Origin of the sequence: Paenibacillus senegalimassiliensis (genome assembly GCF_001486585.1) — a bacterium.
GTDB classification, from domain to species: domain Bacteria; phylum Bacillota; class Bacilli; order Paenibacillales; family Paenibacillaceae; genus Fontibacillus; species Fontibacillus senegalimassiliensis.
In genome coordinates, this window is sequence record NZ_LN909045.1 from 57,672 (window position 1) to 115,342 (window position 57,671).

Below are 57,671 nucleotides of genomic sequence, written 5' to 3' on the forward strand. Positions count from 1 at the left end.
TTTGATTCGTCCGCCGCATGGTGATGCCTTTGCGCTGCGCAGCTCCTATGCGATGGAGATCGACTTTAAGCAGGAGCCGCCATTGTACCAGGTATCCGATACCCATGCCGTGAAGTCGTGGTTATTGCATCCCTATGCCCCGCCTGTAACGCCACCCGAAGCGGTGTTGCGTAAGCGCCGCAAGCTTGCGGGCGTGTATGAGCAGCCTGTTCTAGCACAACAAGGGTAAGGGTACGCCATTATTTTGCATAGGGAGGGACTTGAATGTTCGTCATGACAAGAACGATGGAGGTTGAGAAGGGCAGCAGTGAGAAGGTGCTGGAGCGCTTCCACGCCGAGAGCCCCATCGATCAAATGGAAGGCCTGGTCGATATCAGTGTGCTGGTCAACCGGAAAAGCACCGAACACGAAGAAGTGGTTGTCATCATTCGCTGGGAGTCGCAGGAGGCCTGGAAGAACTGGGAGAAGAGCGATGCGCATATTCAGGGACATAAGAATAGTCGGGGACAACAGCCGCCCTCACATATTTTGAGTACGACCGTTCAACTGTACGACGCTGAGGTGGTCAAGAAGGGACAAGCCTACCCTAATGTCTAAGCCTGCCGATGAACACGATGCACTACCGTCCTGTGATATACTTGTAGCAGGATGATAGAGTTTGAGAGTCCAACTACAACAGGCATTTAGGGGAGAGCGGTATGAAGCTGGTTTCATGGAATGTGAATGGCTTGCGCGCTTGCGTGGGCAAGGGGTTTATGGACTATTTTCGCGAAGTGGATGCAGACGTATTCTGTCTTCAGGAGACGAAGCTGCAGGAGGGCCAGATCGAGCTCGACTTGGGCGATGAATATAAGCAATACTGGAACTATGCGGAGAAAAAAGGGTACTCAGGCACCGCCGTTTTCACGCGGGTTGAGCCACTATCTGTGCGTTACGGCATGGAGGAGGATTTCGAGCCGGAGGGAAGAATTATTACGCTTGAGTTCGAGAGCTTTTATCTCGTTACGGTCTATACGCCCAACGCCAAGAGGGACTTGTCCCGTCTTGACTACCGGATGGAATGGGAGGATCGGTTCCGGGCCTACCTCTTATCCCTGGATGCAGTGAAGCCCGTTATTGTCTGCGGGGATATGAACGTAGCGCATCAGGAGATAGATATCAAGAATGCTAAGTCTAATCTTGGCAATTCCGGCTTTACCACCGAAGAACGCGGGAAGATGACGGACTTGCTGGCTGCGGGCTTTATCGATACGTTCCGTTATATCTATCCTGACCGCGAAGACGTATATAGCTGGTGGTCCTATATGCCGAAGGTGCGTGAGCGCAATGTTGGTTGGCGAATTGACTATTTCCTGGTGTCTTCCAGTCTAGAGCCCAAGCTGAGCGAAGCCGACATCCATTGCAGTGTGATGGGTAGTGACCATTGTCCGGTGGTATTATCGGTGGAAGAATAGAATAACTTCAGTATGGCTGCCAACCCGGCAGCTTTTTCTCTTATTGACAATGAGAATCATTATCAAATATACTTCGATATAAGATGTATTTTTGATGGGAGGATGGAGCCGTTGAGTAAAGTAGTAATCGTATATGCCAGCTTGACCGGCAATACGGAGGAGATGGCCGAACTGATAGCTGAGGGTATACGCAGTACTGGAGCAACAGCCGACTTGAAGATGGTGGAGGACTGCAACGCAGTTCTTTTGAAGGAATATGATGCATACTTGCTAGGAGCTTATACTTGGGGAGACGGCGAGCTTCCTGATGAATTCGAGGATTTTATCGACGAGATGAAGGAAGTGGACTTGCAAGGCAGCCGTTCCGCCGCTTTTGGTAGCGGGGATACCTCTTACCGATTATATTGTGCTGCTGTGGATGAACTGGAGCAGCGGCTTCGCGAATTTGGTGCAGTCATTGTTCAGGAGCCTCTGAAGGTGGAATATGGCCCAAGTGCGGAGGAGAAGGTGTTGTGCCACGAATTTGGCGCTAGCTTCGCCCGTAGCCTGGAGGCGATCCCACGCACATGATGATGAAGCAAGTGGCGGACTATGAACTGGAGACTTGGATTCGATCATACAAGATGGTATCGGCGGGAACCGGGCGGGGTCAGGGCCAGCGGATTACCTGGCAGCAGCGTGTTCAATACGCAGTTGGTCATGCCATCAATGACTACTTCACCTTGCCCCCTGCAGTTCGCCTCCATACGCCGATCCAGGTGCTGTTGAATCGGCGATGGCCACGTAATCAGAGTGATTTTCCCGACCCTTTGCTTTACTGGCAAGTATATAATCAGGTTGTGGGACAATTAACCCTGATTACAGGGATGATGATCTATGATTATCCGGTGGCCTTGTATGAGAATTGGAGTACCGAAGCGACTGGACTAGATATGCAGCTATCACTCATTGTTCAAGCCGTATGGCAGGAGCGCGGCGATCCACAGCAGATGAAGGTACAGAAGTTCCTTGTTGAGGATGATGAGGAGATGGTCGATGCATTTGTGCACATGGCTAATGTGTTTTGGCATAGCGCTTTTGGCCGGCCCCCGGCAGAGATCGAGGTTCATGCGTTGCTGGAGGACCGCCGATATTCCTTCACCGGAGAAAGTCTCAGCTTGTCCAAGTCAGTGGATTATGTGGGTCTGCTGGTTGATGCTTGGGAGAGCGAAGCGCGGAGAGAAGACGGAGAGGGACAGCGAAGTACCGAATGCTCCGGGACATGCGATTTGTGGCGGCTAGGTTACTCCTAGGGGACATTTACAAGCACCTATAAATATGAAGAGAAGGCGGCGAATAGGACTGCTGCCTACAGGACAGGTTGGCCGAAGGGCTGGCCTTTTTTGTATGCGGTTGGTAAAAATATAACTGAACACTTTATGTTCGGGAGCAAGGCGGATACAATAACAAATAGTAGAGAAAGAAAAGGAGTGCGAACCCATGCATATTCAGGAGTTAAGGGAGCACCGGCAGTATCCCGATAATATTGGGCAGGAGACACATCGTGCCACCTTTGAACGCGACTATTCGCGGCTGATTCATTCCCCGACCTTTCGCCGCCTGCAAGGCAAGTCACAGGTATTTGGAGCGGGGACCGGCGATTATTATCGTACGCGTCTGACCCATTCGCTAGAGGTGGCGCAAATCGCCAGAGAAGCGGCGCGTAGCTTGCTGCGTTCTTATCCGGCGTTGGCGACGGATAAGGCTGCCCACCCTGGTCTGGTTATTGATCCCGAGGTTGTGGAATGCGCGGCGATTTGTCATGATTTTGGCCATCCTCCATTTGGTCATAAGGGCGAAGAGGTGCTGGACCAAATTCTGGAGAAGCTGATTGCGGACAAAACTGCGGAGGCTTTAAAGGGCGGAGCCGCATCGGAACAGGAGGAAGCACGGATTCGGGAAGCGCTGAGGCAGAAGTATGAGCATTTTGAAGGCAATGCGCACAATTTCCGCTTAATGATGTTCCTGGAGAAGCGGGAGAATATCGACGGCCTCAATCTATCCGACGCCGTGCTGCTGGGCACCAACAAATATCCTTATCCCGGTACGGTCAACAAGAAGGGGCTGTATCTTCACGAATGGGAATACATCTCGCATATCCGGGATGTCTGGAACATCCCTGCGGGGAAGAAAACCTTTGAAGCTCAATTAATGGATCTCTGTGATGACATTGCCTATTCGGCTCATGATCTGGAGGATGGAATCAAGGCGGGGAAGATTGAGGTGCATGAACACTTTTTGAAGGATTCCAACATCCAGCGGCTAATTGTAGAGAAGATCATGACTTTGGAGGATGCGTTCTGGCATGGGTGGACACCAGACCGCATTGAGGTGAAGGTGGCAGAGGTGCTGGACGACTTCTTGCGTATCTGGAACGAGAAGATGCCGATATGCGATCAGGATTACTCACGTACACGCCGGGAGGTCAAGGCCTATTGGGTTAGTCTGTTTGTAGGCAATCTGGGCGTTGTGGAGGACGGAGATTGGCAGAAGGTTACGTTCGTGAAGGAAGGGCGAGAGAACCTGGATATGCTGCGTACGGTGAGTGTACTTAAGAGTTTTGCCTGGGTGACGATGATTCGCGATCTGCGGGTGCAACGTCTCCAGAAGCGCAGCGCCTGGGTCATTAAGCGGCTGTGGGATGCGTTCGTAGATCCGGAAACGTCAAAATCAATTATCCCTGGCGATTGGCTGCGGCGCTTTGACCGAGATCAGCAGAAGGCCAAGCCGATCTGGACCTGGGAGCATATGATTATCGACTACATTGCGGGCATGACCGATGCCTATGCTGAGAAAATATACAATGAGCTCTACGGCCTTAAGGTCGGGACAATTTACGATCTGGATTAGATGCAGGATGTAAAGGGACCTTTAGTTTCCACATTAAAGTGGTGCTAAGGTCCCTTCGTTTTGGTTCAAGCAACAGATAGGCTATAGCGGCGGATTGGCGTGGCACTTGCGGCATACAGGATAGTAGGACTCGCTGCCGCCAATCTGAATCTGTTCTCCGGTATAAACGGGTCTGCCGTTCTCTACCCGCAGGTTCATGGTCGCCTTGCGGGCGCAGAACCAGCAAATGGTCTTCATCTCTTCAATCTTGTCCGCATAGATCAGCAGCATCCGGCTTCCTTCGAAGAGCTGGTTCTGGAAGTCATTCTTCAAACCAAAGGCCATCACGGGAACATCCAATTCGTCCACAATACGAACCAACTGTTTGATGCTGTTCTCGCTCAGGAACTGACATTCATCCACGAGGATGCAATACAGCTTCGGTGAATGACCCTGGACAATATCATAAATGTTTGTATCCTCATAGATCGGAATAGCTTGCCGTCGCAGTCCAATCCGAGAAGACACATAACCGACTTCATCACGATCATCCACGGCCGAAGTGAACAGTAATACTGGCTTGTTCTGCTCCTCATAATTATGAGCGACCTTTAGAATTTCAATGGATTTGCCGCTGTTCATAGCCCCGTATTTGAAAAATAATTGTGCCAAATGATAACGTTCCCTTCTCTATGTAAATTGATGGACTCCCTCACGAAAAATCCTTCACTAAATTAGTTCTGTCCAGCCGAGGCCTGCAAATCCTCAAACTTCTGTGCAAGCTCGGCTTCTGTACCGAGGTGAACCTGTAAGCCTTGATAAATGTAAAATTCCTTGATCTTCTCGCGATAAACGGTCGCTTCTTCTTCAGTTAACGGTGCGGAGGCGAGTCGTGTAACCACCAGCAAATCCCGCGCGCTTACTTCTTCAGGTGAGTGGGACAATATCTCCTTAATCTCATCCGTAATGGTGCTTCCCGGACCAGTCTCAGCACCCGTAGCTGCATAACCGGTAGCATTCGATGATGAATTAGCCGCCTGACCTTGCAGCATATAGGCCATCACGACAATAACTAGCAGCAGGATTGATATAAAGATATGTAAAAGTGACTTTTTCCAGCTTCCTTTTTTGAAGTAAATATACGCGAACAAAAACATCATAGCAACGATGAAATAGATAGCAATGATTCCGCCGGCTATCTCCAAACCTTGAATTAGAGTCATTCATTTCTCCTTATCTATATGCAATCTCAGATATTATTGACTCTTCATGAGGGATGATTGGGGAAGACAAAGGCTAGTATAGTCACACGTTTAGCAATTGTCAATGAATAGGACAGGTGTCGAAAATAAGGGGGGACGAGCAAGAGTCACATAGTTACGGGCTTGAGGAATTTTTGTAAATAAAATAATCAAAATTATAAAATGAAATAAAATTTACAAAACTTAACGCTTAGCTAATATCCGCTTAATATAAGCTTTCTATACTGAGGCTACTACTCAATATTAGGAGGCTTTATTCGTTCATGAACAAGAATTCGCGTTGGACAAGCCTGGTATGCACACTGGCTATCTCGCTTGCCCTTACGGCATGTGGAGCCGCTTCATCCCCATCTGCCACTAATTCCACAGCTTCGCAAGAACCATCCAACTCTTCGGCGGCCCCGGCAAGCAGTTGGCTGGAGCAAGCAGAGCTGGACAAGACAGAGACGACAGCAGAACTCTATGAGAAAGCCAAACAAGAAGGCAAGGTTACCGTCTATTCTCAATCAAGCCGGATCAAGGATGTGAAGGCGAGCTTTGAAGCGGAGTATCCGGGCATTGAGGTTGAAGCCTATGACATGTCGACAAATGAGATGATTGAGAAGATTACGCGTGAGCAGGAAGCTGGTTTATATAATGTAGACGTTGTGTTCATCAAGGATGCGGGTGGTACCGTATCGGAGGAACTGGTGACTTCCGGTGCATTGCATGCCTATATGCCGGAGGATATTGTGAGCAAGCTAGCTCCGGGCTTTGAGGATTCACCGGGTTTGCCGTTCTATTTCTCAACACGAACAATTTTCTACAATACTGAAGCTTACAGTGAAGCCCCTGTTAACAACTGGTGGGACCTGACGGACGAGAAATGGAAAGGCAAGGTCGTTATTGATGATCCGATGCTGTCTGCCGACACGATGGATTTGCTGGTGACGATGGTTGCGGGCAGCGAGGATATGGCTGCTGCTTATAAGGAGAAATATGGCGAGGAGATTGTCCTGAACGATACCGAAAATGCCGGCTATGAATTTATCAAGCGCCTGTTGGCTAATGACCCGGTATTTGTGCAATCCAGCGATGATGTCGTAACTGCTGTCGGTACAGCCGGTCAGCAAAATCCGCCGCTTGGCGTAACCACCTCCAGCAAGTCCCGGAACATTATCGATAAAGGCTTCAAGATGCAATTTGTATACGATACAGCGCCTAAAATGTCTGTTGCAGGCACGTCCTATCTGTACATGGCCGATCAGGCCAGTCATACCTATGCCGCCAAGTTGTTGATTCGTTGGATGGCCGGAGAGAGCGATGGTACGGCTGAAGGCTTCCGTCCTTACAATGTTCTAGGCTCATGGTCGACAAGAACAGATATTAAGCTGACGGAACAACGCCCTACAAGCGAGCTTAATTTATGGCCATATGACGGTAAGTTCTTGTATCAGAACACGCAAAAAGTGATTGATTTCATATTAGCCAATAAGTAGTAGGGATGGTGTAGCAATTGTCGGTATCACAGGAGGGGACACGTTCCCCTCGTTCTTCTTATCGTTGGCAACGTTTGTTTAATCGTTTGAAGGGGTATGCCGTAAGCCCCCTGTATTTGATTACTGGCGTGTCCTTGTTATTTCTGGCCTATACCGTGTTGCTCCCATTATGGGAGATTCTCAAGCAGAGCTTGCAGTGGACAGCGAGTGATGCCAGACGTGTAGAGGGGGCCGTGTCCGGCGAATTCACGCTGCATCACTGGATACGTGTGGTCAGCAGTGAGATTAGCCAATCGCTGTTATATGAGCCATTGCTCAATTCCGTAAATATCAGTATCTGGGTGTCGGCCTTGTCCATGATCATCGGCGGAGTGCTGGCCTGGCTAACCACCAAAACAAATCTTCCGTTCAAGAAGACCCTGGTCTTCCTGGCGATTATTCCGTATATGCTGCCATCCTGGATTACATCGTTTGCCTGGATCTCCGTATTCAAGAACGATCGGATCGGGGGCAGTCAGGGCATTGTTCAGATGCTATTTGGCATCCAGCCGCCTGATTGGGTGTCCTACGGTTTCCTGCCGATTGTTATCTGCTTGAGCTTGAACTATTTCACCTTTTTCTTTCTGCTAATCTCCGTGACATTAGGCTCGATCAATACCAGCCTGGAGGAAACCGCCAGTCTGCTGGGGGCCAGTCGATTTACCGTATTACGCAAGGTGACGTTCCCGTTAGTGATGCCGGCGATTCTATCCGCCTTCATCCTGACCTTCTCGAAAGCGTTAGGTTCGTTTGGGGTCCCTGCCTTTCTGGGATTACCCATCAAATACTACACGATTGCTACGATGCTGCATGGCAGCATGCAAAACCGCATGGTATCGGAATCTTACATCTTGAGCTTGATTTTGCTGCTGGTCTGCGCGTCGACCATATATATGAATCAACGAATGATTGGACGCCGCAAGAGCTACGCCACCGTGGGTGGTAAGGATTCGCGCAAGGTATTGTTTGATTTGGGGCGCTGGAAATGGCCGGTTGCCATTGCTGTTCTGTGCTTTATGGTGGGCATCGCCATTGTGCCTATGCTCATTTTGGTTCTGCAATCTTTTATGCTGGCTGAGGGTGATTTTAGCTGGAGCAACTTCACCTTACATTTCTGGACGGGGCAATCCAATCCACGTATTGCGTCAGGCGAGGTAGGGGTGCTGGTCAATAACAGTATTGGGCAAGCCCTCGGCAACTCGCTGCATATTGCTCTGGTGGCCTCTGCTGTAGCCAGCGTGGTTGGGCTGCTATTCGGCTACATTATCGTCAAGCGGCGCAACTCTTTGTCTTCAAGGCTCATTGAGCAGGTATCCTTCTTGCCTTATCTGATTCCCGGCATTGCGTTATCTGCGATCTATTTGTCGATGTTTGCCAAGCCAACGATGTTCCTGCCGGCGTTATATGGCACTATGACCTTAATCATCTTGATTTCTATCGTCAATGAGCTGCCCTTTGCTACTCGCTCTGGCGCAAGTACTATGTACCAGATTGGCGGCGAACTGGAGGAGGCAGCACAAATGCAGGGGGCCAGTTGGTTCAAGCGGTTTATCCGCATTCTGCTGCCGCTTTGTCATAAGGGACTCTTCGGAAGCTTCCTGCTGTTATTTATCAGTGTCATGAAAGAACTGGATTTAATCATTCTGCTGGTAACGCCGCAGACGGGAACATTGACTACGCTCATCTATAAATACGCGGAGCAGGGCTTCCAGCAGTACGCCAACGCCATTATGGTCATTATTGTAGCTATTATTCTGGTGATGTACTTCCTGGCGAGCAAGCTTGGTAAGGCGGATCTGACCAAAGGAATCGGAGGCTAACGAATAACGATGAATCTGATTGAATTGAAGCAAATTAACAAGCAGTTTGCGGGCCAGCCCATATTGAAGAATATTGATCTGGTAGTGGAAGAAGGCGACTTCATGACGTTCCTTGGCCCTTCCGGCTGCGGCAAAACAACCACCCTGCGCGTCATTGCCGGCTTGGAAAATCCAGAGGGAGGTATTGTGCGTATCGGGGGCACTACAGTGGCAGATGGAGATAAGCTGCAATTTGTTCCACCAGCCAAACGTGGACTTAATCTGGTGTTTCAGAATTATGCGCTTTGGCCTCATATGACGGTTATGGAGAACGTAGCGTTTGGCTTACAGATGAAGAAGCTGCCCAAGCCAGAGATTCGTGCCAAGGTGGAGGCTACACTGGGGAAGCTGCACATTCTCGATTACAAGGATCGCTATCCGTCCGAGTTGTCTGGCGGACAGCAGCAACGCGTAGCCATCGCCCGGGCGATTGTGACCGAGCCGCGGATCTTGTTGCTGGATGAACCATTATCCAATCTGGATGCCAAGCTAAGAGTGGAGATGCGTTCGGAACTGAAGCGGCTTCATCGCGAGTTGAATACGACCGTAATTTATGTGACGCATGATCAATCCGAGGCATTAACCCTCTCAACGAAGGTGGCGGTATTCTCAGAAGGGAGTCTGCTGCAGGTGGACACGCCGCGCAACTTGTATCGTCGGCCACGGCATGTGAAGATTGCTGATTTTATCGGGAATCCCAAGATCAATCTGCTCTCCGCCAGCTACTCGCAGGAGAACGAGGGGACGGGAAGCACCCGCATTGATTCTCCGCTGGGCAGCATTTCGCTACAGGACTTGATTCCCCCGGGTAAGGGGAAGGTTACTCTGGCGGTTCGTCCCGAGGATATGACCATTTCCCATGAGCCGACAGCACAGGCGGCACCCTTTCAAATTTATGCTGTCCTGCCGGCGGGATCGGAGACGTTAATTCAATTGCAAAGCGGAGATACAGGGCTGCTTGTGAAGGAGATCGGCGAGCAGGATTATGTGCTGGACTCCACCGTATGGCTAAATATCGATCCTCGCAAGCTACTGGTTTACGACGGAGAGAGCGGGGAACTGTTGTCGCTATAGGCTCGCTGGCAGAATCACTTGGGAATCAGTGAAGCATATTGCTTGCGCAACTGGTTCAGGTAGTTGAGCTTGGGCAGGGCCTGCTCCTGCTCGGCTTGCCCAATGCCGACGATCAGGCTCTCGACCAGTACGGTCGGGGCCACCATGGAATGGAAGTCGGTCAGCTTGCCGCGATAACAATAGAGTACAATATCGGCCTCATTAAGCATGTCCGATACCATGAAGTCGGTGATGAAGATTGTTTGGTAGTTTACTTTCTTGCCGAGCTGCATAATGGCCTTGGTCTCTGGCAGCACATTGGAGAAGCCGAACACAATCACGACATCATCGGCTTGCAGATGCATCAACGTCTCATAAATTTCATGGCCGCCTCGGCCCATATTAATAATTCTCATCCCGTAGCGCTTGAGCCGGAAAGAGAGAAGCTCTCCCAGACCGTGAGCGGGACCAGGCGCATAAATATAGATGGAGCGGGCTTCCCGCAAGGCCGCGATGGCGCGTTGGAAGTCAAGCAGGGATAGCTTGTCCGCCGTCTCGTTGAGATATTGCACGCCAAGCTCCAGCATTTGGACGGGCAGATCCTCACTGCCTACCTTGTCGATCAGATTACGGATTTTATAGGCGGGTGCGGGTGTATATTCAGGATTATCCGCCAGCATCTGCTTGAATTCCTTGAAATTCTTGAAGCCGATAACTCGCCAGAAGCGGGAGATGGAGGCAATACTGACCTGCGTTCGATCCGCCATCTCTTGTTCGGTCAGATAGGCTAAAAGACTTGTATTTTTTTCGATGAAATCGGCAATTTTCTTTTGCTTCTTGGACAGCTTGTCCATATCCCATTGGAAACGTTGATTCACGGTTAATGACTCCTTCGCGGCTGGTCGATTTTTCGGAAAATATGCCTTCATTATACTGCAAGCCTTCCCTCTCTGAAACGAATTTTACATTTTTAATAAAAGTAAGTTTGTATAGCTAAAATTTTACCTTCGAAGTACAAATTGTTTATTAAGGAGTTTGACTATAAATGAAGATTGATTTTCATATCCATGTAAAATTGTCAAAAAAGGTATCGTTCTCTCCTGATTATTTCCGCGACATGATTGCCGAAGCCAGACAAGAGGGACTGGATGCCATTACGATGACTGAACATTTCAATACGCTGCGGTTCCATGATATTTATGAAGATTTGGACCGGAGATATCCTTATCTCGGCCATTATTATGATGTGAAAGGGTTTAAGGTCTTCCCCGGTATGGAGGTAGACGTAGCTGAAGGAGGTCATATCCTTGTCATCGGGACGCGCGAATCCATTTTGGCGGTACGTGCAGGGCTGGAAGATCATACTACGCCCGAGACCTTTATCTCTTTTGATCAATTGATAAGCATTTGTGCGGCGCATGAGTTGCTGATTATCGGAGCTCATCCGTTCAGAGAAAGTAATTCACTCCAGCGCTTGACCCGTGAGCAACTAGCCCGGCTTGATGCTGTGGATCTGAATGCGAAGGATTTGCGCACCTATGGTGTCGAGGCGATGCAGGCGCAGATGATGGCATGGGCGGCGGAGCAGCAATTGCCACTGGTGGGAGGGAGTGATACGCATCATCCTCTCCAGGCGGGAAGCATCATCAATATGTTGGACCGGCCTTGCGAGACGGTGCTGGAATTGAAGCAATGCATTCAGGATGGAGCGTACTCTATCGCGATTTCGCCTTGTCTGCCTGTGAAGGTACGGGCGGCCGATGAGGTGAAGCAGCTATTGCAGGCCGAACTGCTACGGCATAGCTGATGGGAGCGGATATGGAGACGGAAGAGGAAGGGGCTGTCATGCGGTGGCCGGCTAGTGAAACAGTAATCATCAGTGATCTGGACGGTACTTTGCTGGATCGTCAACAGCAGATTAGCCCTGAGAATGCGGAGGCTATTGCCGCATTCCGTAAGGCCGGGGGGACATTCGTCATCGCCACGGGACGGCCTTGGACTTCGGCGCTGCCGTATGCGCGGCAGTTGGAGTTGGAGCAGCCGTTTATTGCAGGCAATGGGGCACAGTTGTATTGCCCGAGGAAGAGTGCTGTGTTGCACACTTCAAGGCTATCCATTCAGCCGGAGCATAGCCGCTGGCTGTATGAGCAGCACCTCCAAGACAAGGGCCTTGGCTTGCTGTTGTATGATGGCGAGCAAATGCTAACCCCTTCTCGCAATGATTTGATCGTAAGGCACGAACGGAAGGACAATGTGCCGAGCAAGGCTGTGGAGTTGACTAAGTGGCAGGAGGCGGCCCTGAGTGCCGTAAAACTGCTGGCCATTGCCGCAACGCCAGAGATGGCAGAGGTCCTGGACTACCAATGGAGCCGGTTGCGACCAGGCAGTACCACCGTATTCTCAGAGAGCAATTACTTGGAAATCTTGCCAGATGGCTGCTGCAAGGGCAACGCCTTGCAGCAGCTTGTCGCCCTGCAAGGCTGGCAGCATAAGCAACTCATTGCGGTGGGCGATCAAATGAATGATGCTGAGTTGCTTGAAGTGGCCACCCTTGGGATTGCTACCGGAAATGCAGTAGCAGAGTTGCAGGACAGGGCCGATGCGGTCACCATATCGCATGATAGACACGCAATAGCTCATATCATCAAGGAACGAATTGCGGCCTTCTAGCAATCTAGCATAAGTCCACGCAACCGGAAGCTTCCCGTCATACTATACAAAATAGCTACTCTATGACTGGAGGGGAGATTATGCCGGTTATTCGCTTATATTTGACGGCGGAGAGTACAATAACGGGCAGTGTCAATACAACAACAACAACGTCGGTTGTACCTGAGGTCCATCGTTATACGGCAGCGATTGTGTTAGGAGATATTCTGGCGGGGACGACAACTTTAGCAGCTACCCGCTTCACCAACAATGGTGGGAACACCGTGCCTGCCGGGGGGCTGGTTGTCCCGACCGCCAATGGATACTACAACTTGTATGTCAACGGGGTTATGCAGCGTGGTGGATTAAGTACCTTGACAGCTACCAGCCTGGTCATTAACTCTGCCTTGGTGATTGGCGCTACGGTTGTAGTAAAGGTAGTTAATTTTAACTCAACCTCCAACTCACTATCCAATACAAGCAACCTGTCCGTAACGACTACCGTAACTTACTAGAAAGCACCCAGTTCAAAAGTAAAGATTACTGATGCAGCATAAGAAACAGCTTCCTGAATTCATTCGGGAGGCTGTTTCCATTTGGGCTGACGATCATAAACAGATTTCAGCTACTGCTGCAGCCCCCGCATCAACTTCAAGATTTGCCGTGTCGTATTGACGTTCCTTACGGTCATTTGCGCGTACAGCTTGGAGCCCACTAACTTGTTCATCCCGCTGCGCCCCGCATCGGCGCGGTCTACCGAGTACAGCACGGCTCCAGGGGCAAACAGAAGGGTCCCGATACCCGGCTTCAGAGGCAATTCCGTTGGAACAGTGGCCTCGTCTACTTCGTCCCAGAGAAACAACACATCGCTCTTCAATCGCTCGTCGTTGCTCCAGTCCTCTGGCAGCATAGTGGCTACCACCTCCATCTGTTCCAGACTGCGAACCAGAACCCGGATGTGAAGTCCGAATTCGGCTTCGATTGCCGCTTCCAGCACTGCCGCCAGGTCGGTCCGGGACAACTGGTCGTTCACGAATACGATATTGCCCGAATTAATGTACGTCTTGACATGCTGCATACCTGCCAACTCAAACGCAGCTTTGAGCGCCTTCATGTCGATCTTGTTGTTTCCTCCTACGTTAATGCCGCGCAGCAGTGCTACATAGATCACGGCCGTCTCTCCTTTTAACTTGTTTTAATTCATTCTAATAGATTCATGGGTGAGGCTCAAATCAGTTTAGACATAAATAATACCAAGTAAAAATATATGAATTTAGGTATTCAAGAGTTTTAAATTGTGATATAGTAATTTTGTAATTTAAATTACAAAAAAAGAAACAGGTAGGAAGTGCCATGCCAAAGAAAACAAACAGAGCCGTGCTGTCCATCAGGTTGGATGAAGAAGCCGTCAAGGCTGTTGACCTGCTGGTGGAGTCGGGTCTGGAACCTAACCGTTCTAGAGCGGTTGCCCATTTCGTGAAGGTTGGCGTGCAGGCCTCACAGGATTTGCTGATGCGTGCGCGTGAGCAGGCTGACAATTTACAGCACTTACGTAATGAAATGCTGGAGGCGGTCAAATCTCGCGACATCGGCAAGGTTGCTGAACTTATGGATCGCGATGCGAGTCTTGTCCATGCTGGAGATCAGAAGGGCGAAACCCCTGTATTGCTAGCTACGTTCTTACGGGCAAGCGATATTAAGGAACTGCTACTGCGCAATGGTATGGGTAAATTGAACGTATTCGAAGCCGCCGCCGTCGGGTATATCCCGCGGCTCAGAGAACTGCTGGATCATTCGCCCAAGCTGGCCAATGAATACAACTATGACGGGTTCCCGTTGCTTTCGTTAGCCGCCCATTTCGGTAATGCCGAGGCAGTGGCATTGCTGCTGGACCGAGGAGCGGACGTCAACGCCAGAAGCCGTGACGGAAGTCTCGACAACCTGGCGATTCATGCGACCGTATTCGGCGGTTATGGGGAGGTAGTTGAATTGCTGATGGATCGCGGTGCAGATGTTCATGCGAGGTGTCAAGGCAAGCTAAGGGACGGCTATAATGTGTTGCATGTCGCCGCTTACTTTGATCGAATTGAACTGATTGATCTTTTCTTGACTTACGGAGCGGATAAGGCAGCCATAAATACCGTTGGTCAAACCCCTTTTGATTTGGCTCAGTCGCTTGGGCATACCGCTTCTGCGGACAAGCTGCGGCATTGAATAAGCTAACTGGATACAGACTCGACCGGACAGATGGAGAGCCTTGCAAGCATGAAGCGGGCCGAATCTGTCTTTTTGCTGTATTTACAAGCTGTTATTTTGAGGATAAGGAGCGTGGACAGGGAGTGCAATATCGTAAATTGGGAAGAACCGGCCTGAAGGTATCGGAGGTCAGTTTGGGTACAATGGCCTTTGGCCGCTGGATTGACGAGCGGACCTCCGGTGAAGTGCTGAATAAGGCACTGGATCAGGGAATCAATCTTATTGATACGGCAGACGTATATGGCAGCGGTATGGATACAGGAGATCAAAATGGGTTTGGCGAGTCCGAGCGTATTCTGGGCCAATTGTTGCAAGGAAGACGCCAGGATATTGTATTGGCTACGAAGTTCCATGCCCGGGTCGGACAGGGCATTAATGATGGGGGAGGCAGTCGCTATCATATCTACCGTGCTCTGGAGAACAGCTTGCAACGCTTGCAGACCGACTATGTTGATTTGTATCAAATTCATGCCTTTGATTTCGAAACACCGCTTGAGGAAACGCTTGGCGCACTCGACGACCTGATTAGGCAGGGCAAGGTACGCTATATCGGCTGCTCTAACTATGCGGCATGGCAAGTGGCGAAGTCCCATGGCATCAGCGCCTTACATGGGCTCCATCGCTTTGAAAGTGTTCAGCCGGAGTACAGCTTAATTACTAGAAATATGGAGCGGGAGCTGGCGTCGCTGGCGGAATCGGAGCAGGTCGGGATCATCAGTTATAGTCCACTAGGCAGAGGAATTTTGACCGGGAAGTACCGCGAGGGTGAATCGCCTCCAGCCGAGTCCAGACTTGCCCAAGGGGAAAGAAGGCTGCAACTGCTGCTCCACGCCAATCCTGCTTATGCTTTGGTAGAAGCCCTTCGGCCGCTAGCCGCGGAGCGGGGGTGGACTTTAGCGCAGTTTGCTCTTGCTTGGGTGCTCAGCCATCCCTATGTAACTTCGGCCATTCTTGGGGCGTCCAGGCCAGAGAATATCGAAGACTCATTGCAGCATGTACATGAGCGTCTGACGTCAGAGGAATTACGTCTCATTGATGAAATTTCTACAGAGTTGGGGCTTCTGCGACCATAAAACCATGTATTCTCATAAACAAACTTATAAATAGGAGTGTGAGTGTCATGCCAATCTTAAAAAGACAGCTTCATCTTGGTTTGTTCCTGTTCTCTACGGGTTATCATCCTGCGGGTTGGCGGCTTCCCGAGGCGGTAGCCGATGGGGCATTCGACCCCAAATTTTTGCATCGAATCGCCAGGCGGTTAGAGGAAGCGAAGTTTGATTTCTTCTTTCTCGGGGACGCGCTTGCGACCAGTCCAGACATGCAGCATCAGTTTCCTTCGCAGATGGTAAGGCTTGAGCCGTTCACGATGATTGCGAATATTGCGGCCGTCACGGAGCGAATCGGGTTGATTGTTACGGCCAATACCACTTATTCCGAGCCTTACACCGTGGCTCGTCAAACGGCTTCACTTGATTATTTAAGTGGCGGGCGGCTGGCCTGGAACGTTGTCACGGGGATGGATATAAGGGCAGCCCAAAATTACAGCAGGGAGAAGCATTGGGATAACTCACGTCGCTATGATTATGCGGAGGAATTTGTAAAAATTGTGCAGGAGCTGTGGGATTCGTGGGAAGACGAGGCATTTGTTCGCGATAAAGAAAGTGGCGTTTTTGTTGACGGAAGCAAGGTGCATGTCATTAATCACCATGGGGAGCACTTCTCGGTCGCAGGGCCGTTAAACGTTGCCCGTCCGCCTCAGGGCCAGATTCCCTTGTTAAATGCGGGTACATCAGAACGGAGTCGCGAGTTGGGAGCGAAGCTCTCCACCGCCGTATTCACTGGGCAAATCCTGATCGAATTGGCCAAGTCGTTCTATGCGGATATTAAGACGAAGGCAGAAGCCTTTGGTCGGAAGCAAAATGAGGTGTCCATACTGCCTGGACTTGTACCGCTGGTTGGTCGTACGGCGGAAGAGGCCCATGCCAAGTACCGGGAACTAAGCAGTCTACTGGTGACAGATTATGATTTGAGCGCCTTGTCAGCCCGAATCGGTATCGACCTGAAGGGGTACGAATTGGACGGACCGTTGCCGGACTTATCGTTGTCCACACTCCCAGGTAAGGAATCGGAGTGGCTGGTAGAGTTGGCGCAACGGGCAGAAGGACGGAAAGAAATTACAATCCGGGAGTTGTTCCATTATTTTGCGGCAACGGCACGGGGACATCTGCTGATTGTGGGCGATGCCAAGCAAGTAGCGGACAGAATGGAAGAATGGTTCACGGGCGGTGCAGCCGACGGATTCAACATATGCCCGCCTTACTTGCCCGGAGGACTTGATCTGTTCATTGATCTTGTCATACCAGAGTTGCAGCGACGGGGATTATTTCGAACTGAATACGAAGCAGATACGTTCCGCGGCCACTTCGGACTGTCACGTCCAGACAATCGTTTCGCACGTAGCACTATTCTTGAAGGCGCAGGCGAGTAACGGGAAGGGTGATCATAACATGGGCCGCAATAGTCATACCAAACGTTATTCTTGGCGTATTATCCTTGGACAAGTCTTGCTGCTACTCGTCATGCTTGTGGTTGTGGAATACCTTGTACGGGTTGAAATTGTTGGTAGCTTGTATTTATCCCGGCCAACCCAGGTGGCTGAGAATATTTACGAGCTATTTGCGGAAGGAGAAATCTACCGCCATCTTCTCGTAACACTGAATGAATTTGCAGCAGGTTATTTGTTAAGCGTAGTTGCCAGTATAGGCACCGGCATGGCGCTTGTATTGATTCCGCGGGCGGAATCGTTCTTTCGGCCGTTCCTGTCTGCATTGATGGCCGTTCCCAAAGTAACGATCATTCCGCTGCTGATGCTCTGGCTGGGTATCGGTTTATCGCATAAAGTAGCTATTGTATTTCTATTCTGTTTCTTCACCATTGCATTCAACACCATTACGGGTATTAAACAAACGGCCGAAGCGCATTTAAAAGTGGCCAGGGTGCTAGAAGCTTCCTGGTGGCAGATCGTACTCAAGGTGATTTTGCCATCGGCTGCACCAACGATTTTTGTATCGTTGCGGGTGGCGGCCGCGACCGGGTTGGTTGGCGCCTTATTCGCCGAGATGATTGCGTCTAAGGAAGGGTTGGGCAATCTGTTGGTGCAGGCGACTTCTTTGTACGATACAGCCAAGGCTTTTGCCATCATTACAGTGGTAACCGTCGTATCGGTGCTGATTATTGCCGTTATTGATCTGCTGGAGAAGCGAATCGTGCTGCGATGGCGTTCTAATTAATTCACAATCCAGAATAGCAGGGGAGAGATTTTCAATGATAAAAAAGAGAAAATGGTTCGGAACAGGCATGATAGCGGTATTGCTGGCACTTGTGCTGGGCGCATGCGGAGCGGATGCTAGCGATACTACTGCACCGCCCGCATCGCAACCGGAGGGGACGACGGAGAATACGGCACTAGAATTGCAGACGGTTCGGTATGCACCGTTCAATGGGGTGAGTGGTCTGGCCGTTCGTTACGGCATCGAGCAGGGCTTTTTTGAAGAAGAAGGTCTTCATGTGGAATTGGTAAGTGCGCAGAATCCCGTCGATGCCTTGACGAGCGGTGATGTGGATGTTGCAGATATTGCCACTACGAGTGTTATTGTGGCTGCGGGCAAGGGGGCTCCGATCAAAATTGTGTCTTCGATGTTCCGCACAAAGGGGCCATTCTATTTAATCGCAAACCCTAATATTCAAAGTGTGGAGGAATTGAAGGGTAAGAAGGTTGGAGCGGCCGTTCTGGGCAGTGGCCTGGACGTATACACGCAGACGATTTTGAAGGAGCATGGTCTGAGCAAGGACGATGTTACCTATCTGGCTTCGGGCGTTAATGAGGCTGCTTATGCCAGCCTGACGAACGGTCAGGTTGACGCCACGATTATTCATGAACCGTTCGCCTCGCTGGCTGAAGCAGAAGGGACAGGACATATTCTTGCTAACGGTTGGGATTACTTGCCGACCTTCCACACAGGAGTGTTAGCCGCCCGTAATAGCTTTATCGACAGTAGCCCGGAACTGGTGGAGAAGCTCCTGCGCGGCTATTTCAAATCACAGGAATATGCCAAGAACCATCTGGATGAATACAAGGCTTATTTCCTTGAAAATGTGAAAATCGACCCGGCAGTTGCTGACAAAGCGTTTGAGCGAGAGGCGGTACTGTGGGAGAACAATCCCGAAGTTAATCTGGACGCGCTGCAGGATACACAACAGATCCAGCTTGAGCTTGGCTTCCAGGACCAGATTTATGATGTGGAGGATCTACTAGATTTGCGGTTTATTCCCAACAAGTAAGTGAAGAGAGGTGATGGTATGGCGGGATTCTTCATTTCTCATGTGTCCAAAATTTATGAAGGAGCGACTCCGACTTCAACGCTGGTTGATATTGAGCTGACCATTGAGGATGGTGAGTTTCTGAGTATTCTGGGTCCCAGTGGCTGTGGCAAAAGCACGCTTCTGGAAATATTGGCCGGTCTGCAGCGTCCGACCTCAGGTGAGATATTTTTTGGCAACGAAAAGCTGGATGGTCCTGGTATCGAGCGTGGCGTTGTCTTTCAGGACCCTTCCCTATATCCATGGCGGACTGTACTACGCAACGTAGAGCTGGGATTGGAATTGCGCGGAATGTCCAGGTCCGATAGAAGGGAAGCGGCACAACGCTGTCTTGATTTGGTAGGGCTCCACGGATTTGAACAAAAATACCCTCATCAATTATCGGGGGGCATGAGGCAACGGGCCGGGCTTGCCAGGGCACTGGCCAACCGACCGGAGGTATTACTGATGGACGAGCCCTTCGGTGCAGTAGACCATCTCACACGGCTGCAGCTTCAGGATGATTTGCTTCATATTTGGGAAGCGGAGAAGAAGACCGTCGTATTCGTGACACATGATGTCTCCGAGGCCGTTTACCTCGGGGACCGGGTCGTGCTGCTATCGCCGAGACCGGGTCGTATTAAGCAAATCTTCAAGGTCCCACAGCCACGACCACGCAAACGTGACGACCTGGAGCTGCTCCGCATCCAGAACGAAATATATGCAGCTATCGTGGAGGCTAAGTCAGCGGAGAGTCTGGAATTTACGATCTGATTTGGAGGTTAGGTATTGAAGCGAGTCGCCATTGTTGCTACTAAAAAGGAGTGGAAATCATGTCATTAAAACCAGAAACGAGCCAGATTGTCAGCGTGCAGCGATTAAAGGAACGTCTTGAAGAAGGGGAACGGGTTGTCTTGTTAGATGTCCGCTTTCAACCCAAGGAGCCAGGGTATGGACGTAAAGTGTATGAACAAGGCCATTTGCCGGGTGCAGCGTTCATTGATTTTAAAGCAGATCTGACCGATCCAGCGGAAACGCATGGCGGACGAAGCCCTTTGCCTGCTCCAGACCGATTGGCAGAACGCTTCGGACATTTGGGTATCGACCGCGGAACCTCTGTCGTTGCTTATGAGGATGAAAATGGCCCGGCAGCCGCCAGGTTGTGGTGGGTGCTAAAGTATCTGGGTGTGGAACAGGTACAAGTGCTTGACGGAGGTTATAAGGCATGGATTGAGGCAGGGTTGCAAGTGTCATCTGAGCCGCCTGCTGGTGTTGAGTCACGCCAGTTCGTGCCTGCACCACAGGTTGATTGGTTAGCTGGAGTGGAGGAGGTGCGCGTGGTGTCTCAGTCGCTCGCAACCGACGGAATAACTGCATCCCGGCTTGTTGATTCTCGCGATGCTGCACAGTACGCCGGACGGGATGGCGGCTTCGATCCCGTGGCAGGATACATTCCCGGAGCACAGCACTATTTCTGGAAGGATTCGGCGCTTGACGAAGAGGGGGCGTGGAAGTCGTCACAGCAACTTCGGGAGCAATTTGCCGAGCTGCCTAAGGAGAGCGAAATTATTGTCTATTGCGGTTCAGGCATATCCGCCACGCCGAACGTGCTGGCCTTGCGCGAAGCGGGCTACACCAAGGTGAAGCTGTACGCGGGTAGCTGGAGCGATTGGATCAGCTACAAGGAAAACCCTATTGCTACTGGAGAATAGTAGATGTAAAGAGCCTGCTTTTCAAGCGGGCTTCTTGTTTTCCTTGAGCAAGATATCGTGATCGTGGTGGATGGCTCCCCCCACACTTGGCTCGTTGCTTCGTCCCTGAAAGATCATGAACTGAGGAAATCGAGCAGCAGTCTGTTCACGACTTCGGGTTTTTCCAGTGGAAGCCCATGGCCGGTTTGGGGAAGGACAGTTGCTTTAACATCTTTTATCAGTTCTCGAGCCCGTTTAACAGCCTTCTCAACATTATATTGAATATCCTGATCACCTATGAGCAGCAAGACTGGGGCTTGAATTAACTGTAATTCCACATCCTTTATGTATGAAGCAAATAATTGAGTTCGTGGAAGTGCATTTTGCATGCCGATAATGAACTGATTTTTAATTGTCTGATTGATGTAGCTTTCCTCACCGGTCATAAAATCCATTAATTGATTGATTCTTACTGTTGTGGGCATCATTCCTGCAATCAAACATCGGATAAAAAAACCTTTGCTTTGCGGCTGCAGGCTCGCGGCTGGGGCTAAAAGGATCACTTTTCGTATACGTGAGGATACACGGGCAGCGAGAATTGTGGCAATGAATCCGCCAAAGGAATGCCCACAAATATTCGCCTTATCTATATGTAGCTCATCCAGTAGCTCCGTAAACCATCTAGCACAATCGTTTTTATTTTTAATTGGCTTTACTGACTTACTCTTATTGATATCTCCCGGAAAGTCTACAGCATATACTCTATAGCATCGGCTCAGCGCCTCAATATTATCTAACCAAACTGTCGAACTGAATCCATAACCATGCAGCAATATTAGTGGTTCAGCATCCTTAGGCCCAGTAGTTAGAACATGAATATGACCAAACGAAGTAGATACAAATACACGTTCAACAGGCACCTTCCATAAACTGAGTGTTTGATGATAAGCTTCCAGAAAAAGCTCGGGTTGTCCATCCTTCCTGTATATAGAGGTGAAACGCTGTTCTTTAATCATTTCATCATGCCCCCCTTAATCGTGTAATTGAAATAAACTTAGAAAATAATGAATATGCTTCACCATCATTTGTTCAATGCTTGCTGTCTCCTGTCCATCCAACCGCCTTAAAATGTAAGAGTTAACCATTTGAAACAATGGATATTGGTATTGAATGGAGAGCATCCCGGGATCGTGTGACTGAAGCTGACCAAGGGTAATATACTTTTTAAATACGGTTTCCATGTAATTACATATATCTCCCACAATATCGTTAAGGTAAATATCCCTTGCCGCTTTGTCTCTGACCTGTTCCAGATAGATGATCCGCCAAATCTTTTCCATCTGCGGGTGCTTAATGTGCTCCAGAAAGTTATGAAAGCCTTGGGTTAAAAAAACTTCTATATTTATGTCCGATGCAATAGAATCAAGACGGTCCAGCGATGGTATGATTTTGGCTATGTCCATTCGAAAATTGTAATAAATTGTTTGTAATATTACTGTCTTACTTTTAAAATGATTGTATAAAGAACTCTCTTTTATGCCGACATCTCTAGTGATATCTCTAATTGAGACAGCATTATAGCCATTTTGCGAGAAGAGATCTATAGCAACAGCGAGGATCAGGTTTTTATTATGATTCTGAATCAATACTCCGCTTGTATCGAAAAACATGCCTGACTGACGAGTATCTTCCATTTATATAAAGACTCCCTTCGAAAGTTATCATATTAACTATTATAACTAACGATTGTTCGTTAGTGAATGGGAGCGGATTACAGTTTTACTTTATTAGCCGAGAGGCGAGGAGGTAGCCGATGCTAGACAAAAGACTGGTCAATAGCAAAACCTTTTGGGCCCGGTATGAATGGAGGCTTCAGGACGATTTCTCATATCCAGAGCTCGAGGATGAGCCGATCCGGATGAACGTTACGGAGGAGGCTTCTTTGGTGGTCGAAACAGGTGATGACTTCTCTTACATTTCGCTGCTTTTTGAGGAGAAAGGAAGGGAAGAACTGGAGATTGCCTGGGATGATGAAGGGCATTTTCACCCCTTTGTCTTGCGTATTGAAGAATGGAATGCACTGTCCAAGCGAATCGCAGCCAACTATGGAACGGACGTGTGGATTCCCGGACTGTTACTCCAGCGCTTTGTTGGGTTCACATCCAGTTCGGAGCTGGAAGCCATAATGGAGCAGGGAAAGGCGCTGCGCAAGCAATCAGGTCTCTATACCGAGGTGGAGCTTGACCAATGGCCACAGCATCCTGTGCAGGCGCACGAGGGCTTTTGGGACAGCGTTGACCGTAAGTGGCGGCGGCAAGAACCGTATGGCTGGGTCTTTGAGGGCGAGGATGCCTATTCCCTGCGGATTGCGGATAATCCCGACTTTCCTTATGAAGTGTGGAACCGGATGATTGCTGAGTCTTTACGGCTATGAAACAACGACTTTACACCCTTGTTGCCACACTTCGCCTACCTTTATACTAGACAAAATAATAGGCAAGAGGCTATGCTTTGCAGCTAATGCTGGCAATACTGCCAATACTACGAGGGGGCGAAAAGGATGGGAATGATTGGCTTATACAAGGCTTTGCCGGAGCAAGAGATTAAACAACTTGCCGAGGGGAAATTGGATGCCGGAGAAGTAATAAGCACCAGTGGGGAGCAGCTAGACATCGACAAAGCATGGCAAGGCATTCATTATGCCCTTACCGGCGAACTGATCGGAGGAGAGCAGCCGCTTAGTTATGTCGTACCCATGATTGATGGTCAAGGACTCGATCTGGGTGACTTTGGAGCATTCTATCTGTATCCTGCTCAAGTGCAAGCCACCGCCGAGGCAATTAAGAACTTTACCCAAGCGGAATTTGCTGCTTTATTTGCTAAATACGATCCACTTCAGGAAGAAGTGTATCCTGTAACAGCAGAGGACGACGCTGAGGAGTTTCTCGCTTATCTGTACCAATATTTCACCGACATTCAAACCTATTATCAAAATGTGGCTGCGACAGGTAAGGGCGTTGTCTTCTATATTGTCTGACACGACCGAAAATATAAGTTGATCCTGCACGTTACAAAAGTCGGAATGATAAGCCCCTAAAAATCTACGTTGATATTATGCACAGCACAAAAAAGAACCCACGTCAGACGTGGGTTCTTAGTCTTTATTTCTCTCCAGTAGCCACCGCATTTCCCTCATAGCTAATCCAATCGCTCCAGCCTCCAGGGTATAACTTCACACGCGTGAAGCCAATTTCCTTCAAGGCCAAAATGTTCGGGCAAGCCGAAACGCCGGAGCCGCAATAGACCACGATCTCCTGGTCCTTATCCAGTCCGGAGAAATGTTCCTCCAACGCTGCTGTTGATTTGAGCCGTCCTGCTTCGGTCAAAACTTCCTTCCAGAAATAATTGAACGCATTCGGAATACTTCCGGCTTTGGCGTCGATAGGCTCTTCCAGGCCCAGATAACGTTTGCGCTCCCGGGAGTCAATCAGCACCTTGGGACCTGTGGTTTCAACCCGTGGTGATGGATTTTGATGTGCGATCTCGCGAACCTCATCCAGCGTGGCTATAAGCTCTGGCTGCGGGCGGGCCTCAAAGGTGTTGGGGATGACCACGGGCTGGTCGGCGGTAAGTGGAAAGTCCGCCTCTTTCCAAGCACTAAAGCCTTGCTCTAACAGAAAGACCTGCGTGTGCCCAAGATAGGTCAGCATCCACCACAACCTGGCGGCCACCATTCCATCATTGTCGTCATAGATGACGATGCGATCATCCTGGCTTAGCCCGGCTTGTCCGAAGGTGTGAGCCATCTGCTCTGGCTCAGGCATAGGATGTCTGCCACCATGCTGGGACAGAGGGGCGGACAGGTCCTTGTCCAGGTCGAGATATACAGCCCGCGGGATATGAGCCTCATTGTAGCGCTCTCTTCCGGCAGGGGGATCGTTCAACCAGAAACGGCAATCCACGATGACCACATCAGGCTCATACATGCGGGCGAGCAGCCACTCCTTTGATACCATCTGATTCATGTTCAATCCTCCAAGGTTACAAAATAGGCCGCTTCACATGGAGCGGCCCTGTTTCTTCTAAATATAGCACAAAGGTAAATCGTATGTTAATAGTTATGGGCAAGGGACCCAATCCAGACTTCCTCCGTATACCGGATGATACCGCCAAACGCTGCACAGCCCATCCCGGGTACTATCCTTGCCTTTGTCCTTCTGATTTGACTTATCTTTATTTTTGTCTTTGTTATCCTTCTGCTCGGCATCCTTTTTCTTTTGCTCTTCGACCAATCTTTGGTGCTCGGCAAGGCTTTCTTCCAGGTATTTATTGAAATTGTCCGTCAATTCTTCCTTAGTCATATTGTTCTCTTTGAGAAAGTCGGTATCGTAAATGTAGATTTGTTTCAGATAAGGCTGCCACAATACCAGGGCATCGCTGGCTTCGCTAATAAATCGCAAGGGCACGAATGTGAAGCCGGCTTGAACCAAGGCAGGTTCGGATAACTTAGCAGGAGCTTGATTGACCAAGGCCTCCTTGCTACCGATGGTTAAGGACAACTGGAGTCCTTCTTTGGCCCCTTTTACCGTCTTGGTCACGGGGTCCCAGGTTAACTCCATACCCAGCGCTTCAAATAAAGGACGCATAGGGACAAAAGTGGTGCCATTCTTGACGAGGGGGTCTACTTCGAGTTCCAATTGCTGATCATTTAAAAGGACAGTGATTGCCTGATTGCTGGTCTGGGCATCTGCATCTGCATCTGCATCTGCTGTATATGAGCTTCCACCAATAACAGCAACGGCCACAACCAGGATCATGGCGATGTATTGTTTCCACTGAAACACGACATTTTTCACTAAGCAACAACCTCCTTTTTGTAAAATGATACTGAATGCATTATGGTCTGTAAATAAGGCGAAGCTCCTCATTTGGCTCCTTGCAAATTTTGGTTGAGAAGCGGCGTTATCTTAGCTATAATGAAGTGGTTTGCATGGATATCAGGCAAAACTTTCGATGGAAAGCTGGGAATTTAGAAGCATATGCACAATGCGGTCAAGCCTCTGGGCAAATATGAAATTTTGTATGTTATCGGCATTATTGCCATTTCGTTCTCCTCTATTTTTATTCGTTGGTCCCATGCCGACGTATCGGTTATTGGGATGTACCGCATGTTCTTGACCAACTTGCTAATGCTTCCGCTGTTGTGGAGATACCGCGAGGAAATACGTAAATTAAGCGCCAAGCAATGGAGAGGCCTGTTGTTCTCCGGCTTGATGCTGGGACTGCACCTGCTGTTATGGATGGGGTCACTTCGGCTTACAACCGTAGCCAGTTCCACGGTCATTTTGACCTTAGAGCCGATCATTGTAATGTTCGGGTCCTTTTTTCTGTTCAAGACCAAAATTAATAAGGCGATGGTCATTGGTGTAACGTTGGCTCTCCTTGGCTCGGTTGCTATTGGCTCTGGAGATTTTGCCCTGTCACGCCAGGCTGTCACCGGCGACCTTTTGTCTCTGCTTGGTACGATCGCTCTGGCGGTGCATATGTTGGCAGGAAAGCAACTGTTGCATCATGTGAGCGCCTTTGTTTATAACTTTAGCGTATTTTTGGTAGCTGGTATCGCCATGGCGATATACAATGTTGCTGCTGGCATTCCGTTCACCGGGTATAGTCGGGGCGAGTGGGGCATTTTCTTATTGCTGGCCGTCATTCCTACCTTGTTCGGTCATTATTTATTCAATTGGTTAATGAAGTATTTAAGTGCTTCCGTCGTATCCATGGCTGTGCTGGGGGAACCGGTATTTGCTTCATTGCTTGCTTGGGTATTATTGAAGGAAAGTCTAACTCCGTTGCAGCTTTCCGCCGGGGTGTTGATCCTGTTCGGAGTGTGGATCTTTATCCGTTATGGCAAAGAGGCTCCAGTATTGGTGGAACCGGGTAGCCCGCAGATTTTGGCTGCGGGTGCAGGGCAGGAAGGGAAGGTAGGTTAAGGTTAAGGCAGGGTAACGGCAAAATGCATGGCTTAACTTGGCGCACGTGGTTATTTGCGCACCTCGAAGAACTGGCATTCCTGGCGTGGGTGATAGGCGAGCTCGCTAACGCTGGACTGGGTAATGACCGTCTCCTCAGTGAACCGGATTATGATGCTTCCTGAATCGATGAGGTGGTCGTTATGGAATACGCGAATACGCAACTTCTTGTCAATGGCTTCCTGGAAGTCCTGTTCCGAAAATAGTTGTCTGACCGTAGGCATGAATGGCTTCTCCTTATGGTGGGGCTAGATTGTAAACATATCTGTTATTGTACCTGCTGCTCTCCCATCTGAAAAGGGGAAGGGCGAAGCGGGCAGCGTAAATTGCTTGCTTGCGATCGCTTACGAATACCGATTCGGTAGGTAGGTGGGAGGGAGTGCGTATCTAGTTGCCGTCTCTGTCTAGTGCATCCTGTCCCTTGGCACATCGTACCTTAATGCTGATGTCAATAGTGGGAGAGCCAGTGGGAAATCCTCCTGCTAATTTGGGAAAATGGGCTGAATTTCGGCGTTTAACTGGAAAAGCTCCCTATAAATTCACGCTTTAGCTCCAAATCCAACGTTTCAAGCCGAATTATATGGAGGAATTCCCTATAATTGCGCAATAAGGCGGGTAAAGAGAAATATTAGTTGGAGGATTTCCTGTTAATGTGACGATTTGTCACCATAGCTCCTTCGTATAGATATTGACTGGGCCAGGATATTAATCCGTTAAGCGCTTGTCCTAGCGAAGCGGTTTGTTGTTCAAAAGAGGGCCGATCCGGCGTACTACGCTGGATCGGCCCTTTCAAATGTCAGTGTAGAAGGTTGGACGATACCAGGGACTGAGCAGCGCAGCGTAGGTGAATCCTACGTGAGCAGCGGAAGGCACGGGTAGAGTTCAAGATTCGAAGCCGCCCCATCTCCCGGAAATGTCTTCGTGATAGGAAGCAGCATTTTAGATTTCCTGTTCAATGAGGATCTAAAATACAGGTTTCTAGCACCGAGAAGGTTGGACGATACCAGGGACAGAGCAGCACAGCGTAGGTGAATCCTACGTGAGCAGCGGAAGGCACGGGTAGAGTTCAAGATTCGAAGCCGCCCCATCTCCCGGAAATGTCTTCGTGATAGGAAGCAGCATTTTAGATTTCCTGTTCAATGAGGATCTAAAATACAGGTTTCTAGCACCGAGAAGGTTGGACGATACCAGGGACTGAGCAGCGCAGCGTAGGTGAATCCTACGTGAGCAGCGGAAGGCACGGGTAGAGTTCAAGATTCGAAGCCGCTCCATCTCCCGGAATTTTCTTCGTGATAGGAAGCAGCATTTTAGATTTCCTTAGAGATGCCCCAGCGGAGGATGAGTCCGGCGTGGGTGAGCCCACCCCCAAAGCCGTAAAGCATCACCCGGTCTCCCAGCTTCAGCCGTCCTTCACGAACCGCCGCCTCCAACGCTAATGGAATAGAAGCGGACGACGTATTTCCCATGTCCTGGACACTTTGCAGTGTCTTGGCCAGAGGCATACCGGACTTCTCGCAAATGGATTCAATCATACGCAGGTTGGCACTATGCGGGACAAACCAATCGATGTCCTCTAGAGAGAGCACAGCTTGCTGCAGAAGCTGTTCAATGCCGGAAGAAACGGTCCGTACCGCCCATTTGAACACCTCGCGTCCGTTCTGGACAATTTTCCCATTGCCGATAAGAGGGGTGCCGTCCATTTGCTCCGCCAGACCTGAGCGGTACACGTGGATGCCACCTTCTCCATTGGTGCCGAGAGTGAAGGCTTCGAACCAGGAGGCTTCCAGGTCACGTTCCACGAGCACGGCTCCGGCTCCGTCACCGAACAGAATACAAGTGTTCCGGTCACTGTAATCCGTGATTTTGGACATCGTTTCCCCCGCAACGACCAGGATTTTGCGATGCAAGCCCGCAGCGATCAAGCCATTAGCCAGGTGCAGGCCATAGGTGAATCCCGCACAGGTAGCGTTAAGATCAATGGCGCCAGCTTGTTCCATGCCGAAATGCTGCTGAATGCGGCAGGACACGGTAGGGAATGAGTAATCCGGTGTCGTAGTGGCAACAACGATAAGATCCACATCATTCAGAGCTACGTGATACCGGTTTTGTAGTTGTTCAACTGCTTGTATGCAAAGGTGTGAGGTGAACTCGTCTTCAGCCGCGATATGTCGCTGCTTGATGCCGGTGCGCTGGACGATCCACTCGTCGTTGGTATCTACCATTTTCTCCAGATCATCATTGGTAAGTATTCGCTCGGGAACATAGGAGCCAATGGCAGTAATGCGGGCATGGGCTAACTGAGTCATTCCAATCACTCCTTCATTTTTTAGAATCAGATATTAAAACCTGGTACTAAAACGCTAATTTGTTTATATCATTTTTAAAATAAATGTTCAATCCTTTTTAAGCAAGTGAGGTATTTACCTAAGCCAAACTTCGCGCCAAAGGCAGGAGGGATGCTATAATAAGGCAGAAGAAGGGAGTGTCTACGTCCATTTATGAAGACATTAGTATTGGCGGAGAAGCCATCGGTAGCAAGAGAAATTGCGCGGGTCATCGGTAGCCGCGATAAGCATAAGAGTCATTTTGAGGGTCCCAAGTATGTCGTGACCTGGGCATTAGGCCATTTAGTAGGATTGGCTGAGCCGGAGGAATACGACGGGAAGTACAAGCAATGGTCGTTGGAAGATCTACCGATCCTGCCGGGGAAGATGAAGCTGAAGGTACTGCGTGAGAGCAGCCACCAGTTCAAGGCGGTACAGCAATTAATGCGACGTCAGGATATCGGGGAGCTGATTGTAGCTACGGATGCTGCGCGTGAAGGGGAACTGCTGGCTCGGTGGATTATGGATATGGTGAAGTGGAGCAAGCCGTTCAAGCGGTTATGGATATCCTCGCAGACGGACAAGGCTATCAAGGAGGGCTTCGCGTCCTTGAAGCCGGGCAGCCAGTATGAGCGGCTGTACCAATCGGCACGTTGTCGTGCCGAAGCCGACTGGATGGTGGGGCTGAACGTCACCCGGGCACTGACGACGAAGTTTGGTTCTCCGTTGTCGGCTGGGCGTGTCCAGACGCCAACGCTTGGAATGATCATGGAGCGGGAGAATGAAATTACTCGCTTCCGCTCGGAAGAGTACCATGTGCTGCGGGCCAACTTCGGTTCCTTCGAAGCGGTCTGGCGGGGAACGAACGGAGATTCACGTATTTTTGATGCTGACCGGCTAGAGGCGCTGAAGCGCAAGCTTGAGGGAGCCTCCGGCAGCATCGTCAAGCTGGTGAAGAACGAGAAGACGATTCCGCATCCATTGGCCTACGATCTAACAGAATTGCAGCGGGATGCCAACCGGCAACTTGGTTTCTCAGCCAAGCAGACTTCTAACGTATTGCAGCGGTTATATGAACAGCATAAGCTGGTCACGTATCCGCGCACTGACTCACGTTATTTAACAGCCGATATGGCGGATACATTAAAGGAACGGCTCACCAGTGTAGCCGTGGGGCCTTATGCTCCATTGGCCCGGCCGCTCCTGCGCAAGCCGCTGCCCCTCGGCAAGCGGATCGTGGACGACAGCAAAGTCACCGATCATCATGCCATAATTCCAACGGAACAAACGGTGCTATTGAATGTGCTGAGTCCAGAGGAACGTAAGCTGTATGATTTGATCGTACGGCGGTTTATCAGCTTATTCTATCCTCCCGCACGCTTTGATCAAGTCACGGTGACGGTGGAGGCAGGCGGTGAGACACTGCATGCCAAGGGGACGACAATTAAGGATAGCGGCTGGCGGGCCGTTTATGACGGGCAAGCGATGGAGGACGAAGGAGAAGAGGAAGACGATAGTCAGTCAGCTTTGCCGGAGCTGAAGCAAGGGCAGAAGCTGTCCGTTCAGCGCTGTCAGGTCATCCCCGGAAGAACCCAACCTCCGAAACGCTATACCGAAGCGGCGTTGCTGACACAAATGGAGAAGCATGGCCTGGGAACCCCGGCCACCCGCGCGGATATTATCGAGAAGCTGGTTCATTCCGATACCATTGAACGGCAGGGCAATTCGCTGCATCCTACAGGCAAGGGCAAGCAGTTAATTGAGCTTGCTCCGGCTGATCTGCGCTCACCGAATCTGACCACCCGCTGGGAAGCGGAACTGGAGCAAATTGCTCGCGGTCAGGGCAAGCCAGAGCCGTTCTTGCAGGGCATCCGCGAGATGACCGTCCAATTGGTCCGGGGTGTAAAATATAGCGAAGCTACGTACAAGCCCCATAATGTATCAAGCAGCCATTGCCCGGATTGCGGAACGCGTCTACTGGAGAAGAAGACGGGCCGTGGCATGATGCTCGTATGCCCAAGTGAGGATTGCGGGTATCGCCGCTCCGGCGAGAAGCGCTTGTCCAATCGTCGTTGCCCGCAGTGCCATAAGAAGATGGAGATGAAGGAAGGCAAGGCGGGGATGTATGTGCAATGCTTGTCCTGTGGGATTACGGAAGTGATGAATAAGGACAGCAAGCATGTCAACAAGCGAGAACAGCAAAAGCTGGTCAAGCAATATTCTCAGAATGAATCCGCTGGAACCAATCTGGGCGATCTGCTTAAAGCGGCCTTGGAGAAAAAAGGCGACGCTTAAAAGCGTGTTAAACAACAGGAGCCTGAGCGAACGGGGCGGGGCTAACCCGCACGTAACCAGAAAATAGGAAGGAGGCTGTGCTATGAGAATAGCCTTGCTGGTGTGGTTCCTGTTCATCAACACCGTGGCGTATCTGGTCATGTCCGACGATAAAAAGCGGGCCCGGCAAAGACGCGACCGGGTACCGGAGAAGACCTTGTTCCTGCTAGCTGCTTTGGGCGGAGCCCTAGGTGTGCTGCTGGCAATGAATGCCAAGCGGCACAAAACGAAGCATATGAGCTTTCGCGTCGGTATCCCATTATTGCTGTTGCTGAACGCCGTACTCTATGGTTATTTTTTGATCTGATCCTCTATAAGATAACGCCTCTCGTAACTGGAAAATTCGGGCTTGGCTTTTCTACCGGGGCCAAACGGGGTATATAATAATATGGAGCTAAGATGTTCCATGGCTTACCTCGTTGATTCCAGAACAAGAGAGAGGTGCTTATGATGTTATTTCAAAAAATATTGGTAGCGTATGACGGATCGAAGGCAGCGAACAAAGCGTTGGACCGTGCCATTGCCTTGAGCAAAATATCGCCCGGGTCGCAGCTTCAAGTGCTGCATGCCTATGATTTCCCGCGCCTGTACGTAGCGGACGGCTTTGCTCCTGTGCCAGCTACAATGAATAAGGATTTCTACGAGTTGGCGGAGCAGACCGTGCTGGAAGCGGAGAAGCGGCTAACCTCGGTTGGCGTTGTTCCGAGTGTGAGCATGGTGCAGGGGCCTCCGGCGGAGACGATTTTGGACTATGCGAAGGAGCATGGAGTAGACCTGATTGTGATCGGCAGCCGCGGCTTGGGCGGCATACGCCAGTTCGTTCTTGGTAGCGTCAGCCATAACGTAGTCCAGCATGCTGAAATTCCGGTGCTTATTGTAAAATAATTACTTATATCAAAATACCGAAGCTTCCATCACCACATTTTGTGGGGGTGGAAGCTTTTTTGGCGTGAGGATAGCTAACGCTTGTCCATCGCCTTGCCCATTATTTTTCGTGCAAAATGGAAAGAACGCATAGGAAAATGTAGTTTTCTATAGTCTTTGCAGTAAGGTTAATTTCAAATGTCACGATTACTCACATGCATTTGGCATTAGCAGGACAGGGGAAGGGAGGAAGAGAGTTGATCCATTTTGGCCAGGTCGATAAGCATTATGGGCATTTCCACGTACTTAAGGAAATTAACCTGGAGGTTGCAGAAGGTGAGGTCGTGGTCGTCGTGGGTCCATCCGGCTCAGGCAAAAGCACCATGCTTCGCTGTATTAACCGTCTGGAGACGATTACGAGCGGTGAACTGAGCGTGGAGGGCATCACTGTCAATGACCGCAAGACCGATATCAATAAGCTGCGGCGGGACATTGGTATGGTCTTCCAGCACTTCAATCTGTATCCCCATAAGAAAGTGATCGATAATATTACGCTGGCGCCGGTCAAGGTGCTGGGCATTACCAAGGCGGAAGCGGAGCAGACGGCGTTGTTCTATCTGGAGAAAGTAGGCATTGCCGACAAGGCACAAGCGTACCCTTCTCAATTGTCGGGCGGACAGCAGCAACGGGTGGCCATTGCCAGGGGGCTCGCCATGAAGCCGAAGATCATGCTCTTCGATGAGCCGACCTCGGCGCTAGACCCCGAGATGGTTGGCGAGGTACTGGACGTGATGCGCAATTTAGCCCGTGAGGGGATGACGATGGTGGTGGTGACGCATGAAATGGGCTTTGCCCGTGAAGTGGCTGACCGCATTATCTTTATGGACCAGGGGCAGATCGTGGAGGAAGCGGGACCGGAGGAATTCTTCTCCCAGCCCCGTGAGGAACGGACGCGTACCTTTTTGAGCAGATTGTTAAGCCATTAAATAGCTTGTAATTGTATAAGAATTTAAGGGAGGAACTAGATATGAGAAAAAGCATGAAATTGTTCAGTATTGCAGCGGCTTGCGCGGTATTTGTCTTGGCTGGTTGTGGAAGCAATGGAGCAGGGGGGAATGCGGCAAGCGGCGGCAATACTTCGACCCCGGCAGCGGGTGAGAGTACGGGTGCCGCTTTAGGCAAGATTAAGGAGCGCGGCAAGTTGGTGGTTGGGGTGAAATATGATACGAAGCTTTTTGGACTTAAAGACCCGGCCAGCGGTAACGTGGAGGGCTTTGATATCGATATTTCCAAGGCGATTGCCAAGCATATCCTGGATGATGAGAATGCTATCGAACTGAAGGAGGTTACCTCCAAGACGCGGATTCCCATGCTGAATAATGGTGAAATCGATATGGTAGTTGCTACGATGACGATCACTGAGGAACGCAAGCAGGAGGTTGATTTTTCCGACGTCTACTTCCAGGCTGGACAATCGCTGCTAGTCAAGAAGGGTAGCCCTATCCAGGGTATTGAAGATGTGACGGCAGATACGACAGTGCTGGGGACGAAGGGCTCGACCTCGGTCAAAAACATTCGTGATCAGGTGTCCGGTGTCAAGGTGCTGGAATTTGATAACTACCAGGATGCCTTCAATGCGCTGAAGGCCGGGCAAGGCGCGGCATTGACCACGGACGACTCCATCTTGTACGGTATGGCTGCCCAGGACCCGAATTACGAGGTGGTAGGCAAGCCATTCACGGATGAGCCTTATGGCATTGCTGTGCAAAAAGGGAATACGGACGTTGTAGAAGCGATTAATGAAACCTTGAAGGCACTTCATGATAGCGGGGAATACGATGCCATTTATGAGAAATGGATTGGCAAGAAGCCTGCTGAGTAAGGAGTAATCTGATGGACATTACAATACTCACCGAGTATTTCGGTACTTATATGGAAGGGTTTCGGGGAACGGTGCTGTCCAGCCTGATGGCCTTGGCTGGTAGCTTCTTGCTTGGGGCGCTGATTGCGGTATTCCGCATCGGCCCTCTTCGCCCCCTTCGCTGGTTCGGTACGGGATATGTGGAATTTCTCCGCAATATTCCATTACTGCTCGTCGTATACATTTTCTATTACGGACCCTCCGTGCTCGGGATGCCGCTGGATGGCTTCACGGCCGGAACGATTGGGCTGGCGGTTTACACTTCTTCCTTTATAGCAGAAGCGATTCGCGCCGGAATTATGGCAGTTCCTCAAGGGCAGACCGAAGCGGCACGCTCCTCCGGGCTTAGTTATTCCCAAACGATGGTGCATGTGATTTTGCCGCAGGCCATTCGGCTGGTCATTCCGCCGTTAGGCAACCAGTTCATTAACTTGATCAAGAATTCGTCGGTGCTTACCATTGTGGCCGGCCTGGATTTGATGTATTTTGCCGACATCATTAATGCCGATACGTACCGGACCTTTGATACTTATGTGTTCGTGGCTCTGTTCTATCTGGCGCTGACGCTCCCGTTAAGCTATGGCGTAAGGGTCTGGGAGCGCAGACTTGAGCGAAAATATTAATAGGCTGCTTGTACGAAAGGAGGGTGAGAAATGGACTTTATAGGAGCGTACAGCGCCGAGAACTTGAGCTTCCTGATGGAGGGCCTGGGAGTTACCTTGATTGTGGCCGGAGCCTCCATCGTGTTCAGCTTCCTGATTGGCTGCGTGGTAGGTATTATACGTTACATTCAATTGCCGGTGCTGTCACCGGTGCTGATGGTAAGTGTGGAATTGATTCGTAATTTACCGTTGCTGCTAATTATTTTCTTTATGCGGTTTGCGTTGCCGGAGGCTGGAATTCGTTTGGGTCTGGTCACGGCGACGATCATTGGCCTTACGATCTTTGAAGCAGCGATGATTGCGGAGATTGTGCGTGGAGGTCTGAACTCCATCGATCGAGGTCAGGTGGAAGCCGCACGGTCATCTGGCCTCAGCACGTTCCAGACATTATGGCATATCGTGTTGCCTCAAGGGCTGAGACGGATGATTCCGCCCCTGGTCAGCCAGTTTATTGCGCTGCTGAAGGATACGTCGCTAGCTGTTGTAGTCTCTTTGCCGGAGTTAATGCATCATGCGGGCATTGTCATTGGGCATGGCTATAGCTATACCATTCCGATTTTGTTGCTGGTAGCTATGATTTATTTTACCGTCAACTTCCTGTTGTCAATTGTCTCACGCAGATTGGAGGCACGGCAGGTTTGAAATTAATCCTGACATACACCTGACACGCTGTGAAATGGAAGGTATAGGCGATAACCCCGAAATATGGTACGATAATGGGCAACAATGAGTTAACGGAATGTGGTGAGGGCCGTGGGGGGCGCATTTTTAAAGTCCCGTTATGTGCAAATCGGTGTCGTTGCGCTTGGTACTGCGATTGCCGGAGAACTGAAGATTAATCCTTTTGCCGGTGATATCTTCCGGATTGGCCTGGGGAGTAGCGCGTTCTTGCTGTTCTTGCTGCTTATGCGGCGCCTTCCCTATGTAGCCACAGGAATCGTGACCGGTATTACGGTGTTGATGTTCCGCATGGGACTGGATTCGCTGCTGGACAATGGCCTAAATATTGTGGAAAGTCTAACGCGGCATTGCTCGGCGGGAATTTACTACATCGTGTTTGCATTGGGGATGAACGCCATCAAGCCGCGGCTGGACCGCTTCTACCCTCTCGCCTTGGGAGCGGTCATGGCCATCATCGATCTGTTGTCCAATGAAGCCGAGCTTCTGACCCGGCTGCTCGTCACCGGGACGACAACCTTTCAATTAAATGAATGGTCCTTCTTAATGGCGATTGCGATGCTTCGCACCTATTTTGTGACTGGCATTTATAGCAGTATCGCCGTTAGCCGGATGCGAATTATTCAACAGGAGCAGAACCGACGTATGGAGCAAATGCTTGGCTTTAGCTCTGGACTGTACGGTGAGGTGTTCTATTTGAAGAAGTCCATCGGTACGCTAGAGCAGGTGACTCTTCGCAGTTATGAGTTATACCGTGATTTGAAGGAGGATGACGGCGACGGGCCTGCTCATCAGGTGCTTGGCATCACCCAGCAAATCCATGAAGTGAAGAAGGATTCGCAACGTATTCTCGCCGGGCTTATCAAGCTGACTGATCAGGAGGTGCCGGGCGATATGTTGCTGTCAGGGCTGCTTCATTATACGGTCAAGAGCAATCAGCAGTATGCGGAAATGCTCGGCAAGAGTATCGTATTTACGCATAAGCTGATGTTCGATTACGCGACGGTGAATTATATTCCTCTACTTACACTGTTAAATAACCTGACAGCTAACGCGGTTGAGGCCATACAGGTTCAAGGGCAAATTCACTTGGAGGTTCGGGAGCAAGCGGGACTGACCTTGTTCATGGTGAGCGATAGCGGGAGCGGAATTCGTCAGGTGGACCGGGAACTGCTGTTCGAGCCGGGCTTTACAACCAAATTTGATGAAGAAGGTATTGCAGCCACGGGAATTGGTCTATCTCATGTGCGCGATATTGTGAAGCAGTTTGATGGGGTTATTTCTATAGGAAGAGCTCCAGGGCTAGGGGGCGCATTGTTTCAAATAAGAATATCGACGGATGCGCTCTGCAAATCCCAGGTACATATGCAGATTTGACGGCAGGAATGCCACTACCTCAATAGAGGAGGAGCCCATGATGTCTCTATCTTTCTGTATCGTAGATGATGATGCCGGTGCAAGAAGAATGCTGCAGCATATTATCGAGGACAGCGGCCTCGGCGAGGTAACCGGTGCGGCCGGTGACAGTCTGGAGGGGGTGCGGCAAATCTTGAGCGAAGCGCCCGATATCGTATTAATGGATTTGCTTATGCCGGATCAGGATGGTATCGAGGCCATTGATTCGCTGCGCGCTCAAGGCTGCAATTCCCGGTTTGTGATGATCTCGCAAATTGAGAACCAGGATATGGTGGGCCGGGCATATCGCAGTGGCATCGAGTTTTTTATCCGCAAGCCGATCAATCGGATCGAAGTGGAAACGGTGCTGCGAAAGGTAAATGAACGTTACGCGATGAGTCATTATTTGGACGAAATCAAGGCCAGTCTCAAGAAGCTGGAAGGTTTGCGAGATGTACGCCTTGTGCCTACGGGTAAACGGACGGTACGAGAAGCTATACAGCCTATCCTGATGAACATGGGATTAATCGGCGAGGCGGGTAGCCGGGACATGATCGCAATTATGGATTTGTTGCTCGAACGCGGGGATAACGGGAACCTGCCGCCGCTGAAGGAGTTATACTGCCAAGTAGCGTCGGCTTACAAGAGCAAGCCGGAGGACATCACTAAGGAAGTTAAGGCCATTGAGCAACGGCTAAGACGTGCTTTGACAGCCGGATTGTCCAATCTGGCATCGCTTGGCCTTACCGATTACGGCAACCCTCGCTTTGAATATTATGCGCCGCTGTATTTTGACTTTGAGGATGTACGGTTGAAGATGAAGGAGATCGAAGAGGAACGCGAGCCTAGCGGCAAAGTGAAGGTCAATATCAAGAAATTTTTGCAAGTGCTGTACATTGAGCTACAGGAGCAGATGGGAAGGGGCTCCTGAAGCGTATGACCTCAGGAGCCTGCCCCACGCATTTAATCCACGACTTGGAACCACCCCGGTACATTCATAATCATTGCCCATAGGCCATCCGGTATAGCAAGCTCCGCCTGGGCGGAGCGGGAGATGACCGTCTTGATCCGGTTCTCTTGGCCCCCTTGTACCAGTTCTGCCCAATTCGGATTCAATATCATGGCATGTCCAAGGGCGACGAGTGGAACCCCGGTATTCAGCGCTGCCAAGATATCTTCCGGCGTATATAGACCGCCTACCCCGATAACGGGAACACGTTCGCCCACATGGTTCTGAATCATCACGATTCTTGATGTAGCTGAATCGCTGCCCCCTCTTGGTCCTGCCCAGAAGCGGTCCACAGATACATGGATATAATCCAGATTCTGTTCGGCCAGTACGTCGAGGAATTGCAAGGTGTCTTGCATCGTAATGCCCGGCTTCTCATTCTCTTCGGGCGAGATGCGGTAGCCCACGGCGAAGGGAGAGGTGGCATAGGCGGCTACGGTGGCTTTCACCCGGCGAATGACTTCCAGCGGGAAGGCCATCCGTTTTGCCAGCGTACCGCCCCATTGGTCTTCTCTGCGATTAGCATGAGGGGAGAAGAATTGCTGAAGGAGAAAGCCGTTGGCCCCATGAATTTCAACGCCGTCAAACCCGGCTTCAATAGCTCGGCGTACCGCCTCGGCAAAGTCATCTAACACGTTGTTAATGTCCTCATCGGTCATGGCTTGAGGGAGGGGCGAACCGGGTCTTGCGGCAGCGATGGCGCTTGGAGCTATTACCCGGCCTTCCGGAACAAGCGCTGAGGGGCTTAGTCGTCCGCCATGATAAAGCTGAACAATCGCTTTGGTCCCTGAAGTCTGTATAGCGGTGGCCAACTGCTTCAATCCAGGCAACAGATGGTCCCCATCGATGGCAAAGCCATTAGGGGTCATTTTACCATTGGCTGAGACAAGTGCGCTGGAGGTGATCACAGCTCCCAGGCCTTGCGCCCGAGTTCCGTAATAATTCAATTCCTCTTCGGTTACTTCCCCGTTGCTACCGGATGAAGCGATCGTCATGGGGGCCATCATAATACGATTGTTAAGGGACACGCCTGAAGGCAGATGATACGGCGAGAATATAGGCTGATTAACTTCTTTCATGAAGGTCTTCCTCTTTTCTTTTTTTAATATTGTAGTGAGGTCGAATATTACGGACTGATCGGTCCGAAAAATACAGCAGAAAAACGGGTGGAATTGCCCATCTGCTTATTCTACCATCTCAAAAATAACGCTCACAGCGTCCTCGACACGGGAAAGGTCAGATTGGGCCCGCACCATAACGTTGATGCCTTGCAGGGAAACTGTGAGAAACCGGGCCAGCTTCAGCGATTCCAGCGGCGTCCGCAAGGAACCGTTGCGCTTCCCGCGTTCAATTGCTTGCAGAAAAGCATTCTCCACGTCTGCAAAATCACTCTCTACCATGCCCTGAAGCTGGGTATCATGGGGCGCCAACTCAATGGCCTCATTAGATGTCATGCAGCCCAGCGAGGCTTTCTTATCATCCAGCAAGGCCCGGAAGGCTGCGCGGATTCCCTGGGGAACATCATCGGTGCTCAAGCATTGATGCAACCCGGATAGCCGCTCGTCCCGGTAGAGCTGGAAGGCACGGATGAACAAATCGTGCTTGTTGCCAAACGTTTCGTACAAGCTACTCTTGCTTAACCCGGTAGCGTGAAGAATGTCGTTTAAGGAAGAAGCCTCGTATCCTTTGCTCCAGAACAACTCCATAGCCTTACGCAATACCTCGATTTCCTCAAAAGCGCGGGGACGAACCATCTACATCACCTCCTGGAGTCACTATACACCATTTCGGACCTATCAGTCCACAATAAATTCTCTTCTTGTTCAAAAGCGAACATTCGTATTTTACATTCATTTAATGTTCGTGTTTGAGTTGACATAAAGGGGGAGCGATTGGTACACTAGGGGAGAAAAGGCGGTTCGCCGCCGAACATAATGAACTCGTATAATGCCGGGAATAAGGCCTGGAAGTATCTACCCGAGAACCGTAAATTCTTGGACTACGAGCGAATACGGATCGAAGTAAGCCTGGGCCCCAAATGCACCGGGCTTTGCGTTGCCACGCGGTTTTTGTCTACTGGTGGCGCACATGTTCCGTGTTCCTTCGAAGGTCCGGAATGGATGGAGAGTACTTGCTATTTTCCAGGGAGTTCCGGACCTTTTTAACGCCCTGGTGATTACTTATAATGAATGTGTGAATGTCTATTATTTATAGAAAGTGGGTTGAAGCATGACAGCACAGGTTGCCGTAATTATGGGCAGCAAGTCGGATTGGGAGACAATGTCCCACGCTTGCGCCATTTTGGAGGAACTGAGCATACCCTACGAGAAAAATGTCGTATCTGCGCATCGCACGCCAGATCTAATGTTTGAGTTCGCGGAGCAAGCTGCAAGTCGTGGAATCAAGATCATTATTGCCGGTGCCGGGGGCGCTGCCCACCTGCCAGGGATGGTCGCGGCGAAGACGACGCTTCCCGTGATTGGTGTGCCGGTGAAATCGGCGGCATTAAGTGGAATGGACTCCCTGTTGTCCATCGTGCAGATGCCCGGCGGTATCCCTGTGGCGACGGTGGCCATCGGTAAGGCGGGAGCCATTAACGCCGGTTTGCTGGCGGCTCAAATACTTGGCGTATTTGATGCTAATTTGATGGCTCGTGTCGAGCAGCGCCGAGATCGGATCAGAGATGAGGCGCTCAGCAGTAGTGCCGAACTGGGAGCGGTCGAATGAGTGGGAATACGTTGGACCAAGCTAGCGGTAGCGGCGGCACACCTGTGATTGGCCCGGGAGGGACGATCGGAATATTGGGCGGAGGGCAGCTTGGCCGAATGATGGCGCTGGCAGGCAGCAATATGGGGTATCGCTTCGTAACGCTGGACCCGACACCGGATGCTCCGTGTGGTCAGGTTGCCGAGCAGATTGTAGCCCGCTACGACGACCAGACCGCAGCCCGGGGGCTCGCGCAGCGCTCGGATGTAATTACGTATGAATTTGAGAACGTAGATGCCAAAGTCGCTGCTTTGCTGGAGGAAACTTCACTTGTGCCGCAAGGCAGTCGGCTGCTCTATACGACGCAGCATCGGCTGCGTGAGAAGCGGGCTGTTGAGGCGGCCGGGGTCAAGGTAGCACCTTACGAGGAAATCAGCAGCGAGCAGGAATTGCGCTCTGCGGTGGAACGTTTGGGTCTCCCCGCTGTGCTTAAGACAGCGACCGGTGGTTATGACGGCAAGGGACAGTGGGTACTTCGCTCGGCAGAGGATATTGCACCTGCTTATGAAGAATTGAGCCGTGCGGGTACAGAGCTAGTGTTGGAACAATTTGTTCCTTTCGTCAAGGAGCTGTCTGTCATTGCGGCGCGTAGCCCTCGTGGCGAGGTGAGCACCTTTCCGGTGGCGGAGAATATTCACCAGGACAACATTTTGCATATTTCTATCGTTCCCGCACGGATTGAAGATGATGTGAAGCGCAGAGCTGAGGAACTGGCGGCACGAATTGCTGAAGGCATGGAAGCAGCGGGATTGCTGGCTGTTGAAATGTTCCTGACAGCGGATGGGGAACTGTTCGTGAACGAACTGGCCCCACGTCCCCACAACTCTGGTCATTATACGATGGAAGCCTGCACCACCTCACAATTCGAGCAGCATATACGGGCCATTTGCAATTTGCCGCTGGGCCGCGCCGAGTTATTGACCCCTGTGGTGATGGTCAATGTACTAGGCGAGCATCTGGAGGCCGTTCGTACGGCGATGGCAAACGGACAGTGGCTTTCTATAGAAGGTGAGCAGCCTGTGGTTGTACCGAAGGTCCATTTATACGGAAAGAGCGGAGCCGCACCTAAACGCAAAATGGGCCACATCAACCTGCTTTGCCATGAGGTGGAGGACGGGCTTCAATGGATTGAGCAAACCAAAATTTGGAGGAATGAACACAAATGATCGAACGCTACAGCAGACCGGAAATGAGAGCGATCTGGACCGAAGAGAACAAATTCAAAGCGTGGCTGGAAGTAGAGCTTTGCGCTTGCGAGGCTTGGGCCGAGCTTGGCGTCATTCCGAAGGAGGATGCAGCGCTGCTGCGGCAGAACGCTTCCTTCGATATCGACCGGATTTACGAGATTGAGCAGGAGACACGTCATGACGTGATCGCCTTCACCCGTGCGGTATCCGAAAGCCTGGGCGCAGAACGGAAATGGGTGCATTACGGTTTGACTTCAACAGACGTGGTCGATACGGCGCTAGGTTATTTGCTGAAGCAGGCCAATGAAATTTTGGAGAAGGATATTGTCAATTTCATTGAAATTTTGAAGGAAAAGGCACTCGCCTACAAGGATACACCGATGATGGGTCGCACGCATGGCGTGCATGCCGAGCCAACTACATTTGGCCTGAAAATGGCCTTGTGGCATGAGGAAATGAAGCGAAATCTGGAACGGTTCCGTCATGCGGCAGACAATGTGCAATATGGTAAAATTTCCGGCGCGGTGGGGACGTATGCCAACATTGATCCGTCCGTAGAAGAGTTCGTGTGCGAGAAACTGGGTACGAAGGCAGCTCCGATCTCGACGCAGACGCTTCAACGCGATCGTCATGCGGAGTACATGGGTACGCTGGCGCTCGTCGCCACTTCGCTGGACAAGTTCGCGACGGAGGTACGCGCCTTGCAGAAGAGCGAATTCCGCGAGGTGGAAGAAGCTTTCGCTAAGGGGCAAAAGGGTTCCTCGGCCATGCCGCATAAGCGCAATCCAATCGGCAGCGAGAACATCTCTGGCTTGTCTCGCGTCATTCGCGGACATATGTTGTCCGCTTATGAGAACGTAACGCTGTGGCATGAACGTGATATTTCCCATTCCTCGGTAGAACGGGTTATTTTGCCAGATGCGACCATGCTGCTGAACTACATGTTGAACCGCTTCGGCAACATTGTGAAGAATCTGACCGTATTCCCGGAAAATATGAAGCGCAATATGGGCCGGACATTCGGCGTGCCATTCTCGGGCCGTGTGCTGACAATGCTGATCGATAAGGGCTTCAGCCGTGAGCAGGCCTATGACACCGTGCAGCCACGGGCGATGCAGGCATGGGAGACCCAGCGTCAGTTCCGCGAGATTATTGAAGAGACGCCAGAGATTACCAGCGTGCTTAGCAAGGAAGAGATTGAGGATGCCTTTAATCCGGCTTGGCATCTGAAGCATGTAGATACCATTTTCCGCAAGCTTGGATTGGAATAGGCAATAACTTGGAGGGGGAGCGACAACATGCCAGTATCGGCAATTTCTACGGCAGCGGAGATGATTCAGGCCCCACTGCTGTACAAAGGCAAGGTTCGGGAGCTTTATGATTTAGGGGAGCATTTCCTGATCGTGGTGACGGATCGCATCTCGGCATTCGACTACGTGCTTGACCCGGCGGTGCCGGACAAGGGAAATGTACTGAATCGTCTGAGCGCATTCTGGTTCGAGAAGACGAAGCAGGTACTGGATAATCATGTGATTCATACCGATGTGGAGCGGCTGGGTGAAGTGATCCCGGCTGAGCACCGCGAGGCGCTGAAGAACCGGATCATGGTCACACGCAAGGCGGAACGCATTGATATTGAATGCGTCGTGCGCGGTTACGTGACTGGCGGGGGCTGGCGACAATATGAGCAAAGTGGCGAGATCAACGGCATTCGGTTGCCGGAAGGTCTGCGCAAGAACGCCAAGCTGGCTGAGCCGATCTTCACTCCAGCAGCTAAGAATGATGTGGGACATGATGAGGATATCTCCTTCGAGGCCATGGCGGCACAGGTTGGCGAGGAATTGGCCGAGCAGTTGCGCAGCCGGAGCCTGGAGATGTACGCTTTCGCCCGGGATTATTGTGAGGAACGTGGCATTATCCTGGCCGACTGCAAGCTGGAGTTCGGGCTAGTGGACGGCAAGCTGATTTTGATCGATGAAATTTTTACCCCTGATGCCTCACGCTTCTGGGCCAAAGAGAATTATGCGCTGGATATTGAGATTGACAGCATGGATAAAGAGCCTGTACGCGCCTATCTGTCCGGCACAGACTGGGACAAGAACAGCGCGCCTGACCCGCTTCCGGCGCAGGTTGTAGAGGAAACGACCCGGCGTTACCGTGATATTTACCAAAGGTTGACCGGTAGTGAGCTTTCGTAAGCATGATTCGGTAAAACAGCATTCATTTGATTGATAAAAATATGGACGTGAAGTCCACACCTTTAGGAGGAATACGAGGAACATGATAAAAGCGAGCGTATATGTCACGATCAAGCAAAGCGTACTTGACCCACAAGGGGTTGCCGTTCAGGGGGCGCTTCATTCCATGGGGTTCAAGGAAGTCGATAGTGTCCGCATCGGCAAATATATGGAATTGGTGCTCGATACCCATGATCGCGCTGAGGCGGAAGCCCGCGTCAAAGCTATGTGCGAGAAGCTGTTAGCTAACACCGTAGTTGAAGATTACCGCTTTGAATTGGAGGGCTAATTCCATGAAATTTGCAGTTCTCGTATTTCCCGGTTCCAACTGTGACATCGACTGCTACAAAGCGGTTGAAGATGGCCTTGGAGAATCCGTTGATTACGTGTGGCATACGGCTACTGATCTGTCAGCTTACGATTGCATTATCGTTCCCGGAGGCTTCTCCTATGGTGATTACCTGCGGTGCGGGGCGATTTCCCGCTTTGCTCCAGTGATGAACGAAGTCGCCAAAGCGGCGGAGCAAGGTAAATATGTGCTTGGCATTTGTAACGGATTTCAAATTTTGACGGAGGCTGGCCTGCTGCCAGGAACTTTGCGTCGCAATATGTCGCTGAAATTCCGCTGTCATGATACCGTCCTGCGCGTCGACAATAACGAAAATCCGTTCACCTCGCTCTACGCGGCAGGCGAAGAGATTACGATTCCAATTGCGCATGGAGAAGGTAACTATTACTGTGACGAGGCTACCTTGGCTGAGTTGCAGCAAAATAAACAAATTATTTTCCGTTATACAGATAATCCGAACGGCTCGGTGGACAATATCGCCGGGATTTCCAATCAGCGTGGTAACGTGGTGGGCATGATGCCTCACCCGGAGCGTGCGATAGATGCGGTACTTGGTTCGGTGGATGGCAAGAAAATGTTTACATCTATTTTGAAGGCTTGGAGGGATCGGCATGAGTCAGCAAGTGTCCGCTAAGGAACCGAATCCGGAGCAAATCGCGGAGCAGCAAATTTACAAACAAATGGGCGTGTCCGACAGTGAATACGAGCTGATCTGTGGATTCCTGGGACGTAAGCCGAACTATACGGAAATCGGCGTATTTAGCGTCATGTGGTCTGAGCATTGCGCTTATAAAAATTCCAAGCCGCTGCTGCGTCGCTTCCCGACCAGCGGCCCTCGCGTTTTGATGGGACCGGGTGAAGGTGCAGGGATCGTAGATATTGGCGACAACCAGGCGGTTGTGTTCAAGATCGAAAGCCACAATCACCCCTCTGCGGTCGAGCCTTACCAAGGCGCAGCTACGGGCGTGGGCGGCATTATCCGCGATATTTTCTCCATGGGCTCCAGACCGATTGCGGTGCTTAATTCCTTGCGCTTTGGCAAGCTGGAGAGCGACCGGGTCAAATATTTGTTTGAGCATGTTGTGTCCGGGATTGCGGGCTATGGTAACTGTATCGGGATTCCGACCGTCGGCGGCGAAGTCGTGTTTGATGAGAGCTATGACGGCAATCCATTGGTGAATGCGATGTGTGTTGGCTTGATTGATCATGACAAGATTCAACGCGGCGTTGCCAAGGGCGTAGGGAATCCGGTGTTCTATGTTGGACCACCAACTGGACGGGATGGTATTCACGGCGCGACCTTTGCTTCCGAGGAACTGACGGAGGAATCCGAAGCGAGACGGACGGCGGTGCAGGTTGGTGATCCATTCATGGAGAAGCTGGTTATGGAAGCTTGTCTAGAACTGATTGATACCGGCATCGTGCTGGGAATTCAGGATATGGGCGCCGCTGGCTTGACCTGCTCCAGTGCCGAAATGGCGAGCAAAGCGGGCAACGGTCTGGAGTTGTACCTGGATGAAGTGCCACAACGCGAGGAAGGCATGACGGCTTACGAAATGATGTTGTCCGAGTCTCAGGAACGCATGTTGTTCGTCGTGGAGCCAAAGGATGAGGCGCAGGCCCGGGAAATATTCGAACGGTGGGGCGTCATTTGTGCCAAGGTGGGTAAAGTAACGGACGATGGTCGTCTGAAGCTGTATCATCACGGGGAAGTTGTTGGCGATATGCCGGTTACGGCGTTGGTTGACGAGTGCCCGATCTACGATAAGCCATCGGCTGTTCCTGCTTATTACGAGCAAAATGCGAATGTGGACACGCTTCGCTATGACGAGGTGAAGGATCTGGGCGCAGCTCTGGATCAAGTGTTGGCTTCGCCTACCGTAGCAAGCAAGGCTTGGGTCTACAACCAATACGACTATATGGTACGGACCAGCACGGCGGTACGCCCAGGCTCTGACGCAGCGGTGGTGACCATCCATGGTACGCGTAAGGCACTGGCGATGACAACCGACTGTAACGGACGATTCGTATATCTTGATCCAGAGGTGGGCGGCCGGATCGCGGTCAGCGAAGCAGCACGCAACATTGTCTGCTCCGGCGCCGAACCATTGGCGATTACGGATAACCTGAACTTCGGCAGCCCAGAGAAGCCGGATATTTTCTGGCAGATGGAACGCTCCGTAGATGGGATGGCGGAAGCCTGCCGCGAGCTTGAGACGCCGGTGATCGGCGGTAACGTGAGCTTGTACAATGAGAACGCCCAAGGTGCTATTTATCCAACCCCGGTAGTGGGCATGGTAGGCCTTGTGCATGATACGGATCATATTACAACCCAAGGCTTCAAGGCGGAGGGAGATGTTGTCTTCCTGCTTGGCGACACGAAGGCCGAGCTTGGTGGCAGCGAATTCCAATCTGTCATTCATGGCCTGGTGGAAGGCCGTCCGCCGCAGCTTGACCTGGCGGTTGAGAAGAAGCTGCTCGGCGCGGTACTGGAAGCTATTCAAAGCGGACTGGTTCGCTCCGCTCACGACTTGTCGGACGGAGGGCTGGGCGTAGCCTTGGCCGAATCCTGTATCAGCGGGAACCTGGGCGCGAAGGTTGAACTGGCCAGCGAGCTTCGGACGGATGTCTTCTTGTTCAGCGAATCGCAATCGCGCATTCTGCTGTCAGCAGCACCGGAGCAGGCGGATGCCTTGCAACAGTTGATCGAGGGCAAGGGGGTTCCTGTAACTCGCATCGGTAACGTTGGCGGTACCGAATTGAACGTGTCTGTGAATGGAACGGCGGCTCTGAGTCGGCCGGTAGAGCAGTTGAAACGCACCTGGGAGGATGTCATTCCATGTCTGATGAAGTAATGCCGCAAGGGCTATGGACAGGAGATTACTATAATGAAGGAGCGGGTCGCATCGACCCGTTCGATACCTTGCGCGAGGAGTGCGGCGTATTCGGCGTGTTCGGTCATGCCGAAGCCGCTTCGCTCTCGTATTACGGGCTTCATGCCTTGCAGCATCGCGGGGAAGAGAGCGCCGGGATTTGTGTTGCCGGCGGTGAAGACTTCAACTATCACCGCAGCATGGGGCTGGTGAAGGAGGTCTTCGACCGCGATAAGCTTGCTTCACTGAAGGGCGACCGCTCCATTGGTCATGTGCGCTACTCCACGAGCGGAGATAGCAAGCTGACCAATGCGCAGCCGCTGATCTTCAAGTACCGGGACGGCGATTTGGCCGTGGCGACCAACGGGAACATCGTGAATGCGCCGAAGATTCGCCGCGAGTTGGAGCAAAGCGGTTCGATTTTTCAAACGACCAGCGATACCGAGGTGATTGCGCATTTAATCGCCCGTTCCTCCAAGGACTTCGTTGCGGCAGCGAAGGATGCGCTCAGCCAGCTTGTAGGGGGCTTTGCCTTCCTGCTGTTGACCAACGATAAGCTGATCGCTGCCAGTGACCCGAACGGGTTGCGGCCGCTGGTGATGGGACGGCTGGGCGACGCCTATCTGTTCTCGTCCGAGACCTGTGCGTTCGAGGTGGTTGGCGCGGAGACGATCCGGGAGATTCAGCCAGGCGAAATGCTGGTGCTCGACCGGGATGGTATGCATGAGGAGCGGTATGCCCCGGCAGGGCGCAAGGCGCTTTGCGCGATGGAGTATATCTATTTTGCCCGCCCGGATAGTGATATGAACGGGTCGAACCTGCATGCCAGCCGCAAGCGGATGGGCCAGGTTATGGCGCAGGAATCCTTCGTGGATGCAGACGTTGTGACCGGGGTGCCGGATTCCAGTATCTCGGCTGCCATTGGTTATGCGGAGCAGACCCGAATTCCGTATGAGATGGGCTTGATCAAAAATAAGTATACCGGCCGCACATTCATTCAGCCTAGCCAGGAGCTCCGTGAGCAAGGGGTCAAGATGAAGCTGAGCGCTGTGCGCAAGGTGGTCGAGGGCAAGCGCGTCGTGATGATCGACGATTCTATCGTTCGCGGCACGACCTCACGCCGGATTGTGAACCTGCTGCGTGAAGCGGGCGCGACGGAGGTACATGTGCGTATTACATCTCCACCTTTTAAGAATCCATGCTTTTACGGAATTGACACCCCCAATCGTGATGAACTGATTGCATCCTATAAGTCGATTGAGGAGATTTGCCAGGAGATTCATGCCGATTCCCTGGAATTCCTGAGTCCCAAAGGCCTGATTCAGGCTGTGGATGGTGGGAACGCGGGAGACTACAAGGGTGGCTTATGCATGGCTTGCTTCGACAATGATTACCCGACCCAAACGGATTTTGACGGGGAAGAGAAGTTCGGCTGTACTTGCTGATCGTGTGGGAATTCGACTTATTTTACGACATGAAGTATTTTGTTGATTTTTGGTAAATTTGATAATGTGTGCACAAGGTAAATAGTGTTAATGTAGCATGAAGCAAATTTTGAAGAGCTATGAAAATGAATCTAAGGAGTGTGTCCCTCTCGTGTCAGAAGCATACAAGAAGGCCGGTGTCGATATCGCAGCCGGGAATGAAGCGGTTGAACGGATGAAAAAACACGTCAAACGGACGTTTCGTCCGGAGGTTATGACGGATTTAGGCGGTTTTGGCGCTTTGTTCGGCTTGAACAAGGATAAATATGCGGAGCCTGTGCTTGTGTCCGGAACGGACGGCGTAGGCACGAAGCTAAAGCTTGCCTTTGCGATGGACAAGCATGATACGATCGGCATCGACGCGGTTGCAATGTGCGTTAATGACGTCGTGGTGCAAGGTGCGGAGCCGTTGTTCTTCCTGGATTATCTGGCTTGCGACAAGGTGGTTCCTGAGAAGATCGAGGCGATTGTTGCCGGTATCGCGGAGGGATGTCACCAGTCCGGTTGTGCGCTGATCGGTGGCGAAACAGCCGAGATGCCAGGCATGTACAGCGAAGGGGAATACGATATAGCCGGCTTTACCGTTGGGGTTGTTGACAAGAGTAAGATCATCAACGGCAGTTCCATCAAGCCTGGGGATACGGTAATTGGCCTAGCTTCCAGCGGCGTGCACAGTAACGGCTTCTCGCTGGTACGCAAGCTGCTGCTTGAGGAAGCAGGTTATGATCTGCATGACAAGCTGGACGCGCTTGATGGACAGGTGCTGGGGGAAGTGCTGTTGACGCCTACGAAGCTGTATGTGAAGCCGGTGCTGTCGCTGCTGGAGCAGGTAGACGTGAAGGGCATGGCTCATATTACCGGCGGTGGATTCATTGAGAACATTCCGCGTGTGTTGCCGGAAAATGTCAATGTTGAAGTGGCCTATGGCTCATGGCCGATCTTGCCGATCTTTGATGTATTGCAACAGCAAGGTAACGTCAGCAATCGCGATATGTTTACGACATTTAACATGGGCATCGGGTTGGTCATTGTCGTTGCTGAAGAGCAAGCGGAAGCTGCGGCTGAAGCGTTGCGCGCTGCAGGCGAGACACCATATGTCATCGGCCGGGTTACTGAAGGCAGTCGTGAGGTTACGTTCTCTGGAGCAGACGTATAATGGCACAAGGTTACCGGATTGCCGTGTTCGCTTCAGGACAAGGCAGTAATTTTCAAAATTTGCTTGATGCTTCGCGGGCAGGAGGTTTGGCTGCGGAGATTGTATTGTTGGTATGTGATAAGCCCCAGGCCCCTGTGGTCGAGCGGGCGCGCCAGGCAGGGGTTGAATGCTTCTTGTTCGACCCGAAGGCGTACGCGCGGCGGGAGGATTACGAAGCCGAAATTGCTGAGAAGCTAAACGGCTTGCAGGTCGATTTGATCGTGCTGGCCGGGTACATGAGGCTGCTGACTCCCGTGTTGGTGGAAGCCTATGCTGGCAGAATGATCAATATTCATCCCTCTTTATTGCCTGCTTTTCCTGGCAAAAATGCGATAGGGCAGGCTCTGGATTATGGAGTTAAGGTAACGGGCGCTACCGTACATCTGGTCGATGGGGGCATGGATACGGGCGCAGTAGTTGCCCAAACGGTGGTGAAGGTTAAGGCAGAGGATACGCTGGCGTCGCTGGAAGCCAAAATCCATGCTGCTGAGCAGGAATTATATCCGCAGGTTGTGTCGTGGTTTGCGGAAGGCCGTATTCGTGTGGAGGGCCGGAAGGTTAAGGTATTGCCTGCCCCATAGTGGGCGGGGTGTAAATGGACTGCATATGGCATAAGTTGTCGCCACAAACGTTCAGGGTTTCGATATTTCCCGAGAAATATCGGGCAAGATTCGCCAAATAAAGGAGGAGCCGATAAGTGAGTATAAAGAGAGCGCTCGTAAGCGTGTCGGATAAAACAGGTATCGTAGACTTTTGCCGTGAGCTGTCGCAGTTGGGAGTGGAAATCATCTCGACCGGCGGTACGAAAAACCTTTTGTCGAAGGAAGGGGTTCCTGTTATCGGCATTTCGGAAGTTACCGGATTCCCGGAAATTCTGGATGGACGGGTCAAAACATTGCATCCGGCAGTTCACAGCGGATTGCTGGCCGTGCGTGACAGTAGTGAGCATCAGGCACAAATGAAGGAACTCGGTCTGGATTATATCGACTTGGTGGTCGTGAATCTGTATCCGTTCCAAGAGACGATTGCCAAGCCTGACGTGGCCTATGAGGATGCTATCGAGAATATTGATATCGGCGGACCCACGATGTTACGTTCAGCAGCGAAAAATCATGCCTTCGTTAGTGTGGTTGTTGATGCGGCTGATTATGGCACTGTGCTGGAGGAAGTTCGTGCAGGTGGAGATACGACGCTAGATACGCGTAAGCGGCTAGCTGCCAAAGTGTTCCGTCATACGGCTTCTTACGATGCTCTGATCTCCGATTACTTGTCTAATGTGAACGGCGATCCTTTGCCTGAACGCTACACGGTGACTTATGAGAAAATTCAGGATTTGCGTTACGGCGAGAACCCGCATCAGAAGGCAGCCTTCTACCGTAAGCCACTGGCGGGTGCAGATACTTTAACCCAAGCCGAGCAGTTGCACGGCAAGGAACTATCCTACAACAATATTAATGATGCGAATGCAGCGCTGCAAATCGTTAAAGAATTTGAGGAGCCTGCTGTAGTAGCGGTCAAGCATATGAATCCTTGCGGCGTTGGTGTAGGTTCCAGTGTGCTGGAGGCTTACCAGAAGGCTTATGCAGCCGACCCTGTCTCGATCTTCGGCGGCATTGTAGCGGCCAACCGGATTATTGATGCCGATACCGCGCTGTTGCTGAAAGAAATTTTCCTGGAGATTGTGCTGGCGCCAGGCTTTACTGAGGAAGCTTTGGAGATTTTGACCCAGAAGAAAAATATTCGTCTGCTGAAACTGGGTGGACTGGAGCTGGGCGCGAGCCGGAGCAGCCAGTTCGTTGTGACCTCTATTGATGGGGGCATGGTGGTTCAGGAGAGCGATGTTCATACATTGCAGGAGTCAGACATTACGGTAGTAACGGACCGCAAGCCAACGGAAGCGGAACTGAAGCAGTTGCTGTTCGGCTGGAAGGTTGTTAAGCACGTGAAATCCAATGCGATTGTGCTCGCTAAGGATGACATGACCATCGGCGTGGGTGCCGGGCAAATGAACCGCGTAGGTGCGGCGAAAATCGCCATCGAGCAAGCCGCGGAACAAGCCAAGGGGAGCATTCTGGCATCCGATGCATTCTTCCCGATGGGCGATACGCTGGAATTTGCCGCCAAGGCTGGCATTACGGCGGTTATTCAGCCAGGCGGCTCCGTGAGAGACGAAGAGTCGATCAAGGTAGCCAACGAGCATGGCATCGCCATGGTCTTTACCGGCGTACGCCACTTCAAGCACTAGAAGGCCAAGCCAAACGGCAGACCGCTGCGGCGGCCTGCCGTTTTTCGGCTGAAATTCTGGAGGTCCGGCGCGTGGTGCTTCGGCGTGTGTGCTCTGTCGCATGATGGTAGGGGCGTGTGTGCTCCGCCGCATGATGTGGGTGGGACAATCGGCTGCGGAACATTTACGGGCTGCGAAACATGTAGGGGAGTGTAACACCTAGGTGCTAGGAGCGCGGAACTATATGGGCTGCGAAGTAGTGTTAGTTGAGGTGGCTGGAGGAAGAGTTAAAGGCTTGGCTTACGTATGATTGGCTGATGGAGCATAAGAGTTAAGTGTTTAGCTAGGTGTAAAGCCAGGAGTGACTGAAGAGAGTAGATGAGGTAAGTAGCGGGGAATTAACTTGAAACAGTTTATGAAGTAGCTTGAGTGTGGCGGAATGTTGCTAATTGATCGTAGGCGTGATGAGCGTGCTCATTAGTGGGAAAACCTCCAGCTAATTTGCTGATATTGGCCAAATAAGCTGAATTAGCTGGAAATCCTCCTGTTAATTCGTGCAAAAAAGGCAGTATCGGCCGTTTAACCCCGAATTAGAGGGAGAAATTCCCGCTAAATATGGGTAGTGAGCAAATGGAGTTAAATTAGCAGGAGAAATTCCCGCTAATTTGCTACTTCCCCCAATTACGCCCAGGCCACATTCACTCCTCAAGCTGCGTTTTCACGTAACTAGTTCTCCCATCAAACTCACAATTCACACTTTACATTAACTAGTAGCTAAAGGCTAACAGTCAGCAGCTACTTGTACACGAACGATAAATTTTACTTTTCGCGGTTAAACGTTAAAGGAAACACCTAAGCAAGTTTAGTTGAGTGAGGAGGAGACGTATGGATATTTTGGTGATTGGCGGGGGCGGTCGTGAACATGCGATTTGTTGGAGCTTGGCGAAGAGCCCCAAGGCCGATAAAATTTATTGCGCGCCGGGGAACGCTGGCATTGGACAAATTGCTGAAATGGTACCGCTTCAGGTGCATGAGTTCGAGAAGTTAGCAGCTTTTGCCGAGGAGAAGAAGGTGGGCCTGGTGGTGGTTGGCCCGGATGATCCGCTGGCAGACGGGATTGTTGATGTGTTCGAAGCCAAGCAAATTCCCGTGTTTGGACCACGCAAAAATGCGGCTGAAATCGAGGGCAGCAAGACGTTCATGAAGGATTTGTTGCATAAATACGGCATTCCAACGGCTGCTTACCAGAAGTTCGACAATTACGAGCAAGCGCTGGAGTATTTGCGAAGTCAAGCCGTGCCGATTGTGATCAAGGCAGACGGACTGGCGGCAGGCAAGGGTGTAACCGTGGCTTTTTCAATTGAAGAGGCGGAAGCCGCTTTGAAAAATATCATGGTGGACAAAGTATTTGGCGCTTCCGGAAGTCAGGTCGTCATCGAGGAATTTCTGGAGGGCCAGGAAATGTCGATTTTGGCATTTGTAGACGGCGAGACTGTACGCCCGATGTCCGCAGCGCAAGATCATAAGCAGGTCTATGATGGTGACAAGGGACCCAATACCGGTGGAATGGGAACATATTCGCCATTGCCACATATCGCAGATCGCATTATTCAGGAAGCGGTGGAGACTATTATCAAGCCTACCGCTAAAGCGATGGTGGCCGAGGGTCGGCCGTTCCGTGGTGTTCTGTTTGCCGGGCTGATGATCACCCCGGATGGTAAGCCAAAGACGATTGAGTTCAATGCTCGCTTCGGTGATCCGGAGACGCAGGTGGTATTGCCAAGACTCAAGAGTGATTTGCTCGATATTTTCCTGGCGGCGGTTAACGGGACATTGGACCAAATTGATATCGAGTGGAGCGAAGAAGCGGCAGTCTGCGTCGTACTGGCGTCCGGTGGCTATCCAGCTTCCTATCCAAAGGGCTTGCCCATTCAAGGGCTGGGCAAGGTGCCTTCGGAGGCGTTGGTATTCCATGCTGGAACAGCCAAGAATGATACTGGCGAATGGGTCACAAACGGCGGTCGTGTACTGGGCGTTGTTGGCTTGGGCAGCTCTATTTCGGAAGCCCGGGACAAGGCTTATGCCGCGGCTAAACAGATCGAATTTGATGGGAAACACAGCCGGACCGATATTGCGGCAAAAGCGCTCATTTAAAAGCGAGGAAAAAAAATCAACGTAGCATGCTGTAAGCACGTAGGTGGTACGCTAATGAACTGGGTGCCATGACAGACACCGTTTAATTGTTATAACAAGCACGCAGTCCCTTCCCCCAAGCAGTTCACCCTCCTAAACTCGGATAAACATCCAGGATAGGGAGATACTACGCGGGAGGAGGCGATCTATAGTGAGCGATAAAATGAAGGAAATGCTGCCCGTCTCGCGCGAAAAAGTGGAAACGGACGGTGTTTATCGGGACGAGACGGGTCGCGAGGAATCGCTGCAGAAGGGCGACGAATTCCCGACCGATCCGGTCTATGGTACGGTAGAGTGGGAGCTGACGGAATTGGCTCGAGAGACCACCTCCGAGGGTCACACGGATGATCGCTTGATACCCAAGAAGGACTAGCCCGTCTATTCATTTGCAGTTGCATCTGCCTCTCCATGTCTGGCCTCGGGCCGGGTGGGGAGGCATTCATTTTTTGTGCCAAACCGTGCAACTTCCCTATTGTTTAGCACAATTTTAGATAAATAGCTTGAACCGAAGGCGGTTTCAGGTGTACTTTTATAAGCATGAGAGATATAACCCAAAGTGAGGAGAAAGTCATGAACCAGGCGGAGAGACAAACGGTGGGCATGGAGGATATCGTCAAGGCGCACCATGTACTTAAAGAAGTTGTGGTTAGAACTCCGTTGCAGCTCGATGCGACGTTATCGTCTAAATATGAGTGCAACGTTTATTTAAAGCGGGAAGACCTGCAAGTAGTCCGGTCATTCAAAATTCGCGGGGCCTACAATATGATTCGCAGCCTGCAACCGGAGGATTGGGAGAAGGGGATCGTGTGCGCCAGTGCCGGGAACCACGCTCAAGGCGTAGCCTTCTCTTGCAATGCGCTTGGCATACAAGGCAAGATTTATATGCCTAGCACGACACCTAATCAGAAGGTGAAGCAAGTCAAACGCTTTGGCGGTTCCCATGTGGAAGTGGTCCTCATCGGGGATACTTATGATGATGCTTACGCTGAAGCTATGAAGGCCTGTAGCGAAAATGGCATGACCTTTATCCATCCCTTCGATGATCCGAAGATCGTAGCGGGTAACGGGACAATCGGGATGGAGATTATGGAGAGTCTGACCTCACCGGCAGATTATGTGTTCGTCACCATTGGCGGGGGCGGGCTGGTCTCGGGAGTGGGCACCTATCTCAAAACGGTGAGCCCGACGACCCAAATCATTGGTGTAGAGCCTGCAGGAGCGGCGTCTATGATCGCTTCACTCAAGCAGAAGAAGGTCGTCACCTTGGAGTCCATCGACAAGTTCGTTGACGGTGCGGCGGTCAAGCGGGTGGGGGATCTCAACTTCGAGATTTGTTCGACGATGCTGGATGATGTCGTTCGTGTGCCGGAAGGAAAGGCGTGCACGACGATCCTGGAACTGTACAATGACAGTGCAATTGTTGTGGAGCCCGCAGGGGCGCTGCCGGTGTCGGCGCTGGACATGTACCGGGAGCAAATTCGTGGCAAGACGGTCGTTTGTGTGATTAGCGGTGGCAATAACGATATTGACCGAATGCAGGAAATGAAGGAACGTTCCTTGATTTATGAAGGACTCAAGCATTATTTCCTGATTAACTTTCCGCAACGGGCAGGAGCTCTCCGTGAATTTCTCGAAGAGGTGCTTGGGCCGAACGATGACATTACGCGGTTTGAATATACCAAGAAGCATAACAAGGAGAATGGTCCGGCGCTGGTTGGCATTGAGCTAAGCGATAAAGCCGATTATGAGGCGCTGGTGGAACGCATGGTATCCAAGGGTATTGCCTATACCGAACTGAACCGGGACTTGAATTTATTCAACTTGTTAATCTGACAAATAAATAGAAACATGTTGTAGCGGGCGAAGTGGATTCGGCCTTTACATGAACATTGTGAAGTTGTTCCTTAGGGGCAGCTTCTTTTTTTTCTGAATGACACTTTACAACATCAAATTACTAGTGTACTATTTAACTATAACACCGACACGATAGAGGAGTGAACCAAATGATCGCAGAAGAGCAGGTGCTTACACAGACCACGGATACGGCTCATAAGTCAGGCGAGGTTGTATTGTCCGTTAAGCAAGCGACCAAGAAAATGGGTAATAAGACGATTGTAGATACATTGTCCTTTGATCTTCGTCAGGGGGAAATCGTAGGGCTGCTTGGACCTAACGGAGCAGGGAAAACAACGACCATTCGTATGATTGTTGGGCTCATTGGCATGACAGCAGGAGACGTTGTGGTCAAGGGGACCAGCATACGTCAAGATTTTGCTAAAGCGATTGCCGAAATCGGGGGAATTATCGAGAACCCCGAGTTCTATCCGTATATGACCGGGAATGACAACCTCAAGCAATACCAGCGAATGAGTGGAGGCATCGACGAGGCAAGATTGCAGGAGGTTACTCGATTGGTGGGGCTGGAACATGCCATCCACAAGCGGGTTAAGACTTATTCGCTGGGTATGCGTCAACGGCTTGGCATCGCACAGGCGCTGCTGCATAAGCCGTCCATTCTTATCCTCGATGAGCCAACCAACGGGCTGGACCCGGCGGGGATCCGGGAGATGCGCGATTATTTGAAGCAGATTGCGAGCGAGCAAGGGATTGCCGTACTCGTCTCTAGCCATCTGCTGTCGGAGATGGAACTGATGTGCAGCCGGGTTGTCGTGATTCAGGAGGGGAAATTCGTCACGGAACGTGCTTTGGGTGCAGCCGTGGGAGAACCCGATGCTATGCGGGTGAACATTATCCTGCGCGTTGATGATACCGAACGGGCCAAGGCGCAGTTGGTACAAATGGAGGATATCCGATTGCTCGGACTAAGTGCCGAACGTGGGCAGATTACGATTTCGGTACACGACAGCGATATTCCGGATATCGTTAACAGATTTGGCAATGAGGGCATCCGACTGTACCGGATCGAAGAAGTGAAGTCGTCGCTGGAGGATGAATTCTTGAAATGGACGGGAGGCAAAC

General features: G+C 51.0%; 58 protein-coding genes and 1 riboswitch (2 of these 59 cut by a window edge). Of the genes, 46 read left to right on the forward strand and 12 right to left on the reverse strand.

Going from position 1 to position 57,671, the window contains the following annotated elements; all coding sequences use genetic code 11:
• The 6 genes from BN3279_RS10245 to BN3279_RS10270 all read left to right on the forward strand — a co-directional run.
• A protein-coding gene (locus BN3279_RS10245) for an ABC transporter ATP-binding protein (RefSeq protein ID WP_059051782.1) crosses the window boundary here: on the forward strand, window positions 1-229 show its final stretch. It extends 836 nt beyond the left edge of the window; 229 of the gene's 1,065 nt are visible here — the last part of the coding sequence; its start codon lies beyond the left edge, outside the window; its stop codon occupies window positions 227-229.
• A 35-nt stretch (window positions 230-264) separates the two neighbouring features.
• Entirely contained in the window at window positions 265-597 is a 333-nt protein-coding gene (locus tag BN3279_RS10250) for an antibiotic biosynthesis monooxygenase (RefSeq protein ID WP_059050559.1), read from the forward strand.
• A 101-nt stretch (window positions 598-698) separates the two neighbouring features.
• The gene (locus tag BN3279_RS10255) at window positions 699-1,454 is read left to right on the forward strand and encodes an exodeoxyribonuclease III (RefSeq protein WP_059050560.1); all 756 of its coding nucleotides are present in this window, start codon (window positions 699-701) and stop codon (window positions 1,452-1,454) included.
• 102 nt (window positions 1,455-1,556) lie between these two features.
• Complete coding sequence (locus BN3279_RS10260) at window positions 1,557-2,024, forward strand: flavodoxin (protein ID WP_082673023.1); 468 nt, start codon at window positions 1,557-1,559, stop codon at window positions 2,022-2,024.
• Window positions 2,024-2,746, forward strand: coding sequence for a hypothetical protein (locus BN3279_RS10265; protein WP_059051783.1), 723 nt, complete (start codon window positions 2,024-2,026; stop codon window positions 2,744-2,746). The genes BN3279_RS10260 and BN3279_RS10265 overlap by 1 nt, the downstream gene beginning before the upstream one ends.
• Before the next feature lie 187 nt (window positions 2,747-2,933).
• Window positions 2,934-4,343: a deoxyguanosinetriphosphate triphosphohydrolase family protein gene (locus tag BN3279_RS10270; RefSeq protein WP_059050562.1), complete on the forward strand. Its 1,410-nt coding sequence runs from the start codon at window positions 2,934-2,936 to the stop codon at window positions 4,341-4,343.
• 81 nt (window positions 4,344-4,424) lie between these two features.
• Here the strand turns inward: BN3279_RS10270 and BN3279_RS10275 are convergent, their stop codons facing one another.
• The gene (locus BN3279_RS10275; protein WP_059050563.1) at window positions 4,425-4,994 is read right to left on the reverse strand and encodes a thymidine kinase; all 570 of its coding nucleotides are present in this window, start codon (window positions 4,992-4,994) and stop codon (window positions 4,425-4,427) included.
• 62 nt (window positions 4,995-5,056) lie between these two features.
• Complete coding sequence (locus BN3279_RS10280; RefSeq protein WP_059050564.1) at window positions 5,057-5,545, reverse strand: hypothetical protein; 489 nt, start codon at window positions 5,543-5,545, stop codon at window positions 5,057-5,059.
• 302 nt (window positions 5,546-5,847) lie between these two features.
• Between BN3279_RS10280 and BN3279_RS10285 the strand changes: the two genes are divergently transcribed.
• Genes BN3279_RS10285 through BN3279_RS10295 form a run of 3 tightly spaced genes read left to right on the forward strand, consistent with a single transcriptional unit; the run spans window position 5,848 to window position 10,034 of the window.
• Window positions 5,848-7,062, forward strand: a complete 1,215-nt coding sequence (locus BN3279_RS10285) for an ABC transporter substrate-binding protein (protein ID WP_059050565.1) — start codon at window positions 5,848-5,850, stop codon at window positions 7,060-7,062.
• 17 nt (window positions 7,063-7,079) lie between these two features.
• Window positions 7,080-8,921: an ABC transporter permease gene (locus BN3279_RS10290; RefSeq protein WP_059050566.1), complete on the forward strand. Its 1,842-nt coding sequence runs from the start codon at window positions 7,080-7,082 to the stop codon at window positions 8,919-8,921.
• Window positions 8,922-8,930: 9 nt separating this feature from the next.
• Window positions 8,931-10,034, forward strand: a complete 1,104-nt coding sequence (locus BN3279_RS10295; RefSeq protein ID WP_059050567.1) for an ABC transporter ATP-binding protein — start codon at window positions 8,931-8,933, stop codon at window positions 10,032-10,034.
• 14 nt (window positions 10,035-10,048) lie between these two features.
• Here BN3279_RS10295 and BN3279_RS10300 read toward each other — a convergent pair whose 3' ends face one another.
• Complete coding sequence (locus BN3279_RS10300) at window positions 10,049-10,891, reverse strand: MurR/RpiR family transcriptional regulator (protein WP_187377774.1); 843 nt, start codon at window positions 10,889-10,891, stop codon at window positions 10,049-10,051.
• Window positions 10,892-11,058: 167 nt separating this feature from the next.
• On the opposite strand from BN3279_RS10300, the gene BN3279_RS10305 reads away from it, so the two are divergent.
• The 3 genes from BN3279_RS10305 (at window position 11,059) to BN3279_RS10315 (ending at window position 13,177) form a co-directional block, all read left to right on the forward strand.
• Window positions 11,059-11,820, forward strand: coding sequence for a PHP domain-containing protein (locus BN3279_RS10305; RefSeq protein WP_059050569.1), 762 nt, complete (start codon window positions 11,059-11,061; stop codon window positions 11,818-11,820).
• Window positions 11,820-12,683, forward strand: coding sequence for a Cof-type HAD-IIB family hydrolase (locus BN3279_RS10310; RefSeq protein WP_082673024.1), 864 nt, complete (start codon window positions 11,820-11,822; stop codon window positions 12,681-12,683). The genes BN3279_RS10305 and BN3279_RS10310 overlap by 1 nt, the downstream gene beginning before the upstream one ends.
• 80 nt (window positions 12,684-12,763) lie before the next feature.
• The gene (locus tag BN3279_RS10315) at window positions 12,764-13,177 is read left to right on the forward strand and encodes a DUF4183 domain-containing protein (protein WP_059050571.1); all 414 of its coding nucleotides are present in this window, start codon (window positions 12,764-12,766) and stop codon (window positions 13,175-13,177) included.
• Window positions 13,178-13,287: 110 nt separating this feature from the next.
• Here the strand turns inward: BN3279_RS10315 and BN3279_RS10320 are convergent, their stop codons facing one another.
• A complete protein-coding gene (locus BN3279_RS10320) occupies window positions 13,288-13,833 on the reverse strand; it encodes a DUF1697 domain-containing protein (RefSeq protein ID WP_059050572.1) in 546 nt (181 codons plus the stop codon).
• A gap of 182 nt (window positions 13,834-14,015) precedes the next feature.
• Between BN3279_RS10320 and BN3279_RS10325 the strand changes: the two genes are divergently transcribed.
• From BN3279_RS10325 to BN3279_RS10355, 7 genes are all read left to right on the forward strand, one after another.
• Entirely contained in the window at window positions 14,016-14,876 is an 861-nt protein-coding gene (locus BN3279_RS10325; protein WP_059050573.1) for an ankyrin repeat domain-containing protein, read from the forward strand.
• Window positions 14,877-15,001: 125 nt separating this feature from the next.
• Window positions 15,002-15,991 carry an aldo/keto reductase gene (locus tag BN3279_RS10330; RefSeq protein WP_059050574.1) on the forward strand — a complete coding sequence of 330 codons (990 nt, stop codon included), beginning with the start codon at window positions 15,002-15,004 and terminating at the stop codon, window positions 15,989-15,991.
• A 47-nt stretch (window positions 15,992-16,038) separates the two neighbouring features.
• On the forward strand, window positions 16,039-17,406 hold the full coding sequence (locus BN3279_RS10335) for an LLM class flavin-dependent oxidoreductase (RefSeq protein WP_059050575.1): 1,368 nt from the start codon (window positions 16,039-16,041) through the stop codon (window positions 17,404-17,406).
• A 19-nt stretch (window positions 17,407-17,425) separates the two neighbouring features.
• The gene (locus BN3279_RS10340; protein WP_059050576.1) at window positions 17,426-18,208 is read left to right on the forward strand and encodes an ABC transporter permease; all 783 of its coding nucleotides are present in this window, start codon (window positions 17,426-17,428) and stop codon (window positions 18,206-18,208) included.
• 34 nt (window positions 18,209-18,242) lie between these two features.
• Complete coding sequence (locus tag BN3279_RS10345) at window positions 18,243-19,259, forward strand: ABC transporter substrate-binding protein (RefSeq protein ID WP_089153460.1); 1,017 nt, start codon at window positions 18,243-18,245, stop codon at window positions 19,257-19,259.
• An 18-nt stretch (window positions 19,260-19,277) separates the two neighbouring features.
• Entirely contained in the window at window positions 19,278-20,051 is a 774-nt protein-coding gene (locus BN3279_RS10350) for an ABC transporter ATP-binding protein (protein WP_059050577.1), read from the forward strand.
• Between the two features lie 59 nt (window positions 20,052-20,110).
• Window positions 20,111-20,989, forward strand: coding sequence for a sulfurtransferase (locus tag BN3279_RS10355; protein ID WP_059050578.1), 879 nt, complete (start codon window positions 20,111-20,113; stop codon window positions 20,987-20,989).
• Window positions 20,990-21,102: 113 nt separating this feature from the next.
• On the opposite strand, the gene BN3279_RS10360 is transcribed toward BN3279_RS10355, so the two are convergent.
• Both BN3279_RS10360 and BN3279_RS10365 read right to left on the reverse strand, forming a co-directional pair.
• A complete protein-coding gene (locus tag BN3279_RS10360) occupies window positions 21,103-21,984 on the reverse strand; it encodes an alpha/beta fold hydrolase (protein ID WP_059050579.1) in 882 nt (293 codons plus the stop codon).
• Between the two features lie 15 nt (window positions 21,985-21,999).
• Entirely contained in the window at window positions 22,000-22,662 is a 663-nt protein-coding gene (locus BN3279_RS10365) for a TetR/AcrR family transcriptional regulator (RefSeq protein WP_059050580.1), read from the reverse strand.
• A gap of 119 nt (window positions 22,663-22,781) precedes the next feature.
• Between BN3279_RS10365 and BN3279_RS10370 the strand changes: the two genes are divergently transcribed.
• Both BN3279_RS10370 and BN3279_RS10375 read left to right on the forward strand, forming a co-directional pair.
• On the forward strand, window positions 22,782-23,402 hold the full coding sequence (locus tag BN3279_RS10370; RefSeq protein WP_059050581.1) for a hypothetical protein: 621 nt from the start codon (window positions 22,782-22,784) through the stop codon (window positions 23,400-23,402).
• A 126-nt stretch (window positions 23,403-23,528) separates the two neighbouring features.
• Window positions 23,529-24,005 carry a YfbM family protein gene (locus BN3279_RS10375; protein WP_059050582.1) on the forward strand — a complete coding sequence of 159 codons (477 nt, stop codon included), beginning with the start codon at window positions 23,529-23,531 and terminating at the stop codon, window positions 24,003-24,005.
• Between the two features lie 124 nt (window positions 24,006-24,129).
• Here the strand turns inward: BN3279_RS10375 and BN3279_RS10380 are convergent, their stop codons facing one another.
• Both BN3279_RS10380 and BN3279_RS10385 read right to left on the reverse strand, forming a co-directional pair.
• Window positions 24,130-24,993: a sulfurtransferase gene (locus BN3279_RS10380; protein ID WP_059050583.1), complete on the reverse strand. Its 864-nt coding sequence runs from the start codon at window positions 24,991-24,993 to the stop codon at window positions 24,130-24,132.
• A 93-nt stretch (window positions 24,994-25,086) separates the two neighbouring features.
• Window positions 25,087-25,824 (reverse strand): copper amine oxidase N-terminal domain-containing protein, encoded by a 738-nt coding sequence (locus BN3279_RS10385; RefSeq protein WP_059050584.1) that lies wholly within the window; start codon window positions 25,822-25,824, stop codon window positions 25,087-25,089.
• 183 nt (window positions 25,825-26,007) lie between these two features.
• On the opposite strand from BN3279_RS10385, the gene BN3279_RS10390 reads away from it, so the two are divergent.
• The gene (locus BN3279_RS10390) at window positions 26,008-26,958 is read left to right on the forward strand and encodes a DMT family transporter (protein ID WP_059050585.1); all 951 of its coding nucleotides are present in this window, start codon (window positions 26,008-26,010) and stop codon (window positions 26,956-26,958) included.
• 50 nt (window positions 26,959-27,008) lie between these two features.
• Here BN3279_RS10390 and BN3279_RS10395 read toward each other — a convergent pair whose 3' ends face one another.
• Complete coding sequence (locus BN3279_RS10395) at window positions 27,009-27,221, reverse strand: hypothetical protein (protein WP_059050586.1); 213 nt, start codon at window positions 27,219-27,221, stop codon at window positions 27,009-27,011.
• Window positions 27,222-28,304: 1,083 nt separating this feature from the next.
• Entirely contained in the window at window positions 28,305-29,303 is a 999-nt protein-coding gene (locus BN3279_RS10400; RefSeq protein WP_059050587.1) for a ketoacyl-ACP synthase III, read from the reverse strand.
• Between the two features lie 192 nt (window positions 29,304-29,495).
• Here BN3279_RS10400 and BN3279_RS10405 point away from each other — a divergent pair, with 192 nt between their 5' ends.
• From BN3279_RS10405 to BN3279_RS10445, 9 genes are all read left to right on the forward strand, one after another.
• On the forward strand, window positions 29,496-31,616 hold the full coding sequence (locus BN3279_RS10405; protein ID WP_059050589.1) for a DNA topoisomerase III: 2,121 nt from the start codon (window positions 29,496-29,498) through the stop codon (window positions 31,614-31,616).
• 82 nt (window positions 31,617-31,698) lie between these two features.
• Window positions 31,699-31,962: a DUF1294 domain-containing protein gene (locus BN3279_RS10410; RefSeq protein ID WP_059050590.1), complete on the forward strand. Its 264-nt coding sequence runs from the start codon at window positions 31,699-31,701 to the stop codon at window positions 31,960-31,962.
• A 143-nt stretch (window positions 31,963-32,105) separates the two neighbouring features.
• Complete coding sequence (locus BN3279_RS10415; RefSeq protein ID WP_059051785.1) at window positions 32,106-32,540, forward strand: universal stress protein; 435 nt, start codon at window positions 32,106-32,108, stop codon at window positions 32,538-32,540.
• A gap of 236 nt (window positions 32,541-32,776) precedes the next feature.
• On the forward strand, window positions 32,777-33,505 hold the full coding sequence (locus tag BN3279_RS10420) for an amino acid ABC transporter ATP-binding protein (protein ID WP_059050591.1): 729 nt from the start codon (window positions 32,777-32,779) through the stop codon (window positions 33,503-33,505).
• 41 nt (window positions 33,506-33,546) lie between these two features.
• Window positions 33,547-34,401 (forward strand): glutamate ABC transporter substrate-binding protein, encoded by an 855-nt coding sequence (locus BN3279_RS10425; protein ID WP_059050592.1) that lies wholly within the window; start codon window positions 33,547-33,549, stop codon window positions 34,399-34,401.
• A gap of 11 nt (window positions 34,402-34,412) precedes the next feature.
• Window positions 34,413-35,063 carry an amino acid ABC transporter permease gene (locus tag BN3279_RS10430; protein WP_187377776.1) on the forward strand — a complete coding sequence of 217 codons (651 nt, stop codon included), beginning with the start codon at window positions 34,413-34,415 and terminating at the stop codon, window positions 35,061-35,063.
• A gap of 30 nt (window positions 35,064-35,093) precedes the next feature.
• A complete protein-coding gene (locus BN3279_RS10435) occupies window positions 35,094-35,744 on the forward strand; it encodes an amino acid ABC transporter permease (RefSeq protein ID WP_059050596.1) in 651 nt (216 codons plus the stop codon).
• Between the two features lie 111 nt (window positions 35,745-35,855).
• Entirely contained in the window at window positions 35,856-37,157 is a 1,302-nt protein-coding gene (locus BN3279_RS10440; protein ID WP_059050599.1) for an ATP-binding protein, read from the forward strand.
• Between the two features lie 40 nt (window positions 37,158-37,197).
• Entirely contained in the window at window positions 37,198-38,106 is a 909-nt protein-coding gene (locus tag BN3279_RS10445; RefSeq protein ID WP_059050601.1) for a response regulator, read from the forward strand.
• 32 nt (window positions 38,107-38,138) lie between these two features.
• Here BN3279_RS10445 and BN3279_RS10450 read toward each other — a convergent pair whose 3' ends face one another.
• Entirely contained in the window at window positions 38,139-39,263 is a 1,125-nt protein-coding gene (locus BN3279_RS10450; RefSeq protein WP_059050603.1) for an NADH-dependent flavin oxidoreductase, read from the reverse strand.
• 105 nt (window positions 39,264-39,368) lie between these two features.
• Entirely contained in the window at window positions 39,369-39,938 is a 570-nt protein-coding gene (locus tag BN3279_RS10455) for a TetR/AcrR family transcriptional regulator (protein WP_059050604.1), read from the reverse strand.
• 166 nt (window positions 39,939-40,104) lie between these two features.
• A riboswitch (purine riboswitch) is annotated at window positions 40,105-40,206 on the forward strand.
• Window positions 40,207-40,413: 207 nt separating this feature from the next.
• Between BN3279_RS10455 and purE the strand changes: the two genes are divergently transcribed.
• The 15 genes from purE to BN3279_RS10530 form a co-directional block, all read left to right on the forward strand.
• Complete coding sequence (purE, locus tag BN3279_RS10460; protein WP_059050606.1) at window positions 40,414-40,911, forward strand: 5-(carboxyamino)imidazole ribonucleotide mutase; 498 nt, start codon at window positions 40,414-40,416, stop codon at window positions 40,909-40,911.
• Window positions 40,908-42,116: a 5-(carboxyamino)imidazole ribonucleotide synthase gene (purK, locus tag BN3279_RS10465; protein WP_059050608.1), complete on the forward strand. Its 1,209-nt coding sequence runs from the start codon at window positions 40,908-40,910 to the stop codon at window positions 42,114-42,116. Before purE ends, purK begins: the two co-directional genes overlap by 4 nt.
• Window positions 42,113-43,408, forward strand: a complete 1,296-nt coding sequence (purB, locus tag BN3279_RS10470; protein WP_059050610.1) for an adenylosuccinate lyase — start codon at window positions 42,113-42,115, stop codon at window positions 43,406-43,408. Before purK ends, purB begins: the two co-directional genes overlap by 4 nt.
• A 27-nt stretch (window positions 43,409-43,435) precedes the next feature.
• The gene (locus BN3279_RS10475; protein WP_059050611.1) at window positions 43,436-44,335 is read left to right on the forward strand and encodes a phosphoribosylaminoimidazolesuccinocarboxamide synthase; all 900 of its coding nucleotides are present in this window, start codon (window positions 43,436-43,438) and stop codon (window positions 44,333-44,335) included.
• Between the two features lie 82 nt (window positions 44,336-44,417).
• Window positions 44,418-44,663, forward strand: a complete 246-nt coding sequence (purS, locus tag BN3279_RS10480; RefSeq protein WP_059050613.1) for a phosphoribosylformylglycinamidine synthase subunit PurS — start codon at window positions 44,418-44,420, stop codon at window positions 44,661-44,663.
• A 4-nt stretch (window positions 44,664-44,667) separates the two neighbouring features.
• Window positions 44,668-45,357, forward strand: coding sequence for a phosphoribosylformylglycinamidine synthase subunit PurQ (gene purQ / locus BN3279_RS10485; protein ID WP_059050615.1), 690 nt, complete (start codon window positions 44,668-44,670; stop codon window positions 45,355-45,357).
• Window positions 45,335-47,578 carry a phosphoribosylformylglycinamidine synthase subunit PurL gene (purL, locus tag BN3279_RS10490; RefSeq protein ID WP_059050618.1) on the forward strand — a complete coding sequence of 748 codons (2,244 nt, stop codon included), beginning with the start codon at window positions 45,335-45,337 and terminating at the stop codon, window positions 47,576-47,578. The genes purQ and purL overlap by 23 nt, the downstream gene beginning before the upstream one ends.
• Complete coding sequence (purF, locus tag BN3279_RS10495; RefSeq protein WP_059050620.1) at window positions 47,563-49,041, forward strand: amidophosphoribosyltransferase; 1,479 nt, start codon at window positions 47,563-47,565, stop codon at window positions 49,039-49,041. Before purL ends, purF begins: the two co-directional genes overlap by 16 nt.
• 151 nt (window positions 49,042-49,192) lie before the next feature.
• Window positions 49,193-50,236: a phosphoribosylformylglycinamidine cyclo-ligase gene (gene purM, locus BN3279_RS10500; RefSeq protein ID WP_059050622.1), complete on the forward strand. Its 1,044-nt coding sequence runs from the start codon at window positions 49,193-49,195 to the stop codon at window positions 50,234-50,236.
• Window positions 50,236-50,856 (forward strand): phosphoribosylglycinamide formyltransferase, encoded by a 621-nt coding sequence (gene purN, locus BN3279_RS10505; RefSeq protein WP_059050624.1) that lies wholly within the window; start codon window positions 50,236-50,238, stop codon window positions 50,854-50,856. The genes purM and purN overlap by 1 nt, the downstream gene beginning before the upstream one ends.
• A 116-nt stretch (window positions 50,857-50,972) precedes the next feature.
• Window positions 50,973-52,520 carry a bifunctional phosphoribosylaminoimidazolecarboxamide formyltransferase/IMP cyclohydrolase gene (gene purH / locus BN3279_RS10510; protein ID WP_059050626.1) on the forward strand — a complete coding sequence of 516 codons (1,548 nt, stop codon included), beginning with the start codon at window positions 50,973-50,975 and terminating at the stop codon, window positions 52,518-52,520.
• 864 nt (window positions 52,521-53,384) lie between these two features.
• Window positions 53,385-54,653: a phosphoribosylamine--glycine ligase gene (gene purD / locus BN3279_RS10515; RefSeq protein WP_059050627.1), complete on the forward strand. Its 1,269-nt coding sequence runs from the start codon at window positions 53,385-53,387 to the stop codon at window positions 54,651-54,653.
• Between the two features lie 235 nt (window positions 54,654-54,888).
• Window positions 54,889-55,065 (forward strand): hypothetical protein, encoded by a 177-nt coding sequence (locus tag BN3279_RS10520; RefSeq protein WP_232436820.1) that lies wholly within the window; start codon window positions 54,889-54,891, stop codon window positions 55,063-55,065.
• A gap of 197 nt (window positions 55,066-55,262) precedes the next feature.
• A complete protein-coding gene (gene ilvA / locus BN3279_RS10525; protein ID WP_059050630.1) occupies window positions 55,263-56,525 on the forward strand; it encodes a threonine ammonia-lyase IlvA in 1,263 nt (420 codons plus the stop codon).
• A 170-nt stretch (window positions 56,526-56,695) separates the two neighbouring features.
• Window positions 56,696-57,671, forward strand: partial view of an ABC transporter ATP-binding protein gene (locus BN3279_RS10530; RefSeq protein WP_059050632.1) — the 5' portion only. It continues 11 nt past the right edge of the window; 976 of the gene's 987 nt are visible here — the first part of the coding sequence; its start codon is at window positions 56,696-56,698; the stop codon falls past the right edge of the window.

Bases quoted from the DNA above. Each gene is read 5' to 3' on its own strand.
- BN3279_RS10250 (WP_059050559.1), top strand. From the start codon at position 265: ATGTTCGTCATGACAAGAACGATGGAGGTTGAGAAGGGCAGCAGTGAG.
- BN3279_RS10255 (WP_059050560.1), top strand. From the start codon at position 699: ATGAAGCTGGTTTCATGGAATGTGAATGGCTTGCGCGCTTGCGTGGGC.
- BN3279_RS10260 (WP_082673023.1), top strand. From the start codon at position 1,557: ATGGAGCCGTTGAGTAAAGTAGTAATCGTATATGCCAGCTTGACCGGC.
- BN3279_RS10265 (WP_059051783.1), top strand. From the start codon at position 2,024: ATGATGAAGCAAGTGGCGGACTATGAACTGGAGACTTGGATTCGATCA.
- BN3279_RS10270 (WP_059050562.1), top strand. From the start codon at position 2,934: ATGCATATTCAGGAGTTAAGGGAGCACCGGCAGTATCCCGATAATATT.
- BN3279_RS10280 (WP_059050564.1), bottom strand. From the start codon at position 5,545: ATGACTCTAATTCAAGGTTTGGAGATAGCCGGCGGAATCATTGCTATC.
- BN3279_RS10285 (WP_059050565.1), top strand. From the start codon at position 5,848: ATGAACAAGAATTCGCGTTGGACAAGCCTGGTATGCACACTGGCTATC.
- BN3279_RS10295 (WP_059050567.1), top strand. From the start codon at position 8,931: ATGAATCTGATTGAATTGAAGCAAATTAACAAGCAGTTTGCGGGCCAG.
- BN3279_RS10305 (WP_059050569.1), top strand. From the start codon at position 11,059: ATGAAGATTGATTTTCATATCCATGTAAAATTGTCAAAAAAGGTATCG.
- BN3279_RS10310 (WP_082673024.1), top strand. From the start codon at position 11,820: ATGGGAGCGGATATGGAGACGGAAGAGGAAGGGGCTGTCATGCGGTGG.
- BN3279_RS10315 (WP_059050571.1), top strand. From the start codon at position 12,764: ATGCCGGTTATTCGCTTATATTTGACGGCGGAGAGTACAATAACGGGC.
- BN3279_RS10325 (WP_059050573.1), top strand. From the start codon at position 14,016: ATGCCAAAGAAAACAAACAGAGCCGTGCTGTCCATCAGGTTGGATGAA.
- BN3279_RS10335 (WP_059050575.1), top strand. From the start codon at position 16,039: ATGCCAATCTTAAAAAGACAGCTTCATCTTGGTTTGTTCCTGTTCTCT.
- BN3279_RS10340 (WP_059050576.1), top strand. From the start codon at position 17,426: ATGGGCCGCAATAGTCATACCAAACGTTATTCTTGGCGTATTATCCTT.
- BN3279_RS10345 (WP_089153460.1), top strand. From the start codon at position 18,243: ATGATAAAAAAGAGAAAATGGTTCGGAACAGGCATGATAGCGGTATTG.
- BN3279_RS10350 (WP_059050577.1), top strand. From the start codon at position 19,278: ATGGCGGGATTCTTCATTTCTCATGTGTCCAAAATTTATGAAGGAGCG.
- BN3279_RS10355 (WP_059050578.1), top strand. From the start codon at position 20,111: ATGTCATTAAAACCAGAAACGAGCCAGATTGTCAGCGTGCAGCGATTA.
- BN3279_RS10360 (WP_059050579.1), bottom strand. From the start codon at position 21,984: ATGATTAAAGAACAGCGTTTCACCTCTATATACAGGAAGGATGGACAA.
- BN3279_RS10365 (WP_059050580.1), bottom strand. From the start codon at position 22,662: ATGGAAGATACTCGTCAGTCAGGCATGTTTTTCGATACAAGCGGAGTA.
- BN3279_RS10370 (WP_059050581.1), top strand. From the start codon at position 22,782: ATGCTAGACAAAAGACTGGTCAATAGCAAAACCTTTTGGGCCCGGTAT.
- BN3279_RS10375 (WP_059050582.1), top strand. From the start codon at position 23,529: ATGGGAATGATTGGCTTATACAAGGCTTTGCCGGAGCAAGAGATTAAA.
- BN3279_RS10380 (WP_059050583.1), bottom strand. From the start codon at position 24,993: ATGAATCAGATGGTATCAAAGGAGTGGCTGCTCGCCCGCATGTATGAG.
- BN3279_RS10390 (WP_059050585.1), top strand. From the start codon at position 26,008: ATGCACAATGCGGTCAAGCCTCTGGGCAAATATGAAATTTTGTATGTT.
- BN3279_RS10395 (WP_059050586.1), bottom strand. From the start codon at position 27,221: ATGCCTACGGTCAGACAACTATTTTCGGAACAGGACTTCCAGGAAGCC.
- BN3279_RS10400 (WP_059050587.1), bottom strand. From the start codon at position 29,303: ATGACTCAGTTAGCCCATGCCCGCATTACTGCCATTGGCTCCTATGTT.
- BN3279_RS10405 (WP_059050589.1), top strand. From the start codon at position 29,496: ATGAAGACATTAGTATTGGCGGAGAAGCCATCGGTAGCAAGAGAAATT.
- BN3279_RS10410 (WP_059050590.1), top strand. From the start codon at position 31,699: ATGAGAATAGCCTTGCTGGTGTGGTTCCTGTTCATCAACACCGTGGCG.
- BN3279_RS10415 (WP_059051785.1), top strand. From the start codon at position 32,106: ATGTTATTTCAAAAAATATTGGTAGCGTATGACGGATCGAAGGCAGCG.
- BN3279_RS10425 (WP_059050592.1), top strand. From the start codon at position 33,547: ATGAGAAAAAGCATGAAATTGTTCAGTATTGCAGCGGCTTGCGCGGTA.
- BN3279_RS10430 (WP_187377776.1), top strand. From the start codon at position 34,413: ATGGACATTACAATACTCACCGAGTATTTCGGTACTTATATGGAAGGG.
- BN3279_RS10435 (WP_059050596.1), top strand. From the start codon at position 35,094: ATGGACTTTATAGGAGCGTACAGCGCCGAGAACTTGAGCTTCCTGATG.
- BN3279_RS10445 (WP_059050601.1), top strand. From the start codon at position 37,198: ATGTCTCTATCTTTCTGTATCGTAGATGATGATGCCGGTGCAAGAAGA.
- BN3279_RS10450 (WP_059050603.1), bottom strand. From the start codon at position 39,263: ATGAAAGAAGTTAATCAGCCTATATTCTCGCCGTATCATCTGCCTTCA.
- BN3279_RS10455 (WP_059050604.1), bottom strand. From the start codon at position 39,938: ATGGTTCGTCCCCGCGCTTTTGAGGAAATCGAGGTATTGCGTAAGGCT.
- purE (WP_059050606.1), top strand. From the start codon at position 40,414: ATGACAGCACAGGTTGCCGTAATTATGGGCAGCAAGTCGGATTGGGAG.
- purK (WP_059050608.1), top strand. From the start codon at position 40,908: ATGAGTGGGAATACGTTGGACCAAGCTAGCGGTAGCGGCGGCACACCT.
- purB (WP_059050610.1), top strand. From the start codon at position 42,113: ATGATCGAACGCTACAGCAGACCGGAAATGAGAGCGATCTGGACCGAA.
- BN3279_RS10475 (WP_059050611.1), top strand. From the start codon at position 43,436: ATGCCAGTATCGGCAATTTCTACGGCAGCGGAGATGATTCAGGCCCCA.
- purS (WP_059050613.1), top strand. From the start codon at position 44,418: ATGATAAAAGCGAGCGTATATGTCACGATCAAGCAAAGCGTACTTGAC.
- purQ (WP_059050615.1), top strand. From the start codon at position 44,668: ATGAAATTTGCAGTTCTCGTATTTCCCGGTTCCAACTGTGACATCGAC.
- purL (WP_059050618.1), top strand. From the start codon at position 45,335: ATGAGTCAGCAAGTGTCCGCTAAGGAACCGAATCCGGAGCAAATCGCG.
- purF (WP_059050620.1), top strand. From the start codon at position 47,563: ATGTCTGATGAAGTAATGCCGCAAGGGCTATGGACAGGAGATTACTAT.
- purN (WP_059050624.1), top strand. From the start codon at position 50,236: ATGGCACAAGGTTACCGGATTGCCGTGTTCGCTTCAGGACAAGGCAGT.
- purD (WP_059050627.1), top strand. From the start codon at position 53,385: ATGGATATTTTGGTGATTGGCGGGGGCGGTCGTGAACATGCGATTTGT.
- ilvA (WP_059050630.1), top strand. From the start codon at position 55,263: ATGAACCAGGCGGAGAGACAAACGGTGGGCATGGAGGATATCGTCAAG.